Genomic DNA, 56305 nt, shown 5'->3' with positions numbered 1-56305 from the left:
TAGCAGGAGTTCCGGATGTGGCGCCACACGCACTGCGGCACAGTGCCGCTACGCACATGCTTGATGGGGGAGCGGACCTCAGAGAAGTACAGGACATGCTGGGGCACTCGTCACTGTCTACGACGCAGAGGTATACGCATGTGTCTCTCGAACAGCTACGGGCGAAGTATGAGAAGGCTTTTCCGCGGGCATAGTGGGGATTCTCGCGCAGAGGAACTAGGGGTATGTGTCCGAAATGTTACGAAAAACTGGGAAAAGCGCGAGCGTTCCACATAGTGACACATTCTCAGAAAAATATTTATATACAGGAAAACCGCGGAAATATGCGGATTATGCAGAATATTATTCATCTTAACGCATAAATTTACAGAAAAATATGCATTTCTTTAGAAAAATTCTTTTCCTTGTAACGAAAACATGCTACATTAAATGACACGTTCAAAAGACGCAATCACTACCTTTCAGTATGACTGAGCTTTTGCACATTATTTTCCTGAGGACGTTTTATATTATTCCGCTTCGGTGGGCCTCAGGGGATACCTACAAGAAAGAGAAACCATGAAGAAGTCTAAGATCACTATGATCACTGCTGCAGTAGCTGCTGCAGTAATGGCACTGGGCGCATGTGGTTCCGCAAACTCTAGCTCCTCTTCGAGCTCTGCATCCACAGACGCGGTCATCACAGCTTATGGCTCTGAGCCAGAAAACCCACTCATCCCAGCTAACACGAACGAGAACGGTGGCGGCCGTGTCATCCAGATGCTCTTCGCTGGCCTCGTAGGTTTTGATGCTAATGGTAACGCTAAGAATGAAGTAGCTAAGTCCATCAAGGCAAACGATGATAACACGCAGTACAGCATCGAACTGAACTCCGGCTGGAAGTTCACGGACGGCACTCCTGTGACCTCCGAGTCCTTCACGAAGGCATGGAGCTACTCTGCTATCGCATCTCACCAGATGCTGAATAACTCCTGGTATGCAAATATTAAGGGTTATGATGCTCTCCAGCAGGATGGCGTAGCTGATGACGCTCAGCTCGAAGGCCTGAAGGTTCAGGATGACACTCACTTCACTGTGGAGCTGACTGAAGCTTCTTCTACCTTCCCTATCCAGGTGGGTTACGTCGCATTCTCCCCACTTCCAGAATCCTTCTACAAGGATCCTAAGGCATTCGGCGAGAACCCAGTGGGTAACGGCCAGTACAAGTTCTCCAAGTGGACGCATAACCAGTCCATCGAACTGGTGAAGAACCCAGACTATAAGGGTTCCTTCCCAGCAAAGAACGGCGGCATCACCTTTAAGATTTACTCGGATGTAGAATCTGCTTATGCAGATGTTCAGGCTGGTAACCTCGATGTCCTCGACACCGTTCCAGCATCTGCTACCTCCACCTTCGAGTCTGACTCTTCTGTCCAGCCATATAACAAGCCAGGTGCAGCTATCCAGACTCTCATCATCCCTACCACTCTCGAGCACTTCGGCATTAACGACGAAGGTCGCCTGCGCCGTGCAGCTATCTCCCGCGCTATTAACCGCGAGCAGATTACCGATAAGGTACTCGGCGGTACCGGTGTTCCAGCTGTAGACTTCCTGTCTCCACAGACTCCAGGCTACTCTGAGGATCTCAAGGGTAACGACGTTCTGAAGTATAACGCTGATGAAGCGAAGAAGCTGTGGGCTCAGGCTGACGCTATCTCTCCTTACGGCGACACTCAGCTGAACCTGTACTATAACGCTGATGGTGGCCACAAGGAAATCTTCGAAGCATACGCGAACTCCATCAAGAACGCTCTGGGCATTAACGTAGCAGCTACCCCTATCGCTACCTTCCAGGAAATGCGTCAGGAAGTGAATAACCGTACCCTGAAGGGTGCATGGCGTGGTGGATGGATGCCTGATTATCCATCTGCAGAAAACTACCTGAAGCCACTGTATGGTTCTGCTGCAGCAGACGGTAACGGTGCTAACGATGGTGACTATAAGAACCCAGAGTTCGACGCACTGCTCGTGAAGGCAGCAGCTGCTTCTTCTACGGATGATGCGAACAAGATCTACCAGCAGGCAGAAGAGATTCTGCTCAAGGATCTGCCAGTTATCCCTATCTATAACAAGAAGAACGTGGGTGTATCTGCACAGGGTGTGAAGGGCTTCGCTATCACGTGGAACTCTTACCCAGACTTCCTGAACATCACGAAGTAAGTAGTAACTTACCTGAGGTCCTACTCTCAGGTGATGCTCTAAAGAAGTAAAACGAGAGGTGCTCATTTCGGGATCTCCTGAAATGAGCACCTTTTGTGATAATATAGCCAAATCCATAAAAAACACGATATATTTATGCTAGAGACCTAGCGGCCTAGAGGTCTAGTGGCCTGGAGGTCTAGAAGCCTAGAGGGTATGCGAGCTCTGCGCGTGTGCAGCAGTCCATCTCACGAGGATGAGTGTGCTGTGCATACACAGACATTGCTTACCGGACTTGCTGGAGTGAAGCACGCGTTACGCGAGATGCAGGTAGATATGTGTATCGATCTACGAATCGATACAGACGAATACTGCCCCGTAACACAGTGGCAATGTAAATATGTCATAATTTTTTCGTTTATCGAGGGAAAGCACAAGGAGATAAAAGACTATGTGGAAGTACTTTCTACGCCGTGTGCTGCAAATGATTCCAGTAGTGCTGGGTACCACGTTGCTTATATATGCACTGGTGTTCGCACTGCCAGGTGATCCTGTTGTAGCTATGTTCGGCGATAAGCCGGTTAACCCTACTATCGCAGCACAGATCCGAGCTGAATACCATCTCGATCAGCCATTCATCATCCAGTACCTGTACTTCTTAAAGAATGCATTCACGCTGGACTTCGGTAACACCCTGCGCGGTGGCCGTCCAGTTATCGACGTGATGGCAGCTGCCTTCCCAGTAACCATTAAGCTCGGTCTTATGGCATTCGTCTTCGAAGGAATCTTCGGTGTCATCTTCGGCATCGTCTCCGGCCTGAAGAAGGGAAAGTGGTATGACTCCGTCATCCTCATCGTCTCCCTGCTTCTCATTTCGGTTCCTACCTTCGTGACCGGCTTCCTCATGCAGTACTTCCTCGGTGTGAAGTGGCGCATTTTCCCAGTAACAGCTGGAGCAAATCCAGGATTCATAGACCTGCTCATGCCAGCTATGGTTCTGGGTTCTGCGTCCATGGCATATATCATTCGCCTCACGCGTACAGAAGTGGCGTCGAACCGTACACTTGACTATGTGCGTACCGCTCGCGCAAAGGGCCTGAGTAACCGTAAGGTCATTACGAACCATATCCTGCGTAACTCGCTCATCCCAGTGATTACCTACCTGGGTGCAGACCTCGGTGCACTCATGGGTGGCGCTATGATCTCCGAGCGCATCTTTAACATTAACGGTATCGGTAACACCCTGTATAAGGGCATTCTTCAGGGCGAGTCGAATCTCGTCGTATCCATCGTAACCGTGCTCGTTCTCATCTTCGTCGTGTGTAACTTGCTCGTAGATATGCTCTACGCAGTACTGGATCCACGCATTCGTTACGAGTAATACGAAGTAATACGAGTAATAAAGGGGACAGATACATGACTTCACCAAACACTCCACTTCCAGGACAGGAGCGCTACGTCGCTCCAGTGGAAGAAACACCATTACACGCTGTGGATGCTATAGATGAGAATGCACCAGCTACCAGCATGTGGGCAGATGCGTGGCGTACGCTACGTAAGAACCCGCTGTTCATCATCTCTGCGCTGGTCATCCTGTTCATCGCATTCGTGGCACTTTTCCCACGCATCTTTACGAGCGTGGATCCTAACTACTGCACGCTGGACTACTCGCGTAACCTGCCGAGCGCTGGCCATCCATTCGGCTATGACATGCAGGGCTGCGATATCTACTCGCGCGTCATCTACGGTACACGTACATCGCTGACCGTGGGTATAGCTACCACTCTTCTCGTCATCATCTTCGGTGGTCTCATCGGTGCTATCGCTGGTTACTTCGGCGGCTGGGTCGATGCGCTGCTGTCCCGTCTCGTGGACATCTTCTATGCAGTGCCACTGCTGCTCGGCGCTATCGTGGTTCTGCAGATGTTCCGCACCTCCACTTCCATCTGGAAGATAGTGCTCGTTATGGCTATGTTCGGCTGGGTGTCTATAGCTCGTATCGCTCGAAGCTCTGTGCTCGAAGCGAAGAACCTCGAGTTTAATACGGCTTCCACTGCACTGGGGTCCACGCCTGCACGAAACCTCTTCCGCCACATTATCCCGAACGCACTGGCTCCAGTACTCGTGGTCGGCACTACCTCTCTGGCGAGCTACATCGTTCTCGAAGCTACTTTGAGCTTCCTGGGTCTGGGTATGCCTTCGGGCACTGTCAGCTGGGGTGGAGATATCTCCTCCGCACAGACCATGCTGCGCACCCAGCCTATGATTTTGTTCTATCCATCCGTGGCTCTGGCCATCACCGCTCTGGCATTCATCATGCTGGGTGACGCAGTGCGTGACGCACTCGACCCTAAGAGCCGTACTGAGTAAAGCAGGGTAGAGGAGTATACATATGACTGAAAATACGAATATCCCAGCCCCGCTTCTTGAGGTGAAGGATCTCCAGGTAGAATTTAACACTTCTGCAGGTAACGTGAAGGCTGTGCGCGACGCCACTTTTAACGTGTATCCTGGCCAGTGGGTAGCTATCGTGGGTGAGTCTGGATCTGGTAAGTCCACTTCCGCCATGGCAGCTCTGGGCCTGCTTCCAGGAACCGGTCACATTACTGGTGGAAGCATTAAGCTCGAGGGCGAGGAGATCTCGCACTACACGCCTAAGCAGTTCGAAGCTATCCGTGGTCTGAAGATGGGTCTGGTCCCGCAGGATCCTATGTCGAACCTGAATCCTGTGTATCGCATCGATGCGCAGATTAAGGAATCTCTCATCGCGAATAACATCGACATCACGCGTGAGCAGCGCATCGCGCTGGCAGAGGGCCTTGAGCTCACTGCTGCAGAGCGTGCTGCGAAGGAAAATGTTCACGATGCAGACGATGAACTCTTCCTCGGTTCCGCTCAGCGTGAGGAACTCCTCGCAGCTGCGAAGGAAGCTGGTAAGGAGATAGTCTCTGAAGAGGACATGAAGTTCTGGGAAGAGACGTGGACTCCAGGCTCGGTGACGCGCTGGAACGTGCGTCATGACATGATTCAGGCTGGCATTTCGGATCCTAAGGCTACGGAGATAGCTGCGAAGTACGTGACTGGTTCCACGATGGCTGACCGCATCGCTGGCCTGCTGGATGAAGCAGGCCTTCCAGATGCCGCTATGCGTGCTCGCCAGTATCCACACGAGTACTCGGGTGGTATGCGCCAGCGTGCACTTATCGCTATGGGTCTGGCTGCACGTCCTCGTCTGCTCATCGCCGATGAGCCTACGTCCGCTCTCGACGTGACCGTGCAGAAGCGCATCCTCGACCACTTGCACACTCTGACCGATTCCCTCGGAACTGCAGTGCTGTTCATTACCCATGACCTCGGTCTGGCAGCTGAGCGCGCTCAGCACATCGTGGTCATGTATAAGGGTCAGATAGTCGAGTCTGGTCCTAGCCTGGACGTACTCCAGCACCCACAGCACCCATACACGAAGCGTCTCGTTTCTGCTGCGCCTTCCCTAGCATCCAAGCGCATGGAGTCCACGAAGGAGCGCGCTGAGGTCCACACGAAGCAGGCAGAAGCGGGTCATCCAGAGAATGTGAATGACACCATCATCTCTGTGAAGAACCTCGTCCGCGAGTTTAAGGTGCCAGGTCGTAAGGAGCTGTTCAAGGCTGTGGATGATGTCTCCTTCGATGTGAAGCGTGGTACCACGCTGGCCATCGTGGGTGAGTCCGGCTCGGGTAAGTCCACCGTGGCAAACATGGTGCTCCACCTGCTCGACCCTACGAAGGGTACCGTCACGTATGAAGGACAGGATATCCACTCCTTCGACGCGAAGCAGCTTCTGGACTTCCGCCGCCATGTGCAGCCGGTCTTCCAGAATCCATACGGTTCGCTGGATCCTACGTATACCATCTTCCGTTCCATCGAAGAGCCACTGCGTATTCATAAGATAGGCGACGCGAAGTCTCGCGAAGCTCGTGTGCGCGAGCTGCTCGACATGGTCGAGATGCCACAGTCCGTGATGGGGCGCTACCCGAACGAGCTGTCTGGCGGCCAGCGTCAGCGCATCGCCGTGGCACGTGCTATGGCTCTGAATCCAGATGTAATCGTGGCTGATGAAGCGGTGTCCGCTCTGGACGTGCTCGTACAGGATCAGGTTCTGCACCTGCTGAACGACCTTCAGGCAGAGCGTGGCCTGACCTACCTGTTCATTACGCATGATCTGGCTGTGGTACGCCAGATAGCGGATGAAGTGGTGGTCATGCAGCACGGTAAGCTCGTGGAGCACGCGACCACTGATGAGGTGTTTAATAACCCTCAGACGCAGTACACGCGCGACCTGCTCGACGCTATCCCTGGTGGAAAGCTGGAGCTCGGCCTCGACATGTAGTCTCGTCATGGAGCGTGACTGAAGAGAAAATGTAGCCTCTCGTCTATACAGTAGATGAGAGGCTACATTCGTATACAGGGCCGAGTATCAGACCGTTCACGGTCGAGAGGCCACGAGAGGGACACACCATGACCATCACTATCACCACGTCGAATTTAAATGGCATCCGCGCGGCTAAGCGTAAGAACATGTACGCGTGGGTAGAAGAGCGTACGCCAGATCTGTGGGCCATGCAGGAAGTGCGCGCGCCGCAGAGTGAGATAGACCCCATTTTCGGTGAAATTGAATCTCTGTATGGAAAGAACGTAACGAAGCAGAACGAGGTCTGCCGCATTAAGGGTCGCGCCGGCGTGGGCCTGCTCAGCGCACTGCCTGTCACCGAGCAGCGCTACGGGCTGCCGGGTCTGACGGAAGACGTGGATTCTGGCCGCTGGATAGAGTCCGACGTGGTGACGCCGGAGGGATATACCATTACCGTGGTAAGCGTGTACGTCCATGCGGGGAACGTGGAGCACGCCGATAAGATGGAGCAGAAGTTCCGCTTCCTCGACACGATGACCGAGCGTATGCGTGAGCTGCAGGATGCTGCGGCGTCCGGCGGGAATCAGACTGTTCTGTGCGGGGACTTTAACATCGCGCACACGCCGCTGGACATTAAGAACGCGAAGGCGAACGAGAAGTCTGCGGGCTTCCTGCCTGAAGAGCGTGTCTACATCGACAAGTGGCTCGGCGAGCTCGAGTATGTGGATGTGATGCGTGACCTCGCTGGCGAGATTCAGGGGCCGTATACGTGGTGGTCGCAGCGCGGTCGTGCGTTCGAGAATAACACCGGCTGGCGCATCGACTATCAGTTCGCCACGCCTGAGCTGGCGGACGCGGCTCGTGGTTTCGTCATCGACCGCGCGCCGTCCTACGATGCGCGCTGGTCTGACCACGCGGCTATGACCATTACGTACGCGGTTTAAGGCTAATTTTCTCGCTGTGCTTGTTTCGCCACGCATCTCCACTTTTAAGCCCCATAGGGTATTCTTAAATATCAGTAAGCCTGATGAAAGGAAAATTATGGGATTCTTCGGCTTTGGTAAGAAGAAAAAGACTGTAGACGATGACGTCCGCGAGACCACGGATGCCACGGCAGAAGAGAACGACGCTCCATCGAGCGATGCAGGCGAGGCAGGCGAAGCAGGCCAGCAGCCTCTCCTCGGCCCATGGGACATTAACGACGAGAACGCTCCAGACTATGACGAGTACCTGAACATGGGTGCCCTCTACCTGCCGTTCCTCTTCGGCATCGAGCTGCGCCTGAAGGCCACGAACCCTGAAGGGCACATTATCAGCACCACTATTACGTATGAGCATTCATCCCTCGAGATGGAAGTCTTCGCAGCGCCGAAGACCACGGGTATCTGGGATGAGATTCGCTCCGAGTTCGTGGATGGTCGCGTGAAGGCTCAGGAAGTCGATGGCGTCTTCGGTAAAGAGATTATGCTCCCAGTCCAGGTACAGGATAAGGAAGTGATGTCTCGCATCGTGGGCGTGGATGGTCCTCGCTGGATGGTCCGCGCCATCTTCACGGGTCCTGCTGCCACGGATACAGATTCTGAGGAGAAGAAAGCTCTGGATGACTTCTTCTCGAAGGTCGTCGTGGACCGTGGCTCTGAGCCTCTGGCTCCGCGTGACCTCGTCTACCTGAGCCGCCCGCTCACCCCATCTCAGGTGAAGGAGATGGAGGCTGCGAAGGCAGCTGCAGCAGCTGGTGACGACGCACAGAACGCAGATGACCACAGCGAGCTCGAGCTTCCAGACGATCCTAACGGTTATGGGCAGCAGAGCCAGGTGCAGCACACGCTGCGCCGTGGCCCGCTGTTCTCGGAGATGCGCTAAATGGCGAGGCACTCGCAGAGTTCTGAGCAGGGCTCTACTCAGGACGCGACGAACAGCGCGTCGCAGCAGAATGCGTCCGGTCTTCGCGCGCTCGCGGGCGCAGGCGAGGATGGCGAGAAGCTGGACCTCTGGGCGGCTCTTGGCGGCGTGCGCGGTCTCGTAGAGGCTGTGGCGCCGTTCCTCGTGTTCATCGTGGCGTATATGGTCTCGAAGCAGCTTCTGCTCGCCCTGGGACTTGTGGGTGTGCTGCTCGCGGTCATTATCGTGGCGCGGCTTATCCAGCGTCAGACGCTCATGGGCGCGTTTTCCGGCATGCTCGTTACCCTCGTGTCAGTGGCGTTCGCCGCTCTGCAGAACTCCGCGCGAGACTTCTACTCGCCGGGCATCTTCATTAACGCGGGTATGGCGGTGCTTCTGCTCCTGTCTGTTCTGGTGCGAAAGCCGGGGATAGGCTGGATTTTAGACCAATTCTTCCCTGAACCGCTTATGGACCGCTTGCGTAGCGCCTATACGAAGGCTACGTGGGTGTTCATAGGTGGTTTTACTCTCCGGCTCGCCGTGGAGATACCCCTCTATATGACGCATAACGTGGATGCACTGGGCATAGCCCGCATTATCACAGGTGTGCCCCTGTTCGCTGTGCTGCTTGCAGCATCGTGGATGATCATAGCTCCAGCGCGCAAAAAGCTGGCTGAGACCGATAAGGATTAACGAACTAGTATGACTGAACTCGACCAGGCTCCAGACGGGCGCCTCGAAGCGGATGTGACCATCGAGCGTTTCGCTGACCAGGGACGCTGCGTGACTCACATCGACGGGCGCGTGGTCTTCGTGCGCTTCGCCCTTCCAGGGGAGAAAGTGCGCGTGCGCATCGACGAGCCACATAACCGCAAAGACCGTTTCTGGACTGCGGAAGTGACGAAGGTCTATGACGCCAGTGAGTATCGCGTGGATCCGAGCTGGCCGCTGGCTGGGCCTCTGGCCTGGGGAGGTGGAGTCGGTGGAGCTGACCTCACGCACGTGAGCCTCGAGGGGCAGCTCGCCTGGAAGAAGGCGAGCATCGAAGACCAGCTGAAAAGAATCGGGAAAATTGACTCTCCAGATGTACCCGTTCTGCGCGTACCGGAAGACGAGGAAACGGGCGGACTTAACTGGCGTACGCGCGTCGAGTTTATCGCGGACGAGGACGGACGTGTGTCCATGCGCCGGCGCGAGTCGCACGAGCGGGTGCAGGTCACGGATATGCCGCTCGCGTCGAAGCAGGCACTCGCTGTAGCCGAACACGTGCACCTGTTCGAGCGCACATTCGAGCCGAACGCGCACATCCGCATCACTGCGCCGGAACCGCGAGACGGGCAGGCGGACGTGCTGACGTCCGGAAACTGGTCGCTTCTCGTGAATCACGAACTCGTGGACGGGCACGAGTATGTGCGCGAACGCGTAGAGCTGCCGGACGGCAAGGCATGCGAGTACAGTGTGCTCGCCTCCGGATTCTGGCAAATGCACCGCATGGCGCCACAGGTCCTCGCAGCCGACGTCCTCACGCAGCTGAGTGAACGCGCGAACGTGTCGGACAATGGCATCGTGTGGGATCTGTACTCTGGATCGGGCCTCTTTACCATGCCGGTAGCCTCGCGCATCGTGCCGAACGGGCGCGTGCTCGCCATAGAAGGTGCGGAGCCGGCCGTGGAATCCGCCATGCGTAATGCGAAGCGTAATAACGTCCAGAATGTGACCGAAGTAGCAGGTGACGTCCTGCTCACGCTGCGCGGTCTGAAAAAGACAGAAGGACTCGCTGACTTCGCGCGTCCAGATGCTGTCGTCCTCGATCCTCCTCGCGCAGGCGCTGGTCGCAAGGTGGTGGAGCGCATCGCCGCTTCGCGCACGGCAAGTGTGGTATACGTGTCCTGTGACCCTGCGTCGCTGGCGCGTGACATCGCCGTGTTCCGCGAGCTCGGCTATGAGCTGAGCTTCATTCACGCGCATGATATCTATCCGATGACGCATCACGTGGAGACGGTGGCGGTGCTGAGCCGAGTGTAGAGGTTAAGCCGTGCTGACATACGCATGGAAGACGGGTATAGGCCTGCAGGACGTCGATGGCCTGCAGGTCTCCGTGTATCTGCGCGAGCTTGCGGAGAAGCAGAGCTCGGGGGAGCTGAGCTTTGGGGATGTCCGTATACGTCTCGACGAGTACTCTCACACGAGTGGAGATAATACGTATGAGGCAGACTGGGTGGCTCTGCATATCGCTGAGCGTCTTTCGGACGATGACTTCAGCCTTTCTACTGAGATGTTTCTGAATATCCATCGTGAGCTTTTTACTGGAGTCCGCGTGGATGCTGGTGCGCTGAGAGAGTATAACATCTCGAAAAAAGAATGGGTGCTTGGAGGCCAGTCTGTACGTTATGCTGCCGCTACTGAGCTGGCTGACATACTCGAATATGACATGCGCGAAGAGAAGTCGTTTTCCTATGCCGGTCTTACGCCGGAAAAGGTCGTGTCTCATCTGGCGCGTTTTACTGCGAACATCTGGCAGATACATCCGTTCGCGGAGGGGAATACGCGTACGACCGCGGTTTTCCTTATCCTCTATGCGCGCTCGCTCGGTTTTCGCGCGACGAATGATGCGTTTGCTCAGCATGCATGGTACTTTCGAAACGCTTTAGTTCGTGCCAATTTTTCTGATGTCTTCGCGGATGTGACCGAGACGAGAGAGTACCTCGAAAGTTTTTTGCAGGTCGCGCTACTCGGCGAGGAGAGGGAACTGACGCCACTTCTGGCACGAATGGATAGCGTGTCGGCATGAATTGATCACGTCATGGTCTGTAGTCTGAAGGCATACTCAGAAAGGAACAGACCATGGCTCAGACAGCTCTTCTTACAGGATCGTACGGCGGACTCGGCACGGTGCTCGCGCGCATTCACGCATCGCGCGGCGGAAACCTCATCCTCGTGGGCCGCAGCCAGGAGAAGCTCGACGCACAGGCAGCAGAACTCAGGCAGCAGTGCGGCGTCACCGTTCACACCATCGCCGCGGACCTCTCGCGTGCCGACGAGGTGGAGAAAGTCTATACGACCGTGAAGGCGAACGGGTGGAGCGTGGACTATCTCATGAATAACGCGGGCTTCGGCGGCCAGGGTGACTTTGCGTGCGAACGCAGCATGGAGCAGGACATGAGCATGATAGCCGTGAACATCGAAGCGCCGACTCGTCTAGCTAAGCTCTTCCTGCCGGACTTCATCGAGCGAGGACGTGGGAAAGTGCTGAATGTCTCGTCCACGGCAGCTACGATGCCAGGGCCGCTGCAGGCCGTGTACTATGCCACGAAGGCGTATCTGACCAGCTGGTCGAATGCGCTGTGGCGAGAACTGCAGGACACGGGCGTCACCGTGACAGCACTTATGCCGGGAGCTATGCAGACGGGCTTCGTGAATGCGGGAGGTCTCGCAGATACAGCGCTTTTTGCCCATGCGGTAAGCCCCGATGAAGTGGCGCTGGCAGGATATGAAGCGATGCTGCGTGGGGATCTGAATGTGACGGCAGGGCTTCCTGGATGGCAGAGGCCTATGATGGCACTCGCGTCTCTCTTCCCGAAGAAAGCCATGCTGGATTTCGTCTATAATCAGCAGGTAAGTGGGAGTGCGCACTAAGAAGTATGCTCTAGGAGGGAAGCCATGGATAGCTTTCGCATCGATGGACAGTACACGCAGGTTCTGAAAAAGCATGGAGTGAATGTGCGAGAGGCCTTGCGCCGCGTAGGGCTGCCGAAAGATACATTCGCGAAAAAGGATGTCTTCTTCTTTAGCACGGCGTATATGGAGTTCATGAACGAAGTGGGGCGGCAGGTCGGCTCTGTCCAAGGAGCTATCGATATGGCCACGTCCGAGGGGATAGAAGCCTTCTCTGCACCACTGTTCGCCGCATACTGCAGTGCGAATGGGCTTGAATGTCTCGACCGTCTCGCCCTGTATAAGCCTCTTCTCGGCCCCCTCGAAATGATGGTGGGCAGTGGGGATCTGCATGAGCCGAGCCAGACTGTGCGTGTGGATTACTGGATGGCGCATGGGGAAGCGCAGAGTGCATTTTTCACCATCTGTGAGTATGCCTTTCTCGTGGGGCTTCTGCGTAAAGCTACGGGAGAGCACATCTGTCCGGTGGAGCTCGTTCTTCAGGGTGATTTCGATGCAGCAGACTTCGAGGTAGTGGAGCGCTATTTCGGTGTGACGCCTACGGTCAGTGAGTGGGAGCTCCCGTCTATCACCTTCCGAGCGGACGACCTCGCCCTTCCTTTCCAGAGTGTGAATGACAGTATGTGGCAGTACTTCGAGCCAGAGCTCGCACGCCGCCTCGAGGAGATGACAGTGGATGATTCGGCGAGCGCTCGCGTGCGTGCGGCGCTCACTGAACTCCTGCCGGGGCACGCGGCCACGATAGACGATGTGGCGAGCGCTCTCGGACTGACGAAGAGAACTCTGCAGAGGCAGCTTTCTGACGAGGGGACGACTTTCCAGAAGCAGCTGAACAGCACGCGAGAAATGCTGGCTGTGCACTACATGGCGAATACGGATATGCCCGTGCGGGATGTGGCCTATCTGCTGGGATACCGCGAGCTGAACTCGTTCCGCCGCTCCTTCGCTCTGTGGACTGGCGTGAGCCCGTCCGAGTACAGGAGTGAGAAGCGCTCGTAGTGCGGTATGGTCGACCCCTCGTCGAGTCTCCACGAGACTACGAAAGTTTTTTGCAGGTCGTGCCGTAGGTAAGAAGGACATCTCGCGCATCTTTAACGCAGAAGCAGGACTCCTCGGGATCGCCTCTGGTCTGCTCGGTGTGGGCATCGGCCAGCTCGTCGCCACGAATCTGAATCTGAGCGGTTTTAGTGCGATCTTGAATGCGGTGGAGGCACTGCGCTCTATTCAGGAGAGGATTTAGTTCTCCGGTACCTCGAAGTACTTCATCAGTGCACGCACAGTATCCTGCCCGTCCGCACAGGTTTCACGCAGAAAACCTGGCTGGGTGGGATACTCGTGCAGGCCACGATAGTAGAAATGCTTTTTTGTATCGGCGATGAAAAAGGGAACGATGCCAGCGCGAAGGCATTCTTTAAAAGCGATGAGTCGGCCCACGCGGCCATTGCCATCCTGGAAAGGGTGGATACTTTCGAAGCGGTAGTGGAAGTCCACGATATCTTCGAAAGTAGGGGAGCTTAGGGCGGTATACTCAGTGAGAAGCGTGTGCATATGTGCAGGCACGTCCTTCGGGTCGCTCGTCATAGTCATGCCGATGACGTTTCGGCGGGTTTTGTAGACACCAGAATCCTCCTGTCCCATTTTGAGCAGGGAATGGAGGTGGAGGATGTATTCGTCAGTGAGGGACTCCTCGGCGGTATCGATGCAGTACGTCACAGCTCGAGCGTGACCACAGGTCTCGAGCACATCACTCACGCGGACAGGTTCTGATGCCTGGACGACACCTCGAGTGAGGATGCCTCGTACGGTATCTGCATCGAGCAGGCTTCCTTCTATTCTGTTCGAATGATAGGTCATCTGATAGAGCAGGGATTCATAGAGCCCACCGGAGGTGTGCTCACGCTTTTGAGAGCGAAGTGTGTGAAGAAGAGGATGAATTGACATCAGGAAGCATCCTCTTTCGGAACGTTTATATGCTGTAGCGCCATCTGCGCGCTCTGCGTAGCCGGCGCGGACACGTCATTCGACTCGTCATCGTCGGACTCGTTCAGAATAATCATGAGGTCGGCCGTGAGAATCGAGGACGGAAGCGCGATGACCGCGATGCCGAGGATGGACGACAGCATGGTAAAGAGGCGCCCCACGACCGTCACCGGGTAGATGTCCCCGTAGCCCACGGTAGTCAGCGATACCGTGGCCCAGTACAGCGCGTCGAAGAACGATTTAAACGTCTGCGGCTCGACGTTAAAGACGACGAGCGCGGAGACGAAAATGTATCCCACGGCGATGCAGAAAATGATGGCAAACGGCTCGCGCTGCTTTTTCAGCGCCGTGACGATAAGATCGACCGAACGACGGCGGCGGATATTACGAAAAATCATGAGCCCGCGCACGATGCGTAGCAGACGAACGAGGCGGAAAATGCGCAAACCGTGGTTCAGTGGGAAGAATCCAGGCAGAATGGACAGCAGGTCGATGATGGCGATGGGCCGTAGCGGGTAGAGTAGGAAACAGAGGAAGCGGTTTCTATGCGAGCACTCGGCATGCGAAAAGTCCGCGCACAGCCAGTGCAGCACGTAATCCACGACGAAGATAAATGTGGCCAGTCCATCCAGCCAGTGCATCCAGTCCGGCGCCTCGCCCGACAGCATCAGCGGAATGAGGCTCGCGGCGATGACCACGAGCATGACCTTATCATACGAGGAGACGTCCTGGTCTGCGTCCGGTTCTATGAAGAACCACAGCTCTTTTCGATTCATAGAGATATTCTACCGCGGAATGCGGGCGGGTGATGACACGTGCGGGTGCTGACGTGGGGCGGGCGATGTGTGCGCGCGATGCGAGGCGGCTATGCGGGATGTGCGCTAGACTGGGCGTATGCGAGTATTACTTCAGAAGGTGTCGTCCGCGTCTGTGCGCGTGGAGGCGGAGGGCGCGCTGCCGGAGAGCGTGGGGTTTAACGCGCGACCGGAGACTGAGCGGTCGATAGGCGCGGGGCTCGTGCTGTTCGTGGGCGTGCAGGACGCGGATGACGAGGCGGACGTGCGCTGGATGGCGAAGAAGGTCGCGCAGATGCGTATTTTCGCGGATTCTGGGGACACGGATGGCGCTGGTAAGGCGGGGCGGATGAACCGGAGCGTTCTGGATGTGGGCGGGAGCGTTCTGTCTGTATCTCAATTCACCCTCTATGCGAATATCCGCCGCGGAAACCGACCGAGTTTTGTGGAGGCGGGGGAGCCGGGACATGCTCGAGAGGTATGGGAAATGTTCGGGCGAGTGCTTCGAGACGAGTATGGGCTGCGGGTAGTCTCCGGCGTCTTCGGAGCGCATATGGATGTGGCTCTGGTGAACGACGGGCCGGTGACTATCTGGCTGGATAGCGCGGCGAGGTAGGGGGTGTGTCGTATGGGACGCGCCTAGTTTGCGTATCTTCCAGTATATTATTTATAATAATTGTGTAATAAACTCTCGAAAGTAGACCTCTCACCATAAGAGAAGTGCCGGAATCGGGAGTTTTGCGTATCTAACAAAGGTGTGGATGTTATGAGTATGGCTATTCTCGTAGATGGCGGCTACTACAGAAAAAGGGTAGCAAGCGTCTATGGTGTAGAAACTCCTCGAGAGACAGCAGATAGGCTGTATAATTACTGTTTTCGGCATCTTAAAGAAAAGATAGATGGAAAGGATGTACGAAATGATTTGTATAGAATATTTTATTATGATTGCCCGCCTATCGATAAGATAGTCTATCATCCGGGGACGCACAAGCAAGTAGATTTTAGTCGTACAGACACAAAGCAGTGGGCGGAAGAATTCTATGATGTGCTTGCGCATAAGCGTAAGGTGGCATTACGTTTTGGAGAAATTAATGAAAGTTCCATACACTTTCAGCTCAAGGATAGATCACTGAGGAAAGTGCTTGATGGGAAGCTTGCTGTTTCTGATGTACAAGAAACGGACTTTACTCTGTCGATGCAGCAAAAAGGAGTGGACATGCGTATCGGCTTAGATATAGCTTCCCTTTCCTTTAAAAAGCAGGTGAACAGTATAGTTCTTATAGCGGGGGATAGTGATTTTGTTCCTGCTGCGAAGCTAGCGCGGCGTGAGGGGATAGACTTCGTTTTGGATTCTTTGGGTAGACCTATTAAAGAAAATCTATCTCTCCATATAGATGGGTTGAGGACATGTGATTCTCAGTTCTCGTCGCGTCCAGATAAAAAAGTGAAGTAAAGCAAAGTTACGGGTAAGAGCCGCGGAACTTACCCGAACTGGTATGAACGGCGGCTCATATATAAGTATACCACGAGGATGGAAGCAACGTGGTAGTGATGCGTTTTTTAATGAAGCAGCTGGAAAATACCATTTAAGCGTGATAGCGGTACTTTCCCTTTCAGAGAATTTTAGGATAGACACGGCACGCCCGGATTTTTCGTGTATACTAGACAGAGCATACTCGGATGACGATGTATGTGAGCGTTTTATAAATGCATAAGGGGTCGATCGGTTTCGACGGTGATTTGTTCGCTGTAGAGAAGCGTGCCGAGAACGCGGGGGTCCACTCGTAAACGTGCCACCCGTAAAAAATAAGTGCTAAATCTAATCGCACTGAGTTTGCACTCGCTGCCTAAGCTTCGCGCTAGGATAAACCAGCAGAGTTTCGCACTCCGTTCACTCTCTCATGTCTTTGGGGAGATGCTGAGCGTCGTTTAAAAGACTTGCCTTAGGCTTTGAGTTTCAGGGAGCTTGAGGGACTTTTACTGCGACTATTCCTGCAAACCGTGGTTTGCGACGATGTTTGAGGAAGAAAAACTGCCATCCGGCCAGCAAACTACGCACGTAGAAGGCTAGAGGTACGGTCATCGGACCCGGGTTCAATTCCCGGCGGCTCCACTTACAAGGCTTTCAGGCTACGGCTTGAAAGCCTTTTTTCATGCCGAAAACGTTGAAAACACTAGGGTTTCAGGCAGTACTCGACGGAGAGTGCTCAACGCGAAATAATACGGTATAATGGGGCCAACGGCGTTATGAACGGCGTTATGGACGGCGTTGGTCACGCGTAACGTCGTTAACCAACGCCGTTGCGACGCCGTTCATGCCGCGACGAAAGGAATAGCAATGGTTGTACGACGAAATTTCGGGCAAATAAAGCCAGTAAAACGATCCTATGGAGCCGCTCTCGAAGCACGCTATCAGACGCCTATAGAAGCACTGCGCGAAAATCCTAGCCTGCCACGTCAATTCACCAAGACGCTGCCTGCTGAATATCGAGAAGAACTCGAGGTATGGCTCGCCCAAGCCAAGAAGGAAATAGAACTCGGCGTATGGCAGCCGCCAACGAAAATAGGGCGCGACACCATTGACGCAGGCGCTCTCACCTTTACTGAGCTTGCAGCAGACTACATGGAGAACGCGCGCAAACCAAACGGCGAAAAATTGGAAGAAACAACGCAGTCTCACAAAGAAGGACGCCTCCGCAACTACCTCATACCAACCTTCGGCTCACGCAGCGTACGATCCATCACCACCGCAGACGTGCAACGCTGGTACGAGAACTTCGACTGCGACGAACAAACCGGACGAAACACCGTCGCGCGCTCGCACGCATACAAGCTCCTGCACGCTATCTTCAATTACGCGATGCACAAGGAACTGAACGAAGCAGGAGCGACGCTTATTACGCGTAACCCGTGTACGCTGAAAATCTCGAAGCCGCGCACGAGACATGAAGCACTCGCCATCTCCGTCCCGCAGATTAAAGACATCTATAGTCTCATGGCGCCACACTTGCGCATAGGAGCTATACTGGCCGGCGCGTGTGGACTGAGAGAAGGCGAAATCTGTGCTCTGACGCGTGCAGACGTAGACCTCGAGCGTATGCGCGTGAACGTGGATAAAAGCCTCAAAAGCATTAACCGAAAAGGGGAGAAGCGCAAGCTCGAAGTCGGTAAGACGAAAACAAGCTCCTCTATACGTAAAGTACCTATCCCAGAGTGGACGCGCGACTACTTCGAAGAGCATATGCGTACACAAATGAAGTCTGGGAAAGCGGATGAGCTGATACTGCATGGAGCTACACCGCGGCACTTCATCGCACCGCAGCAGCTGCGCCGAAGCTTCGAATCAGCCACAGCCCACTTCCCTGAGCTCAAAGACATGCACTTTCATGATTTGCGCCATACTGCCCTCACGCATTACGGTGAGGCTGGAGCGAGCATAGCGGAACTCATGGAGGTGGCGGGGCATTCGGATGTGAAGACGGTGGCGGTTTATCAGAATGTGAGTACGCAGCAGCGAGCGCGGACGGCTCGGGCTTTGAATGAGCGTGCGACGGGTGGTGTGAGTGTGGCGGCTGCTGTGGCGCCGGCGTCTGGTGGAGTGGATTCCGGTGAGCGTGACCCTCTGGTGGATGTGTTGGCGTCGTTGCCGGTGGAGTCTCAGGCTCAGGTGTTAAGGGCTGTGGATAAGGGGCGTCAGGCTCGGGTGATTAGTCAGTTACGGCCGGCTGAGCAGGTGGCGCTTTTGCCTTTGCTGCTGTAGGGTATCGGCGTGGCCACAGTAGCCTTCATCCTCCTCGGACAAAGGAGCAAGAAGTGAGTACCATACACTACATGAGTCTGGCTGACATAGCGCGTCAGTTCGGCATCACACAGGGAGCATTAAGCACGCTCAACCTGCCCTAGCCTGACGCCATCGTCGGCCGGTCACGCGGCTGGCTTCCTGAAACGATAGACGCGTGGCAGGCCTCGCGGCCAGGTCACGGCGGACGACCGAGGAAAAGCGGCGATAAGTAAACGATGCAGCGCACGCGATTAAATAAACTACGCGTGCTCTTATCGTTGAAAACATTAGCGTGAGAGCATGTTCAGAGCCTTCTTAACATGCGAATCGTGCTACGGGATTAAATAAAAAAGTGCGGGCAGTTATTAGACAAAAACTAATAACTGCCCGCTATTTACATCCGCTTACTTGTTCGAGAGGCGGACTGGGTTATACGCTACGCCGAAGCCTGCAGTCAGCATGCCCGCAGCCGTCGAGATAAAACCGCCCACGTCCGGAGCGCCAAACGTCAGGCAGCCAAGGCCGACGACGGAGGCTACGAGGCCGAGCACGTAGATGACCGTGCGGATCTGCTCATTGAAAACCGGAGTGTAGTCTGTGGTTTCATTTTTAGCATGTTCTGCCATTTTCTTCTCCTTACTTGATGGTTATACGCTGGCCAGCGTAGATGAGATTTGGATTATTCAGACCGTTAATCTGCGCGAGATGCTGCCAGTTCGTGCCGTATTTCGCGGCGATGCTGCTGAGCGTTTCGCCGCGAGAGACGGTATGTATAGTGTGCTGTGCAGCGCCGTTGATAGCGTTACGTACTTCTTCTGCACGCTCGCCCAGAACGTTCGTTCGACGGTCGCCATTACCATACTTGCCAGCCCACGTCTCAGCCACAAGCTCGTCTACGCTCGCGGTAGCGATGTGATTAATAAGACCCTGCACTTCCTCCGCTCGTGCTCCGAGCTTCTGAGCGCGCTCCGGATTATTCCCGTACTCGCCACGACGCACGGCGATGACCAAATCTACCACATCACCCTCAAGCACAGGAGCCACAGGAGCAGGCACTGGCGCTGGCTGCGTATTCTGCGGATTCGCTATCTTCTGCCACGCGTCCACGCCACCGTAGAACTTATTCAGGTCGAGGTTACCACCATAGCCCGGCAGCCGCCCCGTTGACGCGTACTGGCGCTTCGCACACGCGTAAGCCCCCTCGTTCCACGGAGTATCCTGATAGCCGGTCGTGTGTTTCGTGTCTGCGTACTGAGCAACCCACGTCGCGCAATTATACTCGCGCGCCACATCCCACGGGAAGCCAGACGCCCCCGCATACAGAAGCGGAGGAATGCCCGTGCGTTTGATGACCTGTGCGATGACGCGACGCAGGTAATCAGTATTACCCCACGCATCATTATCGCCTCGTTCCCAGTCCACAGCGAGCACGCCATGACCAATCCAATTCTGGATGTTGTCAATGAAGAAGTCTGCCTCGCGTTCCGCATTACCCCCGCCCACATACATGTAGACGCCGAATGGGCGGCCGAGTGAGCGCGCCTGCTCCACCTGACGCGCAGCATCAGGAGAAATATACGACGCCCCCTGCGTGACCTTGACCATGACGAAATCGGCGGGCACGACCGCGAGGTTAATACCATTCTGCCAATTACTGATATCTATACCTTGAAGAGCCATCTATGCTCCTTTCTATTAAAAAGCCCCGCCGGCGGCGAGGTAAAAAACAATAAGCGCAGCAAGAGCCACATATTTTATAAAGAGCAACACTGCCAGTAATAGCAGCGCGGATACGAGTCCCGCACCAGCAATCACAGTAAGCGCGCCAAAAACGTGCTTAATTTTCATCCTTCTCCTCTTTATCGTCGAGCGGACGCGTGTAATCCCAATTATTCTTCGTCAGGCGCAACTTATAACGCTCTTCGAGCCACTCGGCACGCACGTGACCGAGACCATTCCCGCCGAGCTCGATATACTTCTGGGCGACCTCGAGAAGCTCCTCATGCTCAACACGACTACGAGGATGAGCAAAGAGACGAGCACGAAGCTGACTCAGATACATGTCATCGACCGTCTCCTGCAGCGTATCTATCCGCTCCGCATGCTCAGATATCGCATGATAGTCTCTGTCGAGCTTCGCCTTCACCTCACTCATCGTCGGCGTATTCTCGAGCACATGGTCAAGTGCCTCACGGTTCGTCAGGTCTATCTTCTCCGTCCGCTCCTCACTGCGTCGGTCAGCACGCTCCAGCCAGAGCTTAATCACCGCCGACCCGGCGATGATGAGGCTAATTACTATAAACGTGAGAGCAATAACCATGGGGTCAGTACCCTCTGGGAATTCAATCTGTGGATACAAAATAAGCGCGCCTCCTCCCTCGCGCAAAAATACATAATCTTAATTCTCGGCTCTCTACGTGGAAGTCCGTCTCGTGGAGGCCTCCGTACGCGAGTGGCAGCATCCAGCTTTCTCGCGTCGGTAGTATGGTCTTTGCGAATGGTAACGTCAAGTTCACAGGCTCAGGCATGCAGAACTATAGTCGAGCAAGCGAGACCATACCCGCCGGCTATCGGCCGATTAGCGGTAATACGCCTATTCACTTCCTGAATGTTGGCTTCGCATGCCTGCTCGGCACGGCGGGCGATATTACAATGCTGGGCGACCCGAAAAGTGGGTATTCGAGTGCGCAGGGCGCATGGGTCACGAACGACGCGATGCCAGCTTAAGCGGTAATCCACGAGCCGAAGACCTGCAGGTAGCGCGACCCGTTGATAGTGCCGTTTACTTCTATCTGCCCCAGCGAGTTGACCATCATGCTCGCTGAAACGCCCGTGTTATCACTCATGAGGAGCACTCCCTGCGAGGCCGGACGATACCCGTCAGGCACGCGTTCCGAGCTAGCAGTAAAGTGCGCGTTCGAGCCCGTCGAGGTAGTCAGTACCTGCTGTGAGACGGTTACTATCTTGCCGATTTTGTAAAAGGTTACGTTACGATCCATATACGGTAGTCGAGTGCTCGTGGTTTGTGCTGCAGCATCGAGCCGAGAATTAAGATTACGTAAACTAGGCAGCACTTCCGCCGTGCTCTTCACGCTCGGCGTGAGTCCACTCCAGTGAATCACAGCGAACACCATGTATGATTCCGTCGGAGAATTCAGCAGCGACGTTGTGATAGGTGGTACGCCTACGCCACGGTTAATCTGCCCTCGGATGATGACGATGTTCGCGTTCTCGACTCCGGTTCGCGTATCTCGCGCATAGTGGAAGCAGATGAGGTCGTCGCGCGTGGAGCCAGACTGGACACCGTTTCCTATGCTCATCTGTTCCTGCGCGGTGATACGCATATAGTGTCCGTTCCACATCCAGTCTCCCACAGGTAGACTGACCGTGCTCGCTGAGAGGAGAGATGGCGTCCAGTTTTCTGTGAGTAGATACTGGCCGTCTCCCATGATCTGCGCGTTCAAGTGTGCTTCGTCGTCGCTGGTGACGTGGGCGACGTTCTGGCGTGCGGTAACGAGGTGTGTACTCATCTAGTTATTCCTCCGTTTCTGGAATATGTGTAGGGCGTATATCTTCCGCGTGTTTGCCTGCTTCGATGCGTATGTTTCCCATGAACGTATCGAAGATAGTGTCAGCGGCTGCGAGTGTCTGCACGTACTTGTCTGCGCAGTCAGGGCAGAGTAGTACGTCGCTCGTGGTTTGGTTAGCGCGCGTAAAACTATATGTACGCCACCGTCCTGCCTGCGAGGATGTCTCGTCGAGCACTTCTGTTTTTCCATCCCTGTCGCATTTATACATGCACAGGTTGCGTGTGATTGGCATGTTATTTCACTTCCACTTCTAGCGTTTTAACGCCTTTGCTGATCTTGATAATAAGTTTGCTGATGCGCGCACTGACGGTCATTCCCGTGGGCAGATCTGTCAGCGTGAATGTGCAGTCGAGCGGATAGTCACCGTCGGGCTGTTTAATCTCGATGGATTGCAGTTCGCTGATGATTTTTTGGAGTTGTTCCACGGCGGTGTCTGTGATTTTGTCTGCGCCGATGGTGTTCATCTCGTAGGTTTGCGTATAGCCTTCCTGCCATCCGCTCGGCTTGCTTGTGACGATCTGTGTACCCGTCCAGTAAGCATGCCCGACGGCTCGTGCGGTAAGCTCTCCCTCTCCGAGTGCGATGATGTGTGTGGTGAACCTCGTGGTTTTCTTCGCCTCGTAGTGGATGTTTTCGCTGCTGATTGTTGTGGTTTACAGTGGTGTGAAGCTCAGTTCGATGTGGTTGTCGTCAGCGAGGTCGAGTTGGACGCGCATGGTGAGGCTTTTGGCGAGTTTGCGTAGTCCGTTCCAGACGCTCGTGTATCGGTCGAATTGGAAGCTGATGGAGCGTGCTGGAACGTTTTTTATGCGTACGAGACTGCTGAGCTGGGTTCGTGAGAGGAGCGTGTTTAGCCCGCTGGTGAGGTTTCCGTTTATCGTGTAGTATGCTTGCCCTGCTGGTGGTTCGATAATGCGTTTATCGAGTACGCCTTGAATGCTTGTGCCTGCGAGAACGATAGTATAGTTTCCGTCTTTATACGTGGAGTCTATAGTATCGACGAAGCCGGCGACGTCCGATGCATCGTTCAATTTAAACGCTGTCACGCGAGTCGGCTCCACGCTCGAACTCGTGAAGGAGAGTTCGAAGTCATTCTCCTCATCCCCGTACGCGTAGTCGAGTGTGAAGCTGTCTGTCTGTGCGAAGGCTTCGCGGTTCGACCCCTGGTAGAGGGTTATGACTGGTACGCCCATAATGGTCCTCCGCTTGTCTCGTGTACGGTGATGTCGAAGTTAAATCCGCGATTCCATGCGACGGTAGAGACTCCTGAGCCTAACCGGTGGAAGATGTTGCTACCTGTTTCGCGTTTGGCTTTTGCGAACACGTTTGTGGCCATGCCGTCCGCATCATAGAGTGTGACCGTGTGCGTCAACCCGTCCACTTTGAGGACGCCATTTGAGGGGACAGTGACGTTCACCGCGTACACGTTATCGCCGATAGTAATACTCGGGTTGACTGTCTGACCGTAAATAGTTAGGCTAATGTCTGCTCCTGAGAGCGTGTCCACGGTGATGTCTGTCGCATAATCGAAAGTCTTAGCGTAGTCGTGGGAGAAGTTATACGGGTAGTCGAGATCTCCTCGCGTATCGACGGGTATATAGCTTGTCGTGAAGTTCACAGCCGTATCGCGATGCCAAACGCCAGCGAGGAGGACAGCTTTCAGCTTCACGCTCACGAGTGTAGGCGTAATCTTATCCGCCTCACTGTCCACGATATACGCGGACTGATACCAGTCATCAATGCGGAGGCGACCCGGCGTGCCTGCTTCCACATCACGAGCGAACACGCTAAGCACATCATCAAGATACGCAAAATCCGTCGTTGTCAGTGAGAATGATGCCTCATAGGCGATGCGGCTCACTCCTGTAATATCACGCGTGCCAAGCGTATACGCGAATTGGCTACCGCGCAGACTCGAGGCAGTACCCGCCGAAGCGAGCACGCCATCGAGATTATATTCTCGCTGCGTGCTCGCAGAAAAGTACGCTAGCCTATTAAGCATAAGCTAAATTCCTTTCTATAGTGTGGTGGCTAAGCGCTTGAAATCGCGCTTTGACATATTCGTCTCCTGGCCATCCTCAATCTTCGGCAGATGCTCCTCCAGCAGTCCGATAAGACGCGCCAGCTGAGCCTGTTGAGACAGGCGACTATCCGTCATACTCACGTCATAACGGCCACTGAGAGCGCCGATAGGGTTGAGGTTATCCGTATAGTCGAAGCTCGTCTGGAACTTCGCGCCACTGACACGATCTGTCAGAGCACTCATGGCGTCATCGACGAGAGGAGCGGCGTTTTTGATGCCCTGCGCGAGGCCTGCAGGAATCCAGCGGCCTATCTCATCGCGCATAACGCGAGACGGCGAGTGAATACCCAGGAGCCCCTTAATTGTGTCTGGTATCCAGCTGGCCAGTGTATTAATCACATTCTTCACGCCGTTAAACGCGTTTTTGATGCCGTTGGTCAGGCCATCGATAATGTTCTTACCGATACTCACGAGCCAGTTTCCAGCGCCAGAGAAGACACTCATGATAATGTTTTTCACGTTACCGAGGACGTTACCGATGCCATTGACGCTATTGCGCAGGATACTCGTGAGTCCGTTCCACATGGTCGTGAACACTTGCGTGAGTGCTTGCCACGCCTGCTGCCATTTACCGCGGAATACATTCGCAAAGAACGTGAACACACTCGTCAACGCATCCAGTACCGTATGGAACACTATCTGAATGTTCTGCCACATGGTCGTAAAGACCGTCACGAGAATATTCCACAATCCCGTAAACACAGCCGTGAACACGGCGCCCACAGCCTGGAATGTAGCCACGAGAACATTCCATATCGTCGTAAAAACGATAACGATGTTATTCCATGCGGTCGTGAAAATCGTCGTCAGCACGTTCCACAATGCCGTAGCCCAGCCCACGACAAACGCTGCTATCACTCCCAGCACCCCCATAACAAAGTTCGTCACAGGAGAAAAGAACGACTGAATAGCCGAAATGATACTGAGAAGGAAGTTTGCGATACCAGACATCATGCCCGTTATAAGCGATACGAAAGCACTCACCATATCAGCAAACGCACTCACTACTGGTGTAAAAGTCGCTATAATCGCGTTCACGATAGAAGCGATAAACGCTCCCACCTGAGCAAAAACGCTCATAACGACATTCCATCCAGCAGAAGCAGCCTGAATGAACGCATTAAACCCGTTCTGGATAGCCGTCCACGTGTCCGACAAGAAGTTCATAAAGTTCTGCCAGATAGTGCGGCCCAGCTCCGTCTGCGTGAAGAACCACGTCAGGCCGGCTACGAGGGCAATAATGGCTACGATAATCGCCGTGACGGGATTTATCGCCATGATAGCGTTAAACGCTGCCTGAGCGACGCTCGCTAAACGCACGGCCACTTCATACGCTGTCAGTGCTATTTTTACGGCGATGAAGCCTGCTGCCATGGACTGGACTATAGGCCCTATGGTCTGCCCGTTGTCCATGATCCATTGGAGAGCTTCGGCGACTTTTTTAATCGCGTTTGCTGCGGTTTCTGGAGGTATGAGTTTAGCCCAGTCGATGACCTGCTGCGCAGCTTTGGCGAGTGCCGCAACGACCTGGTCCCATGCTTGCGTGAACGTGGTCAGTGACCCGTTTTTATCGAGTTCAGTCCACAGGCCGATGAGATACTCTTTGACTTTCTGGACTGCTCCGGCTACAGCATCGCCCCATCCGCCGAACTGGGCAGAGAAGCTGTTAATAGCAACGGAGATGTTCTCTACGCCGATGGCTTCGATGACTTTCTGGACGGCTTTCGCTACGCGGTTTTGCACGTTTTCCATGGCCGTGCCGATACCCTGTGTAGCGCTCCGTGCCTGAGTTTCGAAGTTTGCGAAGCCGTCGATTCCTTCAGCGTTGAGCTTGACGAGGGTATTATTAAAGTCTTCGAAGGAGACTTTTCCCTTCTTCATGGCCTGATACAGGTCGTTACTGTTCTTTCCTGCGCCGAGTAAGGCTACGGCCATCTGGTTGAGCTGCATCGGCATAGCAGACTGGACGCTTCGCCATGCCTGCATATCGACTTTACCGACAGCCAGCATCTGCGTGTACTGCATGAGCGCGTTCGACTGTTCGACGGTGGATTTACCGCCAGCAAGCAGAGCGTTATTCAGTGCGAGGCTAATGTTTGTAGCTTCGTCCAGATTCGAGGTTAATGGCGCTAACTGCTGAACCATGCCCGCTATCGCACTCGACGAGGTAGGCAAGCCGTCCAGGCTGCTACTGATTTTCTTAATCGCAGCGGCTGCCTGTTCAGACGAGTAGCCCATGTTCGCCATAATTTTCGGGAAGTTGTTCATCATGTCAGCGCGTGAGATAGCGCTGCCGATACTTCCCGAGATGACGCTCATAGCGCGCTGCGTGACAGCGGCTGCAGCGCCGATGATAGCACCCGATGCACGAAGACCCCCAGCGAAGTGTGCGCCTGCCTGTCCGCCTGCTTCTTTTGCTGGCGCGGTAGATTTACCAGCGAAAGCTTTACGGATAGCCGCGCCAACGCCACTCATGGTAGGAACTATCTGCAGGTAGGCTGTAGCGATTCTCGTTCCCTTTTTAGCCATCGGTATCCTCCTGTCCAGTCAAATACGTGTGAGCAGTCGTGAAGTCTTCCACGCTCATAGTTAATACTGTGCGCCCTTCACTCGTTACTGCCTGTCGAGCCTCGCTTCGAGGAGAGGTGCCAGGGCGGGGGAGTGGTTCCGGTCTGCTTCCGCGCGACTTCGGGTCACTGAGCCCGTACATGAGAGCGTTCATCTGGTCGATAAGTGTAGCCATCATGTACGTTTCTACTGTCCATGCGGCAGGCGTATCCATTTCCATCCAGAGAATAGATCCTGCAGGGAGCCCCGCAGCAAGGTCAGCGAGAATCCGTATCCCATAGTCGCGTATCGTGTCCTCGTCTAACCGCACGCCGTAGGCGCGCATGAAATCCACTATCAGTGCGCGCCTATGCGTGTGCCACGCGTAGCAGAACGCTAGAAATTTGGGCTCATCTGCTCCATAGCCGACGCGAGAAAATCACTCATCTTACGAATAGACACGCGCCCGTCAACCTGCGCGAGCTTCTTGACTTTCTCATACTCGGTATCGTCATTAAAAATGAGCTTGACGATACGAATAGTCGCGGCAGGGTTCTGCGCTTCGAGCTGCTCATAACTTTCCAGCAGTTCATAATCGTCGAGCGCATCCTCATTCACATAAATAGGGTGGCCGTCGAGAATGACCGTGCCACGCGCTGGCTTATAATCCTGAGGAACACCAGTATGACGTTTGCGGCGTCGATAATTACGAGACATAATTCTCCTTTCAGATACAAGGAGAGGGGCGCGACACTTCCGCCAGCCACACCCCTCTCACGCATACAAGTCAAACAGACCTAGGCTGCTTCACCCGACTTCTTACCGATATACTCCACGCTCGTCGCATTATTAATCGCAGTAGACGGGCTAAACTCGAACGTCACCTCGTGGCCGAGTTCTTCGCTCGAAGCGCGCTTAATATCACCCACCTCCGTCATCAAAGCCGACGGAGCTACGATACGGTCGAGAGACCCATCCGAGAGAATAGTATCGATAACAAGCACCAGTGGCGTCGATGTAGGCATCGCATGATAAATCGTCGTCCCCGCACCACTCGTCGATACATTCGCCGCACCATAACGCAGCTCATTTGCCTCGCTACGCAGATACTCCATCAGAGTAAACGTGCAGCCTTCCGAATACGACGTCAGCTCCGTCTTAATCGTGCGACCACCCATCTCCTGCATAGACGAAGACTCCGTCTTCACCTTCCACGAGATACCATCCTTACCTATGAACCCCGCATTCTTAAAAACAGAACCCAGAGCCTCACTCGCCGACTTCGGCAGAGGAGTACCAGCAGGCGCAAAGAAAACCGTCCCCGTCACCTGCGTCTTTGAATATGACGCGTTCTTCGCATCATTAGAAGTAAGAGCCATCATAAGCCCCTTTCATTGTTAATAGTTAAATGATTCCACACTCACAGTGACCGTATAGCGTGGGTAATGCTCATCCAGAAGCGGATTCGAATAAATACTCAAAATACCCACGTCAATCACACGCGGCACCAGATCATACATATCCGACAAAATATCCGCCACCTCGTACGCCACACGCTCACATGCTTTCAGACTCGACGCATACACATCAATCGCAAACGTCGCCGACTGACTAAACCGACTTACACTCGCACCAGCCTGCTCAACCACAATCAACTTCGTGCTCGCTTCGTCGAGTGTGGAGAATGATTCGGGTACGAGCCATGTGACTTTATAGCCATCAGGTGCTCGTTCGCGCAGATACGCGGTAATATCCTCATGCAGAGTCACTCGTCACCTCCTTCTCCCGCTCCGAGAGCCTTCAGCAGCGTATGATTCTGCGAGTTATCCATCTGATTCGCCCGGAAAGTACCCCGAGGTGCTGCCGTCGAGACGAGAGCTATACTCGAGTGCTCGGTGTCTCTAGCAGGAACCGTGCGATAGTTCACCTTGCGCCCGTTTTTATGCCCCATCTCGTCAGCACGCGTTTTGACATCATCAGCGAGCTCATCGAGTATAGCTTTTACTTCGTCGCTTTGACGAATAGCCATGTATCCGTCGAAGTCCCATTTAAATACAATGTCATCCATGGTGACTCCTTAACAGAACACGCACATACCAAGCAGTAGGATGCGCATCCACGAGAGCAGGCTGAGGGTCACCGAGAACCTCATATGTCACGCCTCGTATGATCATGCGCGCACCTTTCAGGCTCTCATAATCCCATGTGCGGGGCATGAGTGCTTTACGGTCAGCTTGCACACCATACAGATCTCGTGAACTCGTCTCATCCGTATACGAGGGTGACGTGACAAGCACATTCTCCACCGCGACCGGCTTAGAGTAGCGTGTGACGCGCTCGCCTTCCTCGTTCTCCTCGCTGGTCGCATACTGGATGCTTACCGTTATTCCACGCATGTGCGCCTCCTTAGAGTAGAACGTGGTGGGCTCTCTGTTTGCCTACGCCGAGCAGTTTCAGCTCGCGAGGAAGCAAACGCAGCCCACCTATAGGCTGACTAAAACCGTAGGATTGGCTGAATCCGTCCACACTCGTCGTCGCCGATGTAGCCCCATCCGGGATATCCATCGCATGCTCTTGAACGAAGACTCTGGCGACCATGGCACACGCGATATCCGAAAGGATGCCTGGTTCGGCGTCTTCCGCGTCGAGATGACGTGGAGCACTCAGCGCGATAATGCGCGTAGCCTGTTCCAAGAGTTTCGCAGCTTTCTTTTCTTCGCTACGCTCTAACGCGTACACGAGTCTCAAATCGCCCAGGGTAGCGAACCCGTGTGGCTCGCTATAGTCTTCACCATCAGGAGCGGTCGTGTCTGTCTCGTCGAGGTAGTCCTCGTCGCTCATCGCGCCTCCTTACTTGGCTGGTGGTTTCATCACCCCGGCGGATACGAGCGCATCGCGCAGTGTTTTCATCGTCAGATTCTTATCCTCGATATAATCCACTGGGCGTATGCCACCCGTATAGGGTGTCCCGTCGGGGTTAATGAGCTGGACGGGAGCGTCCCTGTGTGAGCGCGACCCGTCCGATTCCATGACCACGAGGCGCTGAATGATGTCACTCATTGCGCCTCCCATTTATGCGGACTTGAGTACTGCGAAGGCCTTAGGGTCGAGTACCGTATAGGCGAGGGTGGCTTCGGTACGGTAGGCGAGCTGACCCGTGTTCTTCAGGTCTACGCCGGTGCCGTCTGGGTCGCCGTATTCGATGATTTCAGCCGAGAGGTCGCGTACCATGCCCCAACGAATCAGGTTGAAGTCGCCTGCGAAAGCGAGAACCTTAGTCGGCTCGGTGGCGCGTACGCCCGATACGGTAGCGGAAGTGGCTGCAGTGATACCTTCTACGGATGTCGTGTTCAGGCTCAGTGGGATTTCTGGGAAGTAGCGTCCGCCGGTTGCTGCTACGCGAAGCTTACGCAGCTGGTTAGCGAACGTCTTAGCCATAGCCAGGCCGTTGACATCGTAGGTCTCGTTGATAGCGGAGACGAGGTTGTCGAAGTTATCGAGTGCATCCTTACCGGCCGTCACCTGTGTAGCCGTCTCCGACAGCTTCTTATATCCGGCATCGAGAGCAGCGCCAGTCTTCGGGTTAATAGCGTGGTAGACGACGTAGTCCAGGGCGCGGCCGAGAGCGGCAGCCTGGTCTTCCTGAATGCGCTTGATGATTTCCAGCTGGTCGTCCTCGTCAGCCCACTTGAGCTCGTTCGTCACGCGCGTGGTGGTCTGAATCTTCACGCGCTTAGCAGTTACGGACGTCAGAGACTGCTCGTATGCAGCCTTCTTCGCGCCCTCAGCGACCACTTCCGCTTCGGAAGCGCCATCGAAAACGAGGACAGTATCATCCGCAAACAGCTGAGGAACGCGAGGGCTCAGAGCCGCGATAGTAGAGGAATCCTTAATCTTTGTCGTAATAGCTGCCGCCACAGAACGTGGCAGAGTAATACCTGGAGTAGAAAGTGCCATAACAGTATCCTTTCAATGGCAATGATGTGTTATTTACTTATGGAACAGGTCTGAGAGGAACGCGCGCTCATCCTTATTCTTCGACTGGTGCGACGGCGTGCCTGTCTGGTCAGTCACCGGAAGAGACGGGAGAGACTTCGCCCACGCGCCCAGACGAGACGCATAGTCGCGCATCGCATCTTCGTCGCCATCGGGCAGAAGCTCAGCAGGCACATTCACCTCGCCGCTTACGCGCTCTTTGAGTTCACGCATCGCAGTACGCGCGTTCATATCATCGAGCTGCTTTTGCAAATTATCTGCACGCTCAGCCTTTTCTGCCAGCTGGCTCTGAAGCTTTTCCAGCTCGCCAGCCGCATCCTTATTCGCTTTCGCGCGCTTCTCCCACTCGCGAGAATGCTTCAAAGTCTCTTCATACTTCGCCTTATAGTCCACCTCAGGAGCAGATTCCGCCTGTTCAGGCTGAACCTCACTCTGCTCAGTGTCTACTGGCTTCGTTTCATTTTCTGTATCCATCTCAGTCCTTTCCGAGAAGATTTATTAATTATTTTTCATAATTCAGGCCACCCAGCTATGCAGCTAGCCAGCTTCGTGCCCGTGGTAGGAATCGAACCTACAGTGCAAGAAAGGAGATAAGCATAGAGGAAACTTGCACTCGCCCTATACAACACGAGCTAGAATGTGATATACTAAAAGCAAGGTAGCAACTTTCATACCTCATTCTTTCGGTAAGTCGGATTGCTACCTTATTCGTATCATTTGTTTATCTTTGTTTAATATATATATTTTGCCCCGCTTGAAGCGCTGAGATCTGCGAATAATATTCGTTAGCGCGTCGTCTGTCATGTTTTCCTGATTTTTGGAATTATCTATAACGCATATTCGCGCATCGCGTTTCTTAGAGACATTTTTTAAATGCCCATCAATAGTGTTTTTACCATGGGCATTTTCCAGTGTTTTTAATTCAATCCCGCTGATTAAATCTGCTAGGCCTTTCGGTGTATCACCTATAACCTCCCAATCCTGTTTGAAAATTGGGACTACTCCCAGCTCGCCAAGTCGTGTCGCTGTTCGTAGTTCAGCCGGGTGAACATTTTTCTGTACTTCTTCACTCGTGTAGCTCACAGGAATAGCTTTTCCATCGTAGAGCCAGTCGCGTGAGCGTGTGCGCATTTCCGCGAGGATGATATCTCGCTTCCACTGGCTGTATGTTTTCCACTTCTGGTTCTCCTTTTTCAGGTCTTTTTGCTTTTCCAGCTCGGTCTCCACGTATTGCTCGTAGAGTGATTCCGTGGTGAGATACTGGACTGTAGTGGTGCACTGCTCGTAGCGTTCCTTCATTCCTTCAGGATCATAATGTGTGAGGTTTTGCTTATTCCATGAGGGGATGACGCTGCAGTGGTCGTGAGCGTGGTAGGTGTGGAATTCTCCGCCCGCGCTCTCGCTCGTATGGTAGACGAAGCCGCGTCCGGCCAGCATGATGCAGAACTCGCAGGCAGGGCCATGCGGTACGCGCGCGTAGCGTGGCTGAGACGGGTCCGTCTCGGTGAGGCGTGTCATGTGGAGACGGTCAGCATTATAGAGAAGCTCGTGTGCGAGGTCTTCCCATGGGCCGTAGTCCATCGTGTTCGGGTCGAGTGGGAATTTACGATAGCCAAGGTCCCACACGTCATCCATAGTCTTACCAGCAGCGTTATTGCCCGTAATGACATCTCGATAGCGTAGACCGTTGTAGTCTGTGTGAGCGAAGCCTCCGACGGTTTTCCACATCGCACGGTTAGCGTCTGTGTCTGGAACTTTCACATACTTCGGCAGTGTAACGCCACCATCTTCAGCGCTCATCGTACGAATTTTGAAATAGTAGTCTTCGGTTATTTTCTTTTGCTTGGCTACGAGTTCTTCCATGGCTGGGCGGAACTGTTCGAGCTCGTTATTTGAGACGATGCCGGATACTATGCCACTCGCGTCATTGAGCAGGTTATTCATTTTCTGCTGATATTCCGCGTAGGCTTCATCTTGTTTCGCTCGGAAGTCTTTCGCGGGAATGTTGAGCGTGAGGATGTTATCCGGCTCGTCTGCTTGTATATTCGCGTGCTCTGGGGTGGCGTGTTTAGTTTGGTTTCTCCTCACTGTCATTCACGTTCCCCCTTTGCTGGTCTATACGCGCGTTGAGCTGGTCCACATAGGCTTGTGCGCGCTGTTCGCGCTGGTCGTAGCGTAGCTGCTGAATCTCATCCAAGCTCAAGCCTGCTTTACGTAAACCTACGATGGAATCAGCGAAGCTCGCGTTTACAGACGCGATTTTTGCGAAATAGTCAGCGCGCGCCGCATCAGACACTTCGCGCGTTGGCGCCCACATAGCCTGCAGGCCACGCAGGTCGGCTTGCGCGTTCAGATTCTTCGAACGCAGCATAGCGGCCATGGTTATCGCTTCTGTCAGTGCCTTACCGAAAGCGATGTTCTGACGGTTCGCGGTACGAGTCAGCCACGATTCGGAAGCAGCGAGAGCCTCCGCGCTCGTCGGGTTGCTCATACGCACGCCAAGCGTTTCCGGACTCAAATCAGTAACCGCGGAGACTTGCATGACGATGGTCTCGAGCATGCTCCCGTGTGGCGTCATGCTAGCCTGCTGGACTTGCTGCATGGTGGGCACGAGGCCATCCTGGTCTCGAGACAGCGAATTGATAGAGTTAATAGCTATCTTCCACGAGTCCATGTCTACCGCGTCCGCATCAAGGCCGAGGAACCAGAGCTGCGGGTACGAGTAGAACTCTGCCGTAGACTCCATGCGTACCATGGTGCGGAAAGCCATATCTGTGAGGTTCATGAGCACGCGACTAATGCGGGAATGGCCGAAAGGCCTATCCATCTGCGCGTCGTAGACGAATGGTACCACGCATGGGCGGTCTATATGCGTCTCCTGCCGTGTAGCCGTCCACGCGCCGTCCACGCGCCTGCACTCATAGTTATAGCCGGGCAGCCACGCGGTAAACGCGGTAATGTTCCCGTTCTTATCGTCTCCCGTGATGGTGAGCGCGGCAGCGATACGCCGGCGCGCTCTATCCCAGATAGCGCTACTCCAGTCAGCAGAGCGTGGCATGAGCATCACCTGTCCACTCGACTTATCCTCGTAGATAGTCAGAAAGGAGCACGAATGCGTGTACGCACTCGTAATCGCCTGAGATACGTCCACGCGAAGATTATTCGAATCTACGAGATCCTGCACGCCATACGGGTCATTATCCGGTATGAGAAAACCCTCAAACACGCTTTTATCAGCGAGTGCGCGTACGCTTTTTTCTGCCCATCCGATGGTAGCTTGTGCGCGTTGCGCTATCTGTGGCGGTATGGAGACTTTGAGGTCGTTGAAGCGTTCTTGCGCGTTGTAGTAGGCGCTACGTAAGAGGTTGCGTGGATATTTGTCACGCCAGACGGTGAAAAGTTCGTTAATAGTGTCCATATCATCGTCAGGAATATCTTTGATACGGCCTACGTGTGAGCTGAGGCTCAGGGTGTCGTTTCCTGTGGTGATTACCATGCGTGTATCCTCTGCTTTCTGCTTGGGTCGCGCCTGCTGGTTTTCGCGAGCCAGTAGGCGAGTGCGCAGGCTTCGAGTATGCTCACGTCTATGCTCAGGTCTGAGGATTGGTAGGCGTGTCCGGAGCCGAGTTTGCGCTGTTTCGCGTGGGCTACAGCATCATTAATCTGCTGTTGGTTGAAGTGAGTGAGTGTGTGTTCGTTGATAGCGTTTTCGAACATGCTGACTGCTGCTATCATGTCGGCGGCTTTCGGTTCGCGGATGATGCGTGCGGGAACGCCGTTATCGTGGAGTTGGTCCTTGAGTGTAGCGCTTCCCGCTGTCCCATCGATGACTATACCGATACTGTCATTCCACCGTTGGGTGAGCCATTCGGCCAGCCAGCTTGTCCCACGGCGTAGGGTTCGCCATTCGACGAATTCAACGTGGATGGGCTGTCCTGCGCCCTTTTTGCTTTGTACGCAGGCGACGAGGCTGACTCGGCTACCGTCGGGCGCGAACTTGACCGCATAGCCGACGTTCCCACTAGCTTGAGGGTTATCAGTGGCGCATTCGTTCCACGCTTCTACGTCCATATCGGTAGCCGTGTGCGTGATGGACTCCCAGAAGCCGAGTCGTTCGCGAGCGAAGCCCTCATCGCTAAATTTCGTGACTTCAGACTCTACGCTCTTGACCAGGAGACGGCCGCCGAGAGCGGGATTCGTCTCATACCAGCGTGTCTGGTCGTGAATGTCGCCGACTTTATCCACACTCCACTCCACCCAGCACAGATCTGTAGGCGGAGTGTCTGAATGCGCTTTCCGGTGCAAGCGTTCGAACACGGTACCCTGTGACGTAGGCGGGGTAGGAGTGCCCATATATACGCTGATAGCCTGCCCGTGAGGAGCAGAAGCAGACGCTGGCGTGATAGCTTCCATCTGCTCATCCGTCAGCTCCTGTGCTTCATCGTAGACGATAACGTCCACGGTGAAGCCTCGACCACCATTCTTCGTGCGAGCGATAAACTCGATACTCGCCCCGTTCGTCAAGATAATGGCTTCCTGGCCGTTCGTGCGGCGAATAGCCGACACCATGGCAGCAAGGTCGGGATAATGGTCAGGGTCTTCGAAAAACTTACACATGCGCAGAAAATGCTTACGGCACGTCTTCACCTCATGTGCCGTATGCAGCACATTGAGTCCCATAACGGTCGTCAGATAGAGTTCTACCGCTTCCACGACACCGTTCTTACCATTCTGGCGGGGTACACTGATAGCCCAGTCAGCACACATCCACATACCCATATCATCGATACGCAGCCACTGGTCAGCCACCAGTTCCTGCCATTCATCTAACGGCATACCATACGCGGCAGAAAGGTCTGCCACATCACTACCGAAACTATCCACCGCCACGCGTGGAGCGAGAAGAAACGTCGGAGACTGCCTACCCATCATGATGCAATAGCCCTCCTCGCACTACGAAGCTCCACTATCTTACCCTCACGCCGCTTACGCGCACGCTCAAAAGCAGGCACAACAGTATGCGAACCAGTATCCTCACGCCGCACCAGCAGAGGCTTCTCCGCATGATAGAGCCGCTTCTCAATCGCACGAATCTCCGCACTAGCCTGCTTCATCACGCCTATCTGAGGTAGCGCCTTCACATCACCCACCTCATTCATATACGACACATGAATACCATCATCAGCCGTAATATCACGCATACACTGATCTTGAATCTCATACCAGTAAATCAGCGTACAAATCACAGGCGCAGCCTCAGCAGACACCTCACAGCCAGCCGTAATAGCATCCCAACGCGCACGCTTCGATGGGTCAGACGCCACTAGCTCAGGAACATCAACCATTGTGCGTAACCTCCCGGGCAATAGAAAAGCCACCCCGAAAGGTGGCTTAACACATATAGCGATGACTAGTCCTCGAAATCATCCTCGTCATCATCGATAGTAAAAGGAATGATAGGTTTATCTTCGCCTTCCCATTTTTCCTCTTCTTCGTCGGCAAGAATATCCACGCCTTCAGTCTTGAGAATAAAATCACGATAAGCCTGATACGCAGGAGTAACTTCTCCATCAAGGAGCCTATCTTCATCATCGCATGTAATCTTCATGAAGAGCTGATAACGCTCAAATGATTTCCGAGCAATCTCTGGAGCAGCGTCAGTAAGAACATCCTCGCCATTCTCGTTAGTTGTAAACCACTCCTGCTTCTGTCTCCAGTAAAATGCTTTTCTATCTGGTAACATCATGATACTTCACATCCTTAAACATTGTAGCCACCTTGCTCGCGTAGTACCTTCTTTAAGGCTCGCGTAGCCTCCGACTGTTGCCCGCCTGTACCGAATGCCTGGGCAAAGGTTTCAGCGAGCCACTCGTGAGAACTTCTCTCACCATACGTACTTACGTTAGGTAGTTTCTTATTATATCCCAGTTCTTTGCGTACTGCACGCGTTAAGTCTTTCCCAGTGCGCTTATGGAACTGATTCGCGACGCTATGCCCGTACTCGTGCAGCGGCACGTGGGCTATGACTTGGTTCACTTTCGACGTGCTTCCACTTTTCGAGAACCATTTCTCCTTAATGCCATCACGTGTAGCATTAATAATGTCCTTCGATGTCATTTGTGAAGTAATCTGCATGCGTGAATTATCTACTCGCATTGATGCAATAGTAGTTTTACGCCGCGCTGGCGCGATAACAAGCTCAGTCTTATTATCCTGCAGGACATGGAATATGCGTTCGACTTTACTGATATTATACAGCATAGCTCCTAGTAGCTGTGGAGCGTGTTTATCAGAATCAAGTCGTTTTGCATATTCTTCACTTACGATTACTTTTGAAAATCCAGCATTACGTGCGAGCTGGTCTATGCCAGCATGACCAGATCCTGTAACAAACTTACCACGATATGGTTGGCCTTCAGAACCGGAGGAATGATTGTATGTGCTTCCTCGTCCACCCATGTCTAGTCTCTTTTCTCTTTACCGCTCCAGCGCGTGGTGACACTGTTGGCGTATTCGGTTACTGGAATGTGTTTAAAATCGAAGTCGATGTTTCCCCCGTAGAGGAGAATGTGGCTCGGTTGGACTTCCTGTATAGCTTTCCACATGCCCTCGCGGAAGAGCTGCCACGCTTCTGTATCGTTTTTCACGCCTACCGTACTCACGGCGACGGTAGAGTCCTTCGGAATGCCCTTGAAACAGAAACTGAAAGACTCGCGGTCACTCCACGAGAGGGTAGGGATGACGGTCAGGCCTTCACGCTCCCAGTAGTCGCCGATAGCGCGAGCGCGGTAAATATTCCACGCTTGCATAGGAAGCGGCATATCCCTATAGAGACTCCAGTCGGGAGTGAGTACTGCCTCATACTTGCGTAACAGGGGCATGTATTCTTTCGGATTGTTCCAGATTCGTTCGAACTGGTAGTCATCGAGGAAGAAGTGTAGGCTTTTGCCTTCTGGCTTAGTGTCGCTTTTTGCATAGTTGAAGCCGAGTAGATCTGTGGGCACGTATTCGGTACCGTTGAGGAGGGGATACCCGTCGTCTATGCAGCGTGTGCGGTCGCATATGGTGAGGTTGTAATAGTCGCCGGTGCGTTCTCGTTCTGCTCCGTAGGGTTTGACGTTTTTTGGTTTGAATCCGTATTTTGTGAAGTCGAGTTTCCCATTAGTGAGGTTGAGGCGTTTTGTTTCAGCTTTGAGGAGGGCTATGTTCCACGTGCTGATTTCGCCAGTCTTGTTATCGACGATGCGGAAGGCGTCTATTTCGTCCTTAGAGAGTCCGTCGCAGTATTCGATGTGGTCGTCGGGTACTTCGCTCCAGCCGAGCGATTTCATGGCAGCCACGCGCGTGTGGCCGGTGACTATAACGGGGTTGGTTTTGGACTCGAGGACGATACTGCCGCGCAGTCCGAACTGGCGGATGCTTTCGGCTACTTTGGGGATAGCTTTTTCGTTGTGTCTCGCGTTTTTCTCGTAGGGGATGATGTCTTCTATGCGCATCGCTTGTTCTCCTCTCTAAGACGCGAAAAAACCACCTTTTTAGGGTGGTTTTGAGGTTTTTAGGGTTCGGGGGTATTTAGCCCTTTCGCCGTGGTGGCTAAGCGTGGTTTTGTGGGGGTGCGTCCCCCTGGGTGGCGTGGTGTGTTGTTTGTTTTTACCATTTTCGACTGTTTTTTGTTTCTGTTTTTGTTTGGTGGGGTTGGGTGATGTGTGTTATGCCTGTTTTGTTTCCTTTGGTTTGGTTGCATGCGCGGTGGGTGAGTTGGCAGTTGGTTATGTCGAGTGGGTTGCCGCCTTTGCTGACGGGTATTATTTCGTCTATTTCGAGGCTCATGGGGTGTGGGGTTTTTATGGTTGGGTTGATGGGTTTGCCGCAGAGTGCGCAGGTGGGTTCTCCGTTTGTTTGTGCGAGGAGTCGTGTGCGGATGGTGTTGCGGCGGTGGCTGTTGGCTCGGCGTGGGTTGGGTTTGGTGGGCATGGGTGTGTCTTTTGTGTTTGTGTGTGGTGGGTGCGTGCTTCGTTGGCGCTGTAAGTTTGAGAGCCACCTGCGTATGCTGATGGCTACTCTACTTATTAAATCGTGACAGTGGGTGTTTGTCAAGCTGGCGGGTTGGTTTTGTTGAGGATGTCGTGTGCGTTGATGGTGTATGTGTTTTTTCCTTCCTGTGTGTAGTGTATGGTGCCGCGTTTGATCCATTGGCGGAGTGTGTTTGCTTTGAGTTTGGTCCCTGCGAGTGTGTTGATGGCGCGGGCTATTTGTGTGGGTTTGCCTGTGATGGTGTGCGTGTTGAGGAGTGTGGCGCGTTCTCGGGCGAGCTGGCTGCGCATGGTGTCTATGTCGAGCGCATTGTGGCAGTGGCTGCATGTGTGTGTGGTTTCGCCTTCGTGGATGAAGCAGGTGTGTGTGCATTCGGGGCATGTGCCGATGTATTCGGCTTCGCTCGGCTCGGTGATGGCGTGTGCGTGTTTCATGCTCTCGCTGAGGCTTGTGTAGTAGAGTATGGCGTCGTCCTGCGTGGTGAGGCTGGTGGCGTGTTGGGCGATGGCGCGTGCTTCATCCTGCACGTGTATGCGCTGGTATTCGTAATGCTGGGCGATGTCGCGTGTGAGAGTGGCGAGGTTTTCGTAGGCGGTGAGGGCGCTCATGTTGATGGGCGTGGGCGCGGTGCTTGGTGCGGTGTGTGCGTGGGGCGCGGTGGGTGTGACTGGGCTGGCCTTCTTTTCTGCTATCTGCTTGAGGGCGTAGAGGGTGGTTGGCAGCTGGTGGAGTAGCTGCAGGTAGTCGTGGCGCTGAGCTGGGGTGAGTGCTGGGAGCATGAGTGAGTAGATCCTTTCGTTTAGTGTGTGCGCTGGTAGCGTGGTGGGATGGGTGTGCGTTCGTGTGTGATGTTCACATTTTCAATTTTTCGATTTTTTTCTTTTTTATTTTTCTTACCGTTATTCGTTATTCGATATTCGTTATTCGGCACCGATTTGTCCCCGGTGTCCACGGACATGTCAGTGGAGGCCACGTACATATCAGTGGTGGCCACTAACATGTCGGTGGTGTCCACCGTTTTGTCCCCGGCCATAAGCTCAATCTCTCGAAGCGTTGGAAACAGTGGCTTCGAAGGCCTCTTCGGGTCTTGATAGTCAAGAAACTTCTCCACCCACAGAAGCCTTTTACCTTTCCAGTCGTAGCGAATAATGCAGCCGACAGCCTCTAATTCATCGAGCGCCGACTCAATCTCCGGCAAAATATCCTCACCATCGAACGGGAAGCATTCACCACGAATCAGACGCGCATTATCCCGCCCCACGCCATTATCAGCCACATAACTCCACAGGCAAATGAACAGGTAGCGCGCCCAAACACTAACATTTCCAAGGCTTTCCGACGAATAAAACGACGGTCGTATAACTCGAATACGCATGATAAACTCCTTACGGAAGCCACGAGCAGCCGCGCTCGCAGCAGACAACAATAGTTTTCCACAATCCGCGGAAAACAGAACACGAAACCTCACAAACAGTTAACACGAAATGAACATGAGTGTGGATAACTTTTTTATGAGGTCTCAAAGTGAACATTCTCCGTGTTCACTTCCAGTCGCCACACACGACCCAAAGCGAACACGGAGACCATCCACACACCCCAGCTAGAACTCGATATTCTCCGCATCAGCCGGAACACCCCACGGGTCAGTCTGACCAATATACGAATTCGCAGCCGGCCAACCCTCAGACTGCCCCTGAGGCTGCGGAGCCTGATACGCCGCCGCGCTCGCAGGTGCAGCCAGAGGACTATTCTGCCCATTCTGAGGGCGCTTCGGGACGATGGCTATACTCGTTACAGTCATCTGGTAGGAGAGCCTGTGAGCCCCGTTTTTATCCGTATACGCGACGACTTCGAAGTTCCCCGTCGCGTCCACTATCTGCCCCTTCTGCACCAGACTCATCAGGTCAGCCTTATACCCGTCGAACGCCTGCAAGCGTACCCAGACGGTGTCAGGATCCTTCTTCACGCGCTCCTTGCGTTCACGCGAATAGTAGGACTGGTCTACCGCGATACTCACGCTCGTTACGCTCGTCTGGCCAGCCTGCCGCGTTTCTGCATTGCCTCCTGCGATGCCCTGTATGTGCGCGCTAAACATGCGCTTCTCCTTCCTCTGTCAGCTCGTCCTGGACGACTTCCACGTCTATGACCTGCTCGCTCTGTTCGACCTTTTGTGCCTGTTCGGTGAGATAGTCGCGTATCTTCTGCCGTGTGGCATCGAGCCTGCGTGGGTTGATGATTTCGCGTGCTTGCGCGACGGTCAATTCGTGTGCGCCACTGACCGTGTGGCCGACGAGGTAGCTTAATGCTGCGCCTGCTTCCTGCCGAGATGATACGCCCGCCTCCTTGAGCAGAGCGTTCACGTTCGCCTGCAGTCCCGCGGTAGCTTGTGCGTTTGAATCCTGAACTCGCTCCCGCGGTGTAGCCTGCGAAACTGGCTCGGCCGTGCTCATCTCATCATCCGTATACAGGTTCGAGAGGTCAGCAGGGAAGGCCTTACGTAGGGCGAGCGCCTCCGCACACTTCGCTATCATGAGAGCCGGCTTCGACGCCCACACGCCACTCAGCTTCCCGTTATAGGACTGTGCGTATTCACTAAACATGGCCACAGCGCTAAACCGGCCACCACCACGAATCACCGTCACCTTCGCCGCTGCAGGAGGCTGAGGAGACAGCCACAAGTCATGCCATTGGCCACTCGCATCAGCCCAGAGAGTATCCTCCATGCTGAGTACTTCGCCAGCACGGTCAGCAGCACGCCGAGCCACGAGCCTAAGCCCATCGATGCCCACCTGAATCGTCTGCTTCACCTGGCCGCCGCTGCGGCGCCCAATCATGTAAATCTGCCGGCTAAACGGGTTCAAGCCCGTGCGCTGCGCCTGATTGAAAAACAGTGCTAAATCAGCCGGAGCAGCATCCTGCACACCCAGCTGAGCCAACGCAGCCAGCTGACGGTCGTCAAACTCCGTCTGGTCATCACGAATCGCAAGAACAGTACTCATACTATTCATCCTCCTTCTTCTCGAACGTAGAAACAGCTTGCGCGCCCTCAAGCACCTTCAGCGCGTAAGCCGTCAGATAGTAGTACGCGAAATCCTCATTCACAATGTAAGGATCCATACGTTCCTCTATCTGCGTGCGCATCGTGCTTAACGCTTGCGTGATATCCATGTATTCTTTCGCATCGAGAGCATACTTCGTCACTTTGTTCATCGTTTTCCATCCTTTCCCATCCTTTCCCATCGTTTTCCATCCTTTCCCATCCGCGCCCATCGATTGACGTTCCGCTTCCTCCGCGTCGAGTGCTACGAGGAGCGCTGTTTTTATCTTTTCCATCTGATGGCACTTGTATTCCGTGTTAATCCACGGTGCCTGCTGCTTATCTCGCTTCAGGTCTTCCTGGAGCGCGTGCAGCATATCCACCATGGTCTCTACTTGAATTCGTGGCAGTTTAACGCTCATCTAGTTCTTCTTTCGAGAGGAGCTTGCCGTATTTCTCTTCTGCACAGATTTCCGCGTAGACGAATTCTCCGAGCGAGATGAGATGAAGTATAAACTGTGTGTAATGCCACCAGAAAGCCATCTGGCGACGGATTCGCGCGAAGCGCGGCGGTTTCTTGCTTTTATGCATTCTCGTTCTCCGTTCCACTTATCAGCTTGACCACGTCATCCGGTGTAGCTATCTCGAACAGGTGAGCCGTCACACTCTTATTCTTCTTGAACACGACTGTCTCGCCTCGCCCCGCGCGCTTCTTCACTCCGTCGGGCATCTGGCCGCTTGCTTTCACGATGAGTCCCGTCTGAGTGTCGAATAAGTCTTCGAACACGCGAGCCTTCAGAAAACTCTTCTCCCATGCCTCACACTTTGGATAAGGCAGTTCCTCGGTCATCACCTCATAGCCCATTCGCTGCAGATAATAGGCGTAGGCGATAGGGTCGTCTACGTAGTAGCTGCCTTCCGTCGCCTTCGAATAGGAGAGTGTGCCCGCGCTCTGTCCGTTAAAATGCACGTCCTCAGCCTGGTCGAGGCCAATCTCACGGCGCACAGCCTCCGCTTTTGCCGCATCGATAGCCGTCTTCGCATTCTCCTGCAAGACCGTTAAGAGTGCTATAGAGCGCCTCAACTGGTCGTCTGGAATATGTGAATAATCGAACTCACTCATGCGAGCGTCCTTTCTCTATATTTTCTATGATTTTGTTCCATCGCTTCTCGATACCGCCCGTCGTATCATTCACGTCGATAAGAGCAGCGAGAATGTTTCCCGCTTTGAGCAGGGTGATGAGTGTATCGAAGTCTTTTTCATCATCTGCGATGAGATTCTCAGCGGCTCCACTTATAAGGCTTTCAGGCTACGGCTTGGAAGCCTTTTTTCATGCCGAAAACACTGGAAATACTAGTGTTCTGGAGGGTCAGCTCACTCATTATTCCCATGTGAATAAAGTGTGAAAACGAAAGTTTTGTACACGATATTTTCCATGAAGTGGCGTGTTTTAGGGCGTTGGTTTTTCGTAGGTGCTCCAAGCGACGCCTCACCCACGCCACTTCGCTGTATTTCATCGAAATATTAGTGTAGAGAATATAGAAGTGCCGGGTTATCCACTTGTAAAGATAGACAACCCGGCGTATTATCTGAGATCTATTTTATATTAGCCATTAGTTGAGCAGAATACACTGGCTGCAGCACCTGTGGCCTCTTTATGAGACACTTCTTTCCCATTCTTGGTAACGGCGCAAGAGAGCTTCTGATCGTCGCCGCCAGTGAAGTCTCCTGTAACAGAGAATGTGAGGAATTTTTTAGCATCATCACCGGTAAAAGTCTTCTTCCATTCACCTGTGAACTGCTCTGTGCTGCTTGATCCTGCTTCACCGAATATAACGGTACCAGTCCCTGAAGCTGTGACCGACACGTCAACTGTATCTTCCTGAGGAGCTGCCTGTTGCTGTGTACTTGCAGAAGAATTAGAGGAACTACTTGTAGAAGTAGTGGATGCAGAATTTGAATTTCCTGAATTGCCTTGGCTAAGAGCACCACCAATGGCGAGTAGGACGACTACAACGACGCCCCAAAATCATACACGCTTGAACAGCGGCTTCTTAGTTTTGAGGGGGGGGTCTGTGGCCCCTGCTACTCTGGCTGAACCTGAGATTCCATTATCTTCTCCTTTTCAGTGTAATGAGATTACATCTTTATACTATACCGATTTCTCAGGATTTTAGGCACGTGTCCTAAAATGATGAAATCATCTCACAAATCTATCGCATGATCGTAGCGATACGAGGATAGTTATGAATTATAAGACGAATTGCGAAATCGTGGCGCAAATTGTTTGAATATTCACGTGGGGATTAAAGTTAAATTGCAGACTTGCTCCGTTGGTGAATATAAGAATAAGCTCACTATCGATATCTAACACACCCGCCGTTTCAACTCCGAAGTATTCGACCTTTGAATACGGATAAGAAAAATATGACACTTTTGTTCCGGTTATTCCCTGCACATTTACGGTAATCACACGTTTATTCGTGAAAATTACTTGATCTCGGATTGTTTGGAAAGCTTGGAGGACTACTTCATTTTGTGCCATAAAGGTCAAGACTTCCTGATGAATTGTCTGCAGAGGTATTTCCCTAAGATTTAATAAGCTTGCGTCACTTTTAATTCCTGAGGATAGAGTAGGCATTTGGATTCCACTTAGTATGATGTGGACGATGAGTTAAATCATTTAATGCAAAAGGATAATATGGACAGGGTATTCATACTTTGAAGCATGAATACCCTGTCGCGTAAAATGTGCACTACCTCTCACACGCCACGCCATCGCGGTCGCGGTCGAGCTTATACGAATACCCGGGTTCCCCCGCGTGGAGAGGCGCTTTTCCGGCTGTCCGTACTGCTGCACAGTTCGGGTAGGAGACGTCCCCGCCCTGAGGCTGAGATTGAGGCTGAGGCGCTGGAGCGGGAGCTGGCTGAGGGGCTGGAGCCGGCGCAGGCTGAGGCTGCGGTTCAGGCGCTGGAGCCGGCTGCTGAGGTGCAGCCTGAGCCGCCTCACCCTGTCCCTGCACACTCCCGAGATTCAGCCCGTTATCCTCCGGCACGCGCTCGCTCGGGCAGGAGGTGAGCACGCGTTCCATAGCGTCGTGTTCGGCTTGCGTGACCCAGAGCGTGTACTTGGCTTTGACGCCTATCTGCCGCGCCACGTATGCGCAGCGATAGTCTTTGCGCGGTGGCAGCCAGGTAGCAGCGTCGCCGTCCGACTTCTGCATATTCTCCGGTCCGTCCACAGCGAGCAGGTTATATGGATCGTTTGCGAAGGCTTGGCGGCGGGTGGCGTCGAGCTGCTGCGCGCCCTTCTGCCATGCATCGCTTAACGCGACTACGTGGTCTATCTGCACGGCCGAGCTGCTGGAACGTCCGCGCGTGAAGGCTATGGTCGTGCCCGTGTACGGGTCGGCGAGAGTGCCGGAGAGGACTTTACATCCGTGGGACTTTGCGTCCGTGGAGATGCCTGTCAGGTCGCGTTTGAGGATGTCGTTTCGCGTATCGCAGCCGTTGCGGTCCATGTCCATCCACGGGCTGCCGAACTGCGTGCGCGTGTATCCGGTTTTCGGTGCGCGTCCCTTGACGGCGAGCGTAGCGAGGACGTTCAGCGCTGTGCCCTGTTCGTTTTTCGCGTTTTCGAGGTCAATTCTCGCTTTTTCTTCCTCGGCCTTCTTCTGAGCCTCGGCAGCTTCCTTCGCTGCAGCTGCAGCGGCCGCCGCCTCAGCTTCGGCTTCAGCCTTCCTCTTCTTTTCAGCAGAGTCGTCCTTCTTCTTTTCCGCTACGACAGCCGCTGGCTTTTCCGGTGCAGGAGTGGCAGAGGATGGGGGAGTGTTCACCGCTGCTATGCAGAAGATAACGGCCAGAATAATGGCGAAGCGTCCAGCGGTAAGAGATATTTTACCGAAAGTGACAGCAGGATGAATGTCTTCGCCCCGCTTCCTTGCGCGCAGGATAGACACACCTTGTATAGCGCACAGAATAAGTGCGATGAATGCGGTGAGAACACCCAGAGCCGCCACAGGCCGAATCACTGCAAGGATAAGACTAATAATGCTGAGAATAAAAATGCTCGAGAGCAGCCGCCCCGTCGCGTGTGGTCTATACGTCGTAGTCATAGCTTTTATCCTACCTTACAAAAAAAGGGGACACTCACGAAAAGTGTCCCCTCCCACTACTCGTGTTACTTCGCGCGCACCACCGTAGCCGAGATGAGCAGAGCCACGCCATAGAGAACGGCGAGGATAAGGAAGACGGCATTATACGAGCCGGTCAGGTTCAGGACGGCTGCCGTGATCTGATTACCCGTCAGACCTGCTATAGCCCAGGCAGATAGGGCGATTCCGTGAATGCCAGAGATCTTGGTCATTCCGAAAGAATTGGACAGCAAAGCAGGAAGCGTGCTGAAGCCGCCGCCGTATCCCGCGTTCACGGTCAGCAGCGCGAGCACGACGAGGATGAGCATCAGAGTCGATGCATTCAGGCCGCCGAACGCGAAAATGAGCAGCGACACGAGCGCAGACGTGGCGAAAATAATGAGGTAGACGGTGTTCCGGTCCTTCATATAATCGCTGAGCATCGAGTAGCCGAGGCGTCCGAGCGCATTCGAGGTGGCGGTGAGCATCTGCACGAGCGAAATGACCGCGATGCCCACGCCCATGACCTTCAGAATAGACTTTTCATACGAAATCAGCGCCAAACCGCACGTAATGTTCAGGTAGAACATAACCCAGATACCGGCGAATTTCGCGTTCTTGAAAATGCTGAAGTCCGGACGCGTGCTGGCCGTCTTATCCTCGCTGAATCCAGCAGGCTTTTCGAGCAGGAAGTGTCCCACGAGCATCATGACGAAGTAGATTCCACCGAGAATGTAGAACATGGTAGCCAGGCCTACGCTATCCTGAAGCGTATTCATCACAGGGCTGGCGATGGCCTTCGCCAGGCCGAAGCCCATGATGGAGATGCCGGTGCCGAGGCCTTTATTCTCAGCAAACCAGAGCATCAGCGTCTTCACAGGAGTGATGTAACCGATGCCCAGGCCCACGCCCATGATGACGCCGTAGAACAGGAAGATGAGGATGAGGCTCGCCGTAGGGCCGAGCTGCTGCGTGTACTGTGCGGTGACGCCCGTGCCTATCATGCCGAGAGTAAAGCAGATGCAGGCGATAAGCGAAGCCTTATGAATGTTATGCTCGACGAAAGATCCGGCAAATGCTGCCGACATGCCGAGGAAGAAGATGGCGAGGCTAAAAGCCCAGCCGAGCGTGGCCGTCGGCACGCCCACTTCGGCAGACAAGCTCTCGCTGAAGGAGGACCAGCAGTAGACCGTACCGATGCTTACGTGAATGAGCAGGGCAGGGATGGCTGCCACGGTCCACTTGTTTTTCCAGGAGCTCTGCTGACGCGAGCCCTGCTGTTTCGAGCCCTGCTGGTTCGAGCTCTGCTGGTTCGAACCCTGCTGGGATGAATTCTGTTCTGTGTGCTGTTCTGTGCTGTTAGTGTTCAAAAATATAACCCCTAACTTTTTCTCTCCGCGTGGACCGTGTGTGCTGTGGGATGCTTTCTGCTCCCGCGTTCGAGACATGCCCTGCGTTCGAGACATCTTCCGCGTTCGAGACATCTTCCGCGTTCGGCCACAAAAAAAGAAGCCCAATTCCCGTCTCGTGTTCTCAAAAAAGTACACTTCTGGGTCAGACTCGCCCAGACGGTCGGCTTCTTACGGTTATACTCCCTGTGGTTACTCCACTGCGCGGCGTGCGTCCTGCTCTTGTGAGCGGGATACTTAAGATTCAGGCGCGCCACGCGTCCGTCAGTCATATAACACTTACAGGGTAACAGGGGGAGCGTACACTACACAGTATGACTATGCAGAATAATTCTTTCGATTCGTCTTTCGACCCATCGGTGCGCTTCGACGAGCAGGCTTTCGGCGTTTTTGGTGTGGACGGCCTCGACCCGCGCATGGAGGCTATCCGCGCGCATGTGTGGCCGCCGTTTGAGCAGTATGCGGGGGCTATTTCGGCGCATGTCCAGGAGGCGCTCGGCCTGTCTGCCCCGCTTTTCGTCCATGTGGCGAAGCACGCTCGCCGCAGCGTGTATGCGCCGGAGAGCACGTGGGTGGCCGTGGGCGGCGACAAGCGCGGGTATAAGAAGTATCCGCATTTTCAGATAGGCATTAACGACGAGTACGTCTTCGTCGCGCTTGCGTGCATCGATAATCCGCTGCATGAGGCTGAGATAGCGCACGCTTTTGCTGGTTTCCGCGCGCTTCCGTCCGGCCTGGTGCTCATACCGAGTCATTTGGAGAAGGCGTACGTGCCTGCTGAGAGCGTGGATCGAGGTCAATTTTTCTCTCGCGTGGCCAGCGTGAAGAAGGCGGAGTTTATGCTCGGCTCCGTGGCTGAGCAGGGAAGCGCTCAGCTTTCTACTGCGTCAGGTACGTGGGAGTGGATGCGAGCGGTGGTCGATGAGCTCCTGCCATGGTATGAACTGGCCATGAGCTTCTATGAGGAGTAGGTGAAACGCAAAAAGCCCGGTGAAAACCGGGCTTTTTATAATGGAGCGGACAACGGGACTCGAACCCGCGGTCTCGACCTTGGCAAGGTCGCGCTTTACCAACTAAGCTATGTCCGCAAAACTTTTCAGTTCTGTGTGCCTCGCTTATCGCTGAGCACAAGTAAATACTATAACGGCTTAGGGGAAAGAATGCAAGTCTCGGCGTGTACGGTGTGTCGGCACGAGATTTGATAGCATAATCCTATGCTGTTTCATGTCATCGTGAACCCGAGTGGGGGAAGTGGTCACGCCATTCGAGTCTGGCGCTCGGTGGAGCGTGTGGCTCGCGAGCGCGGTATGGAATATTCCGTCCATTTTCCTACGGACACGTACCTCATACGGGACATCGTACACGATTTGACGAATGTGCCAGACTCCGCGGACATGGTGTATCTCGTCATCATCGGGGGAGATGGCACGCTGAATGTGGTGCTGAATGGCATAGTAAACTTTTCTCGTACGGCTGTGGGACTTATTCCTGCCGGAAGTGGGAATGATTTCGCTCACTCGCGAGGGCTGGCTGGCTCGTATGGTGATATGCTCGCTCGTATCAGTGATGTGTCGAGGATGCAGGCTCTCGATGTGGGATGCGCTGTGCTCCATACCTGCTTCGACGACCTCGGCCATCATCTGGATATCCCAGAAAAGTCGGTTCTTTTTAATAACGCTGTGGGGCTGGGCTTCGACGCTCAGGTGTGTGTGACCATCCAGCACTCGAAACTGCATGAAAGACTTGCGAAAGTGGGACTGGCTAAGCTGGCTTATGTGGGGACAGCTCTGCCGCTTTTGAGGAGATTTCAGAACTTTTCTCTGCAGATGGGGGATGCTCGCTACGAGGATGTGCTCTTCGCAGCCATCATGGTGGAGCCGTATGAGGGTGGAGGATTCCAGTTCTGTCCGAGTGCATCCCCGTATGATGGTGTTCTGGACTCGTGTGTGGCGCATGGGGTGAGTCTGGCGGATGTGGCTTCGCTGCTTCCGAAGGCTTTGAAAGGGGAGCATGTCGGCGCTGAGGGTGTGGAGATAGAGCAGTCACCGTCCTACCACCTGCGCACAGACCATCCTGTCTGGATTCAGGCTGATGGGGAAGTGGAATACCGGACGGATGATGTGTCTGTGCGCGTATATGAGCAGAAGCTGAACGTCCTCGGGCTAGAGAAGGACTAGTCTTCTTCGGGGATATCTCGAGAGAAAAGGCGGGTGACTCGAGCCACCCGCCTTTATGAGTATAATTCTTTACTTATCCAAGCCCTGCTGGTGAACGTAGTTCGGAATCTCTGCTGGATACTCTGGCCATGCTCCAGACTGCGTGCAGACATAGGCAGCGACGTTACATGCGTAGATGTGTGCGTCGTGCAGAGACGAGCCCTTGAGGATTTCGCTGGTGAATGCGCCGGAGAAGGAGTCTCCAGCACCTACAGTGTCTGCCACCTTGATGCGAGGAGTCTTCACATAGGAGGTCTCGCCGTCGCGCTTCATAATGATGGAGAACTGGGATCCACCCGTCAGAATCATGTAGTCGAGGTCATAGTGCTTAATGAACCATGCGCAGGCTTCCTCGTCTGAGCCTTCTACTCCGAACATAGGGCGCAGGAGCTCGAGCTCATCATCATTAATCTTAAAGACAGTAGCTGCTTCGAGCTGAGCTTCGATGAGTTCCTTCGAGAAGAAGTCTCCACGAATGTTAATGTCATAGTACTTCAGAGCGCCTGGCTTCGTGTGCTTGAGCAGCTCAAGAATGGTGTTCTTGCTTTCCTCATCACGGCATGCGAGGGAACCGTAGCAGACGGCATCTGCCTCGGATACGGCTTCGATGAGCTCATCGGTGAGTGCTACGTGATCCCATGCCACACCCTGAACGATCTCATACGATGGGATACCGTCATTCAGAACCACGCCCACAGTGCCGGTAGGGTAGTCATTACGCTGAAGAATGGCATCGATGCCAGCGTTCTTTACAGCTGCTTCGAGCTCGTCACCCAGCGAGTCGTTACCGATGGCGCTAATGGAGCGGCCCACGAGACCATTCTGCGCAGCATGGTATGTGAAGTTTACTGGGGCGCCGCCCGCACGCTTCCCTTCTGGGAGCATATCCCACAGGATCTCGCCGAGGCTGACCACGATAGGTTGTGTCATGGTATTCCTTTCTTCCAGACATAGTCTGTGACTTAGTCTAGCGCTTAAGGCGGAAAAGCTGCCCTTGTGCTGCGCGCTGGTCTGCTTGGTTATATGTCAAAAGATTAGGATAGCACGAGGTTCTTACGGAGGCAGAAAGAAGCAATAGGGGAATACCCTGATACCCCATCCTCGAATTCAGGGAAAACGTGGGGAGTGTGAGGGCTGTGTCGCTAGAGCCATCCTGTTTTAATGGAAGCTATGGAATACACTACTACATATGCAGCTGCCCCAGCGCAGCCACTGAATACGCAGAATGCACAGAACGCACAGGCCATGCAGCCTGTGGTATCCCTCGAGAACGTCACGAAGGTGTACGGTCATGGAGACACGCGTGTGCGTGCCTTAAAGGACATCACTCTTCCGCTCTATAAGGGCCAGTTCACCTCGATTATGGGCCCATCGGGTTCGGGTAAGTCCACCATGCTGCACATCATCGCTGGTCTGGACACGCCATCGAAGGGAACGGTACACATCGATGGAGTGGACATCACCACTCTGAAGGATAAGCAGCTCACTGAGCTTCGCCGCGAGCGCATCGGCTTCATCTTCCAGTCCTTTAACCTCGTGCCGACTCTGAATGTCCTGGATAATATTCTTCTGCCTACTCAGCTGTCGAATACGAAGGTGGACCGCGAGTGGCTGAACCGTGTGGTGGAAGCACTGGGTCTGACTCCACGCCTGAAGCACCGTCCATCGGAGCTTTCTGGTGGCCAGCAGCAGCGTGTGGCTGTGGCGCGTGCACTCGTGTCTCGCCCGGCCATCATCGTGGCTGATGAGCCGACCGGTAACCTCGACTCGAAGACGAGCGATGAAGTGCTCTCCATCCTGCGCCAGGCAGTAGATGAATTCGGTCAGTCGGTCATCATGGTGACGCATAACCCATCGGTGGCCACAGTATCTGACCGTGTCATCGTAGTCTCGGACGGCACGGTGAAGGCAGACTTCATGGGTGCTACTCCAGACCAGATAGTGTCCCTGCTGTAAGAGACAAAAAGAGAGATACATAAAGGGATAGAATCATGGCTTCTCCGATTAATAAACTTTTCCTCGCGAACGTGAAGCATCACGCTTCGCGCTACGTCTCCACGGCAGTGGCAGTGACCATCGCTGCCACCTTCGTGGTCCTGTGCCTGACCCTCATGGGCGGCATATCCTCGGCGTACATGGCCACCATCGATGATGCGACGCGCGGCACATCCACCGTTATAGCCGAGCAGGCAGTAAATACCGCTACGAATGCAGATACAGACGCAGACGCGACTGCAGAAGTAAGCCTCACCGATGCTGCAGCAGCCCAGCAGGCTCAGACCGAGCGCGCTCAGAAGATGGCTGAGCTCCGCGCTCAGGCTGCCTCTGCAGTGAAGTCCGTTCCTGGCGTCAGCGACGTGGTCGAATCCACCGCTCAGGCCAGCGTCGAGGGGGAGACGTACCAGTATAACGCTCCTATGAACGTGAGCATAGGTTCCGATGGGCGCAGCTCTCTGCGCGCACTCGAGTACTTGCAGAAAGCGCCGCTGACGCAGTACCAGTATAAGGAAGGCCGCGCTCCACAAGCAGCGAACGAGATAGCTGTGGATGACGGTGTGACTGGCTCACTTCAGGTGAAAGTGGGGGATAGCGTCGAGGTCAGTACGCTCGGTGTGAGCACGGATGCGAAAAAGTTCACCATTACAGGCATTATAGGCGTCTCGAACTTCTCGAACGGGTCCGCACTCGCTACGAAGGAAGGCGTAGAATCCGTTCAGACGAGCGGCGCGACGAATAGTCTGCTCGTAGTCCCGCAGAATACCGCTACGCGCTCGCCTCAGGCCAGCGTCACGAGCCAGGAAGAATTGACCTCGAAAGTAAACGATGCTCTCAAGAGCGTAAACGCGAGCGCGAAGGCGGAAGGCGTCGAGTTTAAGGCGTACCCGGCGCAGCGCTTCGTCGAGTCGGGCCGTCAGCACGCGCAGACTCAGGTGACTGCCATGACGTCCATGGCGCTCATCTTCCCGCTGATCGCGGCGTTCGTCGCGGCCATCATCGTGGGCACGACGTTCCAGGTCATCGCTCTGCAGCGTCGCCGCGAACTCGCGCTGCTGCGTGCCGTGGGTGCGCAGGCGAAGCAGGTGCGCGCACTCGTTCTGCGCGAGACGTCCATCGCGGGCACGGTATCCGCGCTCATCGGCACGGCTGTAGGAACGCTCGCCGGCGCATGGCTGCTCACGTATCTGAACGTCGCGGCCAATTATATCGCCGCTTTCAGCATGCTTCCATGGACTGGCATCATCCTCACCTGGGTGGGCGCGAGCCTCATCACTATCTTCGTGGGACTCGCACCATCGCGGGAAGCTGCGAAAGTCTCGCCACTCGCCGCGCTCGCACCAGTACAGTCTGTCCAGGAGACGCGCCGCAAGCATACAGTGCGCGTGGTGCTGTCCATCATTCTGCTGGTAGCAAGCATCGCGGGCATCGTCTACGGTCTGCGTCTGCCGGCGGGAAACGCTTCGGAGATTTACGTACGCTTCGGCATCGTGGTCCTCGCTACCTTCGTGTGCTGGATAGCAGCCATGATGCTCTTTACTGTGGTGCTGCCGTATATTATCTACTTCTTCGGATCTGTGGTACGCACTCCAGTGGGGCGCCTCGCACGCGAAAATGTGGTGCGTAACCCATCGCGTACGGCATCCACAGGTGTGGCGGTCATCATCGGCGTGGTGCTCATGTCCACCATAGCCATCGGCGTCTCGTCCGTGCGCTCTACGCTGGATAGCTCGCTGAATAAGTCGCGTCCAGTGGACATCTATGCGGGAAGCTATATAGGTACTCTTTCGAAGGATGAGCTGGCGAAGCTCCATAGCTTCGAATACGCCTCGAAGACGGTGGATATCCGCGGCGTGCAGGCTGTGGTGAATGGGGATACGCAGTCCCCTGTGACCGTGCTCGGTTATCCGGATCTCACGGGTGTACAGCGCTCGGAGCTTCCTGTCGTGGCGGATGGCACTATCCACGTGACGAAGGGCGCTATCATGGCGCAGAAGGCCACGGTGTCTGTCTGCTTCCTCGATGCATCGGGCCAGCAGACCACCTGCCGCGAGTATAAGCCAGTGGAGGATAGCAGCATCCGTGATGGCAGTGTCCACCTCAGTGCAGCTGATCTTAAGGCTGCTGTACCGGACGCAGGAGTAGCTTTCGTGGCTATGCGCATCAAGGATGGAACGCCATACGACCAGGTCTTTACGGGACTACAGCGCGTGGGACGGAACATCAGCATGAACGGTGGATATGTGGAGAGGAGCCTGTACATGCAGGCTCTGAACATCATCGTGCTCGTCTTCATGGCACTGCTCGGCGTGTCTGTGGTCATCTCCCTCGTGGGTGTCTCGAATACTCTGGGTCTGAGTGTGGCAGAGCGTACGCAGGAAAATGGCTTGCTGAGAGCCCTGGGTCTGACGCGCGGCCAAATGAAGCGTCTGCTCGTCATGGAGTCCTTCCTCACCTCGCTCGTCTCTACGCTGGTGGGTATAGGACTGGGAACCATCTTTGCTGCCATAGGCATGTATACGCTGCCATTTAATGATCTGGGTGTAGGCATCGAAGTGACTCTGCCGTATGATCAGCTCGCTGGTCTCGTACTCATCATCGTTCTGGCATCTACGCTGGCTGCATGGCTGCCTGGCCGCAAGGCGGCGAAGGTGAGCCCAGTGGAGGCGCTGGCGCACGAGTAATGCAGCGGAGCGCTTGACGGTGAGAAAGCCGCACTTTCCGACTTTTCGAGAGGTCGGGGTGCGGCTTTTGCGTATGCGTGCGAGGATGTGATAAAACGGCCTCATTATGGTAGAATAAGATTGAGAATACTCTCATCCGTTTACTCATGATCGATGTCGACTTCTGTGTACACAGGAACGGAGGACAGTACCATGACTAGGTATCTACCTCGTGCGAGAAAAATTCTCTATGCTTTTCTCGCATGTACGCTCATTAGCTCTATGGCCCACGCCGCCCTCGCCGTAGAGGATTCGGATGTTTCGCCGCCAGAAGCGGGTAGCTCCGCTGCCTCTGGAGAATCACGAGAGAATGTCATTTCTGTAGGTCCAGATGCGAAACTCGACGAGGCCATCGCGAATGCTCCGGACGGTGCGGTTCTGGAGATTACAGGAACACACACTCTGGGCAGTACCCCTATCACCATACATAAGAGCATGACTCTGCGAGCCGGCGCTGATGGCGGTGTTATTCAGACTACACAGCGAGCCGATGCTCACATCATTTTCGAGGGGAAAGGGAAGAACTTCATCCTCGGTAGCGAGAATGAAGAGCCTGTACTGACGCTCGATGGGGTAACAGTGAAAGCTGCTGCAGGAAGCTTTGAGGCTCGTAAGGGCTGGCTCATCGATAAAGGCGGGCTCGACATAAACGGTGCTGATGTCGAAGCGAAAATCTCTGGAGGAACCATCACGAACGGGCGCACTGCGGAAACATATGGGTATCACGTGGGCGCTCTCCAAGTCCGGAATAATGCCGTCGTCACGGAAATTAGTGGAGGAAACTTTACCGGATCTGCCACAGCGATGGCTGTGGATTCCGGGTCTGTGGTGAAGAAAATATCTGGCGGAACTTTTACACGCGGTACGAATTCTTCTCCATGGGATACCGTGCGGGTCAAGTATGCCACCATCGAAGACATCACGGGTGGCACTTTTACGTCGAATTATGATGCGGCACTTCGGGTGGAAGAAGGAGGGCACATCAAGCACATTAGCGGTGGAACCTTCCACACGGAAACTGCTGCTCAGTATCTCGCATATCTCCAGGCGTTTCGTCTTGATTATGGTGCTGCCCTTTCTATCTATACTGGAGTGAACGATACGACGGGAGCTGATTTCACTGGAGTAGATAAGATATCGGGGGGAGATTTTTCCGGAACGCATGCCATCTTCATGCTCGGGAATAATGCACAGCCGTATGAAAAGAAGTCGATGGTCACTATAGGTGAAATCTCCGGTGGTACGTTCACATCCACACTCGAAAAAGATAAGGATAAGACTGGGCGGAGAATAAAGAAAGATGCAGTCCTGCTCGGCCGGCAGTCGTATATCGGAAGGATTTCCGGGGGAACCTTCCGTACGAAGTTCGACAGTCCAGCATTACATCTGGCCTATACTCAGGGCAGCGATGCAAATACACGACCTCGCGCGACTATCGCGGAAATCTCGGGTGGAATCTTTATCTCGGATAAGAGCTATTCCTTAGATATCGAAAAGGGGCTGGTAGACACCATCTCAGGTGGTGAGTTCTACAGTGCGAACACAAGCGGGGTGAGCACGAGCTCGAATGGCGCGATTCGCCAAATCACAGGAGGAAAGTTCTATAATAATTACTCTCCGGCCGAGTGCTCATCGTGGAACGAAAATGTTCCGCTGATTAAAGCCTCATATTATGCTACTCCACGTGATTCGAAACCTCAGGGGCTTCTCCTCGAGCCGGGGCTAACCAGCGATATAGGTAAGGGCCGGTACTGGACGAAGCTGTGCAGATCTAAGAACGGTGCATATGATTATAACGTCGTACCGCCGAACGCAGTCCTTCCTGAAGGCTACGTGATAGCTGGATATGACAGCGATTACGG

General features: G+C 54.1%; 62 protein-coding genes, 1 tRNA gene, 1 other RNA gene, 1 pseudogene and 1 riboswitch (2 of these 66 only partly in view). Of the genes and pseudogenes, 23 read left to right on the top strand and 42 right to left on the bottom strand.

Features of this window, described 5'->3' with window-relative positions:
* From ALMA_RS07375 to ALMA_RS07315, 13 genes are all read left to right on the top strand, one after another.
* On the top strand, nucleotides 1-194 hold the 3' portion of the coding sequence (locus ALMA_RS07375; protein ID WP_094727127.1) for a tyrosine recombinase XerC. 706 nt of this gene lie to the left of the window's left edge; the window shows 194 of its 900 coding nt (coding positions 707-900); the start codon falls outside the window, past its left edge; its stop codon occupies nucleotides 192-194.
* A 364-nt stretch (nucleotides 195-558) separates the two neighbouring features.
* Entirely contained in the window at nucleotides 559-2199 is a 1641-nt protein-coding gene (locus ALMA_RS07370) for a peptide ABC transporter substrate-binding protein (protein ID WP_094727125.1), read from the top strand.
* A 430-nt stretch (nucleotides 2200-2629) separates the two neighbouring features.
* Nucleotides 2630-3559: an ABC transporter permease gene (locus tag ALMA_RS07365; RefSeq protein ID WP_094727124.1), complete on the top strand. Its 930-nt coding sequence runs from the start codon at nucleotides 2630-2632 to the stop codon at nucleotides 3557-3559.
* Nucleotides 3560-3594: 35 nt separating this feature from the next.
* The gene (locus ALMA_RS07360; RefSeq protein WP_086106851.1) at nucleotides 3595-4548 is read left to right on the top strand and encodes an ABC transporter permease; all 954 of its coding nucleotides are present in this window, start codon (nucleotides 3595-3597) and stop codon (nucleotides 4546-4548) included.
* 22 nt (nucleotides 4549-4570) lie between these two features.
* Nucleotides 4571-6547 (top strand): dipeptide ABC transporter ATP-binding protein, encoded by a 1977-nt coding sequence (locus ALMA_RS07355; protein ID WP_094727122.1) that lies wholly within the window; start codon nucleotides 4571-4573, stop codon nucleotides 6545-6547.
* A 128-nt stretch (nucleotides 6548-6675) separates the two neighbouring features.
* Nucleotides 6676-7512: an exodeoxyribonuclease III gene (locus ALMA_RS07350; protein ID WP_094727120.1), complete on the top strand. Its 837-nt coding sequence runs from the start codon at nucleotides 6676-6678 to the stop codon at nucleotides 7510-7512.
* 97 nt (nucleotides 7513-7609) lie between these two features.
* Complete coding sequence (locus ALMA_RS07345; protein ID WP_094727118.1) at nucleotides 7610-8431, top strand: DUF3710 domain-containing protein; 822 nt, start codon at nucleotides 7610-7612, stop codon at nucleotides 8429-8431.
* The gene (locus tag ALMA_RS07340; protein ID WP_094727116.1) at nucleotides 8432-9142 is read left to right on the top strand and encodes a DUF3159 domain-containing protein; all 711 of its coding nucleotides are present in this window, start codon (nucleotides 8432-8434) and stop codon (nucleotides 9140-9142) included.
* A gap of 9 nt (nucleotides 9143-9151) precedes the next feature.
* The gene (locus ALMA_RS07335; protein ID WP_094727114.1) at nucleotides 9152-10474 is read left to right on the top strand and encodes a class I SAM-dependent RNA methyltransferase; all 1323 of its coding nucleotides are present in this window, start codon (nucleotides 9152-9154) and stop codon (nucleotides 10472-10474) included.
* A 10-nt stretch (nucleotides 10475-10484) separates the two neighbouring features.
* On the top strand, nucleotides 10485-11240 hold the full coding sequence (locus ALMA_RS07330) for a Fic family protein (protein ID WP_094727112.1): 756 nt from the start codon (nucleotides 10485-10487) through the stop codon (nucleotides 11238-11240).
* A 53-nt stretch (nucleotides 11241-11293) separates the two neighbouring features.
* The gene (locus ALMA_RS07325) at nucleotides 11294-12085 is read left to right on the top strand and encodes an SDR family NAD(P)-dependent oxidoreductase (protein WP_094727110.1); all 792 of its coding nucleotides are present in this window, start codon (nucleotides 11294-11296) and stop codon (nucleotides 12083-12085) included.
* A 24-nt stretch (nucleotides 12086-12109) separates the two neighbouring features.
* Nucleotides 12110-13123: an AraC family transcriptional regulator gene (locus ALMA_RS07320; RefSeq protein ID WP_094727108.1), complete on the top strand. Its 1014-nt coding sequence runs from the start codon at nucleotides 12110-12112 to the stop codon at nucleotides 13121-13123.
* Nucleotides 13107-13364 carry a hypothetical protein gene (locus ALMA_RS07315; RefSeq protein ID WP_094727106.1) on the top strand — a complete coding sequence of 86 codons (258 nt, stop codon included), beginning with the start codon at nucleotides 13107-13109 and terminating at the stop codon, nucleotides 13362-13364. The genes ALMA_RS07320 and ALMA_RS07315 overlap by 17 nt, the downstream gene beginning before the upstream one ends.
* Here the strand turns inward: ALMA_RS07315 and ALMA_RS07310 are convergent.
* Both ALMA_RS07310 and ALMA_RS07305 read right to left on the bottom strand, forming a co-directional pair.
* Nucleotides 13361-14065, bottom strand: a complete 705-nt coding sequence (locus tag ALMA_RS07310) for a Fic family protein (protein WP_094727104.1) — start codon at nucleotides 14063-14065, stop codon at nucleotides 13361-13363. The genes ALMA_RS07315 and ALMA_RS07310 overlap by 4 nt on opposite strands.
* Entirely contained in the window at nucleotides 14065-14880 is an 816-nt protein-coding gene (locus tag ALMA_RS07305) for a potassium channel family protein (RefSeq protein WP_094727103.1), read from the bottom strand. Before ALMA_RS07305 ends, ALMA_RS07310 begins: the two co-directional genes overlap by 1 nt.
* Before the next feature lie 118 nt (nucleotides 14881-14998).
* On the opposite strand from ALMA_RS07305, the gene dtd reads away from it, so the two are divergent.
* From dtd to ALMA_RS07280, 5 genes and pseudogenes are all read left to right on the top strand, one after another.
* Nucleotides 14999-15514: a D-aminoacyl-tRNA deacylase gene (gene dtd, locus ALMA_RS07300; protein WP_094727101.1), complete on the top strand. Its 516-nt coding sequence runs from the start codon at nucleotides 14999-15001 to the stop codon at nucleotides 15512-15514.
* 150 nt (nucleotides 15515-15664) lie between these two features.
* Nucleotides 15665-16351, top strand: a complete 687-nt coding sequence (locus tag ALMA_RS07295) for an NYN domain-containing protein (RefSeq protein WP_094727099.1) — start codon at nucleotides 15665-15667, stop codon at nucleotides 16349-16351.
* Between the two features lie 262 nt (nucleotides 16352-16613).
* Nucleotides 16614-17014: a transfer-messenger RNA gene (ssrA, locus tag ALMA_RS07290) on the top strand.
* Nucleotides 17015-17236: 222 nt separating this feature from the next.
* A complete protein-coding gene (locus ALMA_RS07285; RefSeq protein WP_094727097.1) occupies nucleotides 17237-18658 on the top strand; it encodes a tyrosine-type recombinase/integrase in 1422 nt (473 codons plus the stop codon).
* Nucleotides 18659-18729: 71 nt separating this feature from the next.
* Nucleotides 18730-18912: pseudogene (locus ALMA_RS07280) on the top strand (hypothetical protein).
* Nucleotides 18913-19083: 171 nt separating this feature from the next.
* Here the strand turns inward: ALMA_RS07280 and ALMA_RS07275 are convergent.
* The 38 genes from ALMA_RS07275 to ALMA_RS07085 form a co-directional block, all read right to left on the bottom strand.
* Nucleotides 19084-19305, bottom strand: a complete 222-nt coding sequence (locus ALMA_RS07275; RefSeq protein WP_094727095.1) for a hypothetical protein — start codon at nucleotides 19303-19305, stop codon at nucleotides 19084-19086.
* A gap of 10 nt (nucleotides 19306-19315) precedes the next feature.
* A complete protein-coding gene (locus ALMA_RS07270; protein WP_094727093.1) occupies nucleotides 19316-20359 on the bottom strand; it encodes a GH25 family lysozyme in 1044 nt (347 codons plus the stop codon).
* Nucleotides 20360-20374: 15 nt separating this feature from the next.
* Nucleotides 20375-20527 carry a hypothetical protein gene (locus ALMA_RS08160; RefSeq protein WP_158520683.1) on the bottom strand — a complete coding sequence of 51 codons (153 nt, stop codon included), beginning with the start codon at nucleotides 20525-20527 and terminating at the stop codon, nucleotides 20375-20377.
* Nucleotides 20517-20999: a hypothetical protein gene (locus tag ALMA_RS07265; RefSeq protein ID WP_148140291.1), complete on the bottom strand. Its 483-nt coding sequence runs from the start codon at nucleotides 20997-20999 to the stop codon at nucleotides 20517-20519. Before ALMA_RS07265 ends, ALMA_RS08160 begins: the two co-directional genes overlap by 11 nt.
* Nucleotides 21000-21402: 403 nt before the next feature.
* On the bottom strand, nucleotides 21403-22209 hold the full coding sequence (locus ALMA_RS07260) for a hypothetical protein (RefSeq protein ID WP_094727089.1): 807 nt from the start codon (nucleotides 22207-22209) through the stop codon (nucleotides 21403-21405).
* A gap of 4 nt (nucleotides 22210-22213) precedes the next feature.
* Nucleotides 22214-22501: a hypothetical protein gene (locus ALMA_RS07255; protein ID WP_148140290.1), complete on the bottom strand. Its 288-nt coding sequence runs from the start codon at nucleotides 22499-22501 to the stop codon at nucleotides 22214-22216.
* A 1-nt stretch (nucleotide 22502) separates the two neighbouring features.
* Complete coding sequence (locus tag ALMA_RS07250; protein WP_094727085.1) at nucleotides 22503-22733, bottom strand: hypothetical protein; 231 nt, start codon at nucleotides 22731-22733, stop codon at nucleotides 22503-22505.
* Between the two features lie 189 nt (nucleotides 22734-22922).
* Complete coding sequence (locus ALMA_RS07245; RefSeq protein WP_094727083.1) at nucleotides 22923-23462, bottom strand: hypothetical protein; 540 nt, start codon at nucleotides 23460-23462, stop codon at nucleotides 22923-22925.
* Nucleotides 23444-24271 carry a hypothetical protein gene (locus ALMA_RS07240; protein ID WP_094727081.1) on the bottom strand — a complete coding sequence of 276 codons (828 nt, stop codon included), beginning with the start codon at nucleotides 24269-24271 and terminating at the stop codon, nucleotides 23444-23446. The genes ALMA_RS07245 and ALMA_RS07240 overlap by 19 nt, the downstream gene beginning before the upstream one ends.
* A 15-nt stretch (nucleotides 24272-24286) precedes the next feature.
* Nucleotides 24287-26881, bottom strand: coding sequence for a phage tail protein (locus ALMA_RS07235; RefSeq protein WP_094727079.1), 2595 nt, complete (start codon nucleotides 26879-26881; stop codon nucleotides 24287-24289).
* Nucleotides 26874-27245, bottom strand: a complete 372-nt coding sequence (locus ALMA_RS07230) for a hypothetical protein (RefSeq protein ID WP_094727077.1) — start codon at nucleotides 27243-27245, stop codon at nucleotides 26874-26876. Before ALMA_RS07230 ends, ALMA_RS07235 begins: the two co-directional genes overlap by 8 nt.
* Nucleotides 27246-27295: 50 nt before the next feature.
* A complete protein-coding gene (locus tag ALMA_RS07225) occupies nucleotides 27296-27616 on the bottom strand; it encodes a hypothetical protein (RefSeq protein WP_094727075.1) in 321 nt (106 codons plus the stop codon).
* Between the two features lie 80 nt (nucleotides 27617-27696).
* Nucleotides 27697-28278, bottom strand: coding sequence for a phage tail tube protein (locus ALMA_RS07220; protein ID WP_148140289.1), 582 nt, complete (start codon nucleotides 28276-28278; stop codon nucleotides 27697-27699).
* 18 nt (nucleotides 28279-28296) lie between these two features.
* Nucleotides 28297-28668, bottom strand: a complete 372-nt coding sequence (locus ALMA_RS07215; RefSeq protein ID WP_094727071.1) for a hypothetical protein — start codon at nucleotides 28666-28668, stop codon at nucleotides 28297-28299.
* Nucleotides 28665-28967, bottom strand: a complete 303-nt coding sequence (locus tag ALMA_RS07210; RefSeq protein ID WP_094727069.1) for a hypothetical protein — start codon at nucleotides 28965-28967, stop codon at nucleotides 28665-28667. Before ALMA_RS07210 ends, ALMA_RS07215 begins: the two co-directional genes overlap by 4 nt.
* Nucleotides 28960-29295, bottom strand: coding sequence for a hypothetical protein (locus ALMA_RS07205; protein ID WP_094727067.1), 336 nt, complete (start codon nucleotides 29293-29295; stop codon nucleotides 28960-28962). Before ALMA_RS07205 ends, ALMA_RS07210 begins: the two co-directional genes overlap by 8 nt.
* A gap of 10 nt (nucleotides 29296-29305) precedes the next feature.
* Nucleotides 29306-29740 carry a Gp19/Gp15/Gp42 family protein gene (locus ALMA_RS07200; RefSeq protein ID WP_094727065.1) on the bottom strand — a complete coding sequence of 145 codons (435 nt, stop codon included), beginning with the start codon at nucleotides 29738-29740 and terminating at the stop codon, nucleotides 29306-29308.
* A 9-nt stretch (nucleotides 29741-29749) separates the two neighbouring features.
* Nucleotides 29750-29959, bottom strand: a complete 210-nt coding sequence (locus ALMA_RS07195; protein WP_148140288.1) for a hypothetical protein — start codon at nucleotides 29957-29959, stop codon at nucleotides 29750-29752.
* 12 nt (nucleotides 29960-29971) lie between these two features.
* On the bottom strand, nucleotides 29972-30856 hold the full coding sequence (locus ALMA_RS07190) for a phage major capsid protein (RefSeq protein ID WP_094727062.1): 885 nt from the start codon (nucleotides 30854-30856) through the stop codon (nucleotides 29972-29974).
* Between the two features lie 33 nt (nucleotides 30857-30889).
* A complete protein-coding gene (locus ALMA_RS07185) occupies nucleotides 30890-31369 on the bottom strand; it encodes a hypothetical protein (protein WP_094727060.1) in 480 nt (159 codons plus the stop codon).
* 225 nt (nucleotides 31370-31594) lie between these two features.
* On the bottom strand, nucleotides 31595-32989 hold the full coding sequence (locus ALMA_RS07180) for a VG15 protein (RefSeq protein ID WP_094727058.1): 1395 nt from the start codon (nucleotides 32987-32989) through the stop codon (nucleotides 31595-31597).
* On the bottom strand, nucleotides 32964-34391 hold the full coding sequence (locus ALMA_RS07175; protein ID WP_094727056.1) for a phage portal protein: 1428 nt from the start codon (nucleotides 34389-34391) through the stop codon (nucleotides 32964-32966). Before ALMA_RS07175 ends, ALMA_RS07180 begins: the two co-directional genes overlap by 26 nt.
* Nucleotides 34385-35827: a terminase gene (locus ALMA_RS07170; protein WP_244568912.1), complete on the bottom strand. Its 1443-nt coding sequence runs from the start codon at nucleotides 35825-35827 to the stop codon at nucleotides 34385-34387. The genes ALMA_RS07175 and ALMA_RS07170 overlap by 7 nt, the downstream gene beginning before the upstream one ends.
* Nucleotides 35824-36240 (bottom strand): hypothetical protein, encoded by a 417-nt coding sequence (locus tag ALMA_RS07165; protein WP_094727053.1) that lies wholly within the window; start codon nucleotides 36238-36240, stop codon nucleotides 35824-35826. Before ALMA_RS07165 ends, ALMA_RS07170 begins: the two co-directional genes overlap by 4 nt.
* Nucleotides 36241-36305: 65 nt before the next feature.
* Nucleotides 36306-36641, bottom strand: a complete 336-nt coding sequence (locus ALMA_RS07160) for a hypothetical protein (RefSeq protein WP_094727051.1) — start codon at nucleotides 36639-36641, stop codon at nucleotides 36306-36308.
* A 14-nt stretch (nucleotides 36642-36655) separates the two neighbouring features.
* Nucleotides 36656-37354, bottom strand: coding sequence for a hypothetical protein (locus tag ALMA_RS07155; RefSeq protein WP_148140287.1), 699 nt, complete (start codon nucleotides 37352-37354; stop codon nucleotides 36656-36658).
* A 2-nt stretch (nucleotides 37355-37356) separates the two neighbouring features.
* Nucleotides 37357-38391, bottom strand: coding sequence for a DUF4417 domain-containing protein (locus ALMA_RS07150; RefSeq protein WP_094727047.1), 1035 nt, complete (start codon nucleotides 38389-38391; stop codon nucleotides 37357-37359).
* A 154-nt stretch (nucleotides 38392-38545) separates the two neighbouring features.
* Entirely contained in the window at nucleotides 38546-38869 is a 324-nt protein-coding gene (locus ALMA_RS08400; protein WP_094727045.1) for an HNH endonuclease, read from the bottom strand.
* A 119-nt stretch (nucleotides 38870-38988) separates the two neighbouring features.
* On the bottom strand, nucleotides 38989-39708 hold the full coding sequence (locus ALMA_RS07140; RefSeq protein ID WP_094727043.1) for a hypothetical protein: 720 nt from the start codon (nucleotides 39706-39708) through the stop codon (nucleotides 38989-38991).
* Nucleotides 39709-39728: 20 nt separating this feature from the next.
* Nucleotides 39729-40304: a hypothetical protein gene (locus ALMA_RS07135; protein ID WP_094727041.1), complete on the bottom strand. Its 576-nt coding sequence runs from the start codon at nucleotides 40302-40304 to the stop codon at nucleotides 39729-39731.
* Between the two features lie 225 nt (nucleotides 40305-40529).
* On the bottom strand, nucleotides 40530-41024 hold the full coding sequence (locus ALMA_RS07130; RefSeq protein WP_094727039.1) for a single-stranded DNA-binding protein: 495 nt from the start codon (nucleotides 41022-41024) through the stop codon (nucleotides 40530-40532).
* Nucleotides 41017-41928 carry a phage recombination protein Bet gene (gene bet, locus ALMA_RS07125; protein ID WP_158520682.1) on the bottom strand — a complete coding sequence of 304 codons (912 nt, stop codon included), beginning with the start codon at nucleotides 41926-41928 and terminating at the stop codon, nucleotides 41017-41019. Before bet ends, ALMA_RS07130 begins: the two co-directional genes overlap by 8 nt.
* 1 nt (nucleotide 41929) lies before the next feature.
* A complete protein-coding gene (locus tag ALMA_RS07120) occupies nucleotides 41930-42388 on the bottom strand; it encodes a hypothetical protein (RefSeq protein ID WP_148140286.1) in 459 nt (152 codons plus the stop codon).
* Nucleotides 42389-42549: 161 nt separating this feature from the next.
* Nucleotides 42550-43089: a hypothetical protein gene (locus ALMA_RS07110; protein WP_094727031.1), complete on the bottom strand. Its 540-nt coding sequence runs from the start codon at nucleotides 43087-43089 to the stop codon at nucleotides 42550-42552.
* A 484-nt stretch (nucleotides 43090-43573) separates the two neighbouring features.
* A complete protein-coding gene (locus ALMA_RS07100; RefSeq protein ID WP_094727028.1) occupies nucleotides 43574-43834 on the bottom strand; it encodes a hypothetical protein in 261 nt (86 codons plus the stop codon).
* Nucleotides 43835-44218: 384 nt separating this feature from the next.
* A complete protein-coding gene (locus tag ALMA_RS07095; protein ID WP_094727026.1) occupies nucleotides 44219-44608 on the bottom strand; it encodes a PH domain-containing protein in 390 nt (129 codons plus the stop codon).
* 115 nt (nucleotides 44609-44723) lie between these two features.
* Nucleotides 44724-46082 (bottom strand): GmrSD restriction endonuclease domain-containing protein, encoded by a 1359-nt coding sequence (locus tag ALMA_RS08395; RefSeq protein ID WP_094727024.1) that lies wholly within the window; start codon nucleotides 46080-46082, stop codon nucleotides 44724-44726.
* A gap of 65 nt (nucleotides 46083-46147) precedes the next feature.
* Nucleotides 46148-47470: an OFA family MFS transporter gene (locus ALMA_RS07085; protein ID WP_244568911.1), complete on the bottom strand. Its 1323-nt coding sequence runs from the start codon at nucleotides 47468-47470 to the stop codon at nucleotides 46148-46150.
* Nucleotides 47471-47655: 185 nt separating this feature from the next.
* Nucleotides 47656-47791, bottom strand: a riboswitch (ZMP/ZTP riboswitch).
* Nucleotides 47792-47823: 32 nt separating this feature from the next.
* On the opposite strand from ALMA_RS07085, the gene ALMA_RS07080 reads away from it, so the two are divergent.
* Nucleotides 47824-48480: a DUF1054 family protein gene (locus ALMA_RS07080; RefSeq protein WP_094727022.1), complete on the top strand. Its 657-nt coding sequence runs from the start codon at nucleotides 47824-47826 to the stop codon at nucleotides 48478-48480.
* Nucleotides 48481-48521: 41 nt separating this feature from the next.
* On the opposite strand, the gene ALMA_RS07075 is transcribed toward ALMA_RS07080, so the two are convergent.
* Nucleotides 48522-48597: transfer RNA gene (locus ALMA_RS07075), tRNA-Gly, on the bottom strand.
* A gap of 126 nt (nucleotides 48598-48723) precedes the next feature.
* On the opposite strand from ALMA_RS07075, the gene ALMA_RS07070 reads away from it, so the two are divergent.
* Nucleotides 48724-49686 (top strand): diacylglycerol/lipid kinase family protein, encoded by a 963-nt coding sequence (locus tag ALMA_RS07070; RefSeq protein ID WP_094727020.1) that lies wholly within the window; start codon nucleotides 48724-48726, stop codon nucleotides 49684-49686.
* Between the two features lie 69 nt (nucleotides 49687-49755).
* Here ALMA_RS07070 and ALMA_RS07065 read toward each other — a convergent pair whose 3' ends face one another.
* Nucleotides 49756-50655: a carbohydrate kinase family protein gene (locus tag ALMA_RS07065; protein WP_094727018.1), complete on the bottom strand. Its 900-nt coding sequence runs from the start codon at nucleotides 50653-50655 to the stop codon at nucleotides 49756-49758.
* Nucleotides 50656-50895: 240 nt separating this feature from the next.
* Here ALMA_RS07065 and ALMA_RS07060 point away from each other — a divergent pair, with 240 nt between their 5' ends.
* The 3 genes from ALMA_RS07060 to ALMA_RS07050 all read left to right on the top strand — a co-directional run.
* Nucleotides 50896-51681 (top strand): ABC transporter ATP-binding protein, encoded by a 786-nt coding sequence (locus tag ALMA_RS07060; RefSeq protein ID WP_244568910.1) that lies wholly within the window; start codon nucleotides 50896-50898, stop codon nucleotides 51679-51681.
* A 35-nt stretch (nucleotides 51682-51716) separates the two neighbouring features.
* The gene (locus ALMA_RS07055; protein ID WP_094727016.1) at nucleotides 51717-54404 is read left to right on the top strand and encodes an FtsX-like permease family protein; all 2688 of its coding nucleotides are present in this window, start codon (nucleotides 51717-51719) and stop codon (nucleotides 54402-54404) included.
* Between the two features lie 261 nt (nucleotides 54405-54665).
* On the top strand, nucleotides 54666-56305 hold the 5' portion of the coding sequence (locus ALMA_RS07050; RefSeq protein WP_148140285.1) for a mucin-binding protein. Its footprint extends 2002 nt past the window's final position; 1640 of the gene's 3642 nt are visible here — the first part of the coding sequence; the start codon lies at nucleotides 54666-54668; its stop codon lies beyond the right edge, outside the window.

Source organism: Alloscardovia macacae (assembly GCF_002259705.1).
Taxonomy (GTDB): domain Bacteria; phylum Actinomycetota; class Actinomycetes; order Actinomycetales; family Bifidobacteriaceae; genus Alloscardovia; species Alloscardovia macacae.
This window is presented reverse-complemented; position numbering and strand designations above follow the sequence as displayed.

Coding starts and splice junctions, on each gene's coding strand:
- ALMA_RS07355 (WP_094727122.1), top strand. CDS start 4,571: ATGACTGAAAATACGAATATCCCAGCCCCGCTTCTTGAGGTGAAGGAT.
- ALMA_RS07295 (WP_094727099.1), top strand. CDS start 15,665: ATGAGTATGGCTATTCTCGTAGATGGCGGCTACTACAGAAAAAGGGTA.
- ALMA_RS07140 (WP_094727043.1), bottom strand. CDS start 39,708: ATGCTCCCAGCACTCACCCCAGCTCAGCGCCACGACTACCTGCAGCTA.
- ALMA_RS07240 (WP_094727081.1), bottom strand. CDS start 24,271: ATGCTTAATAGGCTAGCGTACTTTTCTGCGAGCACGCAGCGAGAATAT.
- ALMA_RS07335 (WP_094727114.1), top strand. CDS start 9,152: ATGACTGAACTCGACCAGGCTCCAGACGGGCGCCTCGAAGCGGATGTG.
- ALMA_RS07310 (WP_094727104.1), bottom strand. CDS start 14,065: ATGTCAATTCATCCTCTTCTTCACACACTTCGCTCTCAAAAGCGTGAG.
- ALMA_RS07320 (WP_094727108.1), top strand. CDS start 12,110: ATGGATAGCTTTCGCATCGATGGACAGTACACGCAGGTTCTGAAAAAG.
- ALMA_RS07275 (WP_094727095.1), bottom strand. CDS start 19,305: ATGGCAGAACATGCTAAAAATGAAACCACAGACTACACTCCGGTTTTC.
- ALMA_RS07175 (WP_094727056.1), bottom strand. CDS start 34,391: ATGGTAATCACCACAGGAAACGACACCCTGAGCCTCAGCTCACACGTA.
- ALMA_RS07130 (WP_094727039.1), bottom strand. CDS start 41,024: ATGTTTAGCGCGCACATACAGGGCATCGCAGGAGGCAATGCAGAAACG.
- ALMA_RS07360 (WP_086106851.1), top strand. CDS start 3,595: ATGACTTCACCAAACACTCCACTTCCAGGACAGGAGCGCTACGTCGCT.
- ALMA_RS07065 (WP_094727018.1), bottom strand. CDS start 50,655: ATGACACAACCTATCGTGGTCAGCCTCGGCGAGATCCTGTGGGATATG.
- ALMA_RS07205 (WP_094727067.1), bottom strand. CDS start 29,295: ATGCGTGGAATAACGGTAAGCATCCAGTATGCGACCAGCGAGGAGAAC.
- ALMA_RS07150 (WP_094727047.1), bottom strand. CDS start 38,391: ATGCGCATAGAAGACATCATCCCCTACGAGAAAAACGCGAGACACAAC.
- ALMA_RS07110 (WP_094727031.1), bottom strand. CDS start 43,089: ATGAGTGAGTTCGATTATTCACATATTCCAGACGACCAGTTGAGGCGC.
- ALMA_RS07260 (WP_094727089.1), bottom strand. CDS start 22,209: ATGAGTACACACCTCGTTACCGCACGCCAGAACGTCGCCCACGTCACC.
- ALMA_RS07220 (WP_148140289.1), bottom strand. CDS start 28,278: ATGGCTCTTACTTCTAATGATGCGAAGAACGCGTCATATTCAAAGACG.
- ALMA_RS07210 (WP_094727069.1), bottom strand. CDS start 28,967: ATGGATGACATTGTATTTAAATGGGACTTCGACGGATACATGGCTATT.
- ALMA_RS07055 (WP_094727016.1), top strand. CDS start 51,717: ATGGCTTCTCCGATTAATAAACTTTTCCTCGCGAACGTGAAGCATCAC.
- ALMA_RS07370 (WP_094727125.1), top strand. CDS start 559: ATGAAGAAGTCTAAGATCACTATGATCACTGCTGCAGTAGCTGCTGCA.
- ALMA_RS07345 (WP_094727118.1), top strand. CDS start 7,610: ATGGGATTCTTCGGCTTTGGTAAGAAGAAAAAGACTGTAGACGATGAC.
- dtd (WP_094727101.1), top strand. CDS start 14,999: ATGCGAGTATTACTTCAGAAGGTGTCGTCCGCGTCTGTGCGCGTGGAG.
- ALMA_RS07185 (WP_094727060.1), bottom strand. CDS start 31,369: ATGGATACAGAAAATGAAACGAAGCCAGTAGACACTGAGCAGAGTGAG.
- bet (WP_158520682.1), bottom strand. CDS start 41,928: ATGAGTACTGTTCTTGCGATTCGTGATGACCAGACGGAGTTTGACGAC.
- ALMA_RS07230 (WP_094727077.1), bottom strand. CDS start 27,245: ATGCGCGCCTACGGCGTGCGGTTAGACGAGGACACGATACGCGACTAT.
- ALMA_RS07250 (WP_094727085.1), bottom strand. CDS start 22,733: ATGAACACCATCGGCGCAGACAAAATCACAGACACCGCCGTGGAACAA.
- ALMA_RS07270 (WP_094727093.1), bottom strand. CDS start 20,359: ATGGCTCTTCAAGGTATAGATATCAGTAATTGGCAGAATGGTATTAAC.
- ALMA_RS07195 (WP_148140288.1), bottom strand. CDS start 29,959: ATGAGTGACATCATTCAGCGCCTCGTGGTCATGGAATCGGACGGGTCG.
- ALMA_RS07285 (WP_094727097.1), top strand. CDS start 17,237: ATGGTTGTACGACGAAATTTCGGGCAAATAAAGCCAGTAAAACGATCC.
- ALMA_RS07165 (WP_094727053.1), bottom strand. CDS start 36,240: ATGGTTGATGTTCCTGAGCTAGTGGCGTCTGACCCATCGAAGCGTGCG.
- ALMA_RS07350 (WP_094727120.1), top strand. CDS start 6,676: ATGACCATCACTATCACCACGTCGAATTTAAATGGCATCCGCGCGGCT.
- ALMA_RS07160 (WP_094727051.1), bottom strand. CDS start 36,641: ATGATGTTACCAGATAGAAAAGCATTTTACTGGAGACAGAAGCAGGAG.
- ALMA_RS07340 (WP_094727116.1), top strand. CDS start 8,432: ATGGCGAGGCACTCGCAGAGTTCTGAGCAGGGCTCTACTCAGGACGCG.
- ALMA_RS07070 (WP_094727020.1), top strand. CDS start 48,724: ATGCTGTTTCATGTCATCGTGAACCCGAGTGGGGGAAGTGGTCACGCC.
- ALMA_RS07170 (WP_244568912.1), bottom strand. CDS start 35,827: ATGATGGGTAGGCAGTCTCCGACGTTTCTTCTCGCTCCACGCGTGGCG.
- ALMA_RS07135 (WP_094727041.1), bottom strand. CDS start 40,304: ATGCGTATTCGAGTTATACGACCGTCGTTTTATTCGTCGGAAAGCCTT.
- ALMA_RS07080 (WP_094727022.1), top strand. CDS start 47,824: ATGACTATGCAGAATAATTCTTTCGATTCGTCTTTCGACCCATCGGTG.
- ALMA_RS08395 (WP_094727024.1), bottom strand. CDS start 46,082: ATGACTACGACGTATAGACCACACGCGACGGGGCGGCTGCTCTCGAGC.
- ALMA_RS07200 (WP_094727065.1), bottom strand. CDS start 29,740: ATGAGCGACGAGGACTACCTCGACGAGACAGACACGACCGCTCCTGAT.
- ALMA_RS07225 (WP_094727075.1), bottom strand. CDS start 27,616: ATGTCTCGTAATTATCGACGCCGCAAACGTCATACTGGTGTTCCTCAG.
- ALMA_RS07365 (WP_094727124.1), top strand. CDS start 2,630: ATGTGGAAGTACTTTCTACGCCGTGTGCTGCAAATGATTCCAGTAGTG.
- ALMA_RS07190 (WP_094727062.1), bottom strand. CDS start 30,856: ATGGCACTTTCTACTCCAGGTATTACTCTGCCACGTTCTGTGGCGGCA.
- ALMA_RS07265 (WP_148140291.1), bottom strand. CDS start 20,999: ATGGTTATTGCTCTCACGTTTATAGTAATTAGCCTCATCATCGCCGGG.
- ALMA_RS07095 (WP_094727026.1), bottom strand. CDS start 44,608: ATGCCTACTCTATCCTCAGGAATTAAAAGTGACGCAAGCTTATTAAAT.
- ALMA_RS07060 (WP_244568910.1), top strand. CDS start 50,896: ATGGAATACACTACTACATATGCAGCTGCCCCAGCGCAGCCACTGAAT.
- ALMA_RS07155 (WP_148140287.1), bottom strand. CDS start 37,354: ATGGGTGGACGAGGAAGCACATACAATCATTCCTCCGGTTCTGAAGGC.
- ALMA_RS07305 (WP_094727103.1), bottom strand. CDS start 14,880: ATGAATCGAAAAGAGCTGTGGTTCTTCATAGAACCGGACGCAGACCAG.
- ALMA_RS08160 (WP_158520683.1), bottom strand. CDS start 20,527: ATGAAAATTAAGCACGTTTTTGGCGCGCTTACTGTGATTGCTGGTGCG.
- ALMA_RS07325 (WP_094727110.1), top strand. CDS start 11,294: ATGGCTCAGACAGCTCTTCTTACAGGATCGTACGGCGGACTCGGCACG.
- ALMA_RS07180 (WP_094727058.1), bottom strand. CDS start 32,989: ATGACAGTGAGGAGAAACCAAACTAAACACGCCACCCCAGAGCACGCG.
- ALMA_RS08400 (WP_094727045.1), bottom strand. CDS start 38,869: ATGCCCACCAAACCCAACCCACGCCGAGCCAACAGCCACCGCCGCAAC.
- ALMA_RS07120 (WP_148140286.1), bottom strand. CDS start 42,388: ATGAGCGTTAAACTGCCACGAATTCAAGTAGAGACCATGGTGGATATG.
- ALMA_RS07245 (WP_094727083.1), bottom strand. CDS start 23,462: ATGGGCGTACCAGTCATAACCCTCTACCAGGGGTCGAACCGCGAAGCC.
- ALMA_RS07235 (WP_094727079.1), bottom strand. CDS start 26,881: ATGGCTAAAAAGGGAACGAGAATCGCTACAGCCTACCTGCAGATAGTT.
- ALMA_RS07255 (WP_148140290.1), bottom strand. CDS start 22,501: ATGCCAATCACACGCAACCTGTGCATGTATAAATGCGACAGGGATGGA.